Here is a 53,636-nt window from a genome sequence, read left to right as displayed (position 1 = left end):
CTTTCCGGCTCGCTGGGGTGGTGGGGGGGGGGTGGCGGGGGGGGCTCGCCGCCCCCCCCCGGGGGGCGGGGGGGCCCCCCCCCCCCCCCCCCCCCCGGCGGCGGGGGGGGGGGCCCCCCCCCCCCCCCCCCACCCCGCGTTCACGAGGCGGTCAGATCCCGCGACGCGCGGGCGATGACCGCGATCGCGGCGCGGCGCGGCAGCAGCCGCGACATCAGCGTCGACGACACCCGCATGCCCAGGCCCGGCACCACTCGCGGCCCCCGGCCGAGGCCACGCAACGCCGCCCGCACCACCTGGTCGGGCGTCCGCGTGCCGGGTGCGGGACGGCTCTTCGCTCCCGCGAGGCCCGGCGTGGCGATGGCGCCCGCGACACAGGTGAGCACGTCGACACCGGTGCCGCGAAGCTCGGCCCAGAGACCTTCGCCGAGGATCGCGCCGAACGCCTTGGTCGCCGCGTAGGCGCTGATCGGCGGCGAGCCCTGCATTCCGGCCAGCGACGACATGACGACGAAGCCACCACGCCCCCGCGCCACCATCGGCGGAAGGAAACGGTGCGCGAGCTCCAGCGGCATGCGGCAATTGAGGTCGACCGCGCGGCGGGTCTGCTCCGGATCCATCTCGACGAACCGGCCGATCGGCGAGTACGCGGCGTTCGCGACCACCAACCCGACCTCCAGGCCCTCCGTCGCCGTGGCGACGGCCCTCAGTCCCTCCACGGTCGACAGGTCGGCGCTGACCGTGACCGTCCTGGTCGGCAGCGCCGCGGCGAGGGCCGCCAGCGGCTCCGCGCGCCGGGCGGCGAGGACCAGGTCCAGGCCGTGTTCGGCCAGGCGGTACGCGAAGGCCGCGCCGAGGCCCTCCGACGCCCCGGCTACCAGCGCCCACGGGCCGTAGCGGTCGGCGAAGCCGGGCCTCACGAGGCGACCCGCGTGAACGGGTTGTCCCGCCGCATGCGCCACATCATCAGGAACGGCGTGAGCAGCCAGGCGGCGTTCGCGGCGAGGACGATCGCGAAGTTGGGCGCGGGGGTGACGCCGTACCGCTCGTCCATCAGGATGATCAGCACGTTGGCGAGCATCGTGCCCGACCACACGAGCGCCGGCACCCGGATCCAGTCCCGGCCGCGGACGAACGCGTAGAGGGCGAAGAAGTAGAACGGACCGAAGAAGATCAGGTCGATCCAGATCGTCATCTGCCAGAACGGCGGGCGGGCCATCAGCAGCGGGTCGAAGTTCTCGCCCCACCAGTGCACCAGGTCGATCGCGCCGGCCGGCGGCCACAATGGATAGTCGAAGTCGGCCGGGTCGCGGACCACGATCTGCTCGAGGTCGACGATGTAGGTGATGACGGACGCGTTGACGGCGAAGAAGCCCACGAAGAACCAGTCGAACTTGCGCTCGCGCAGGGGCACGGTCATGAGTCAGATAGTGGCCCCGCGCGAGCGGCTCATCAAGATCTATGTCGCGGGCAGCCAGGGGTTCGCCGGCGGGACGACGCCGAGCTGCTGGGCGATGGTCATCGCGTTGGTCGGCTCCGTGCGGGCGCGCAGGTCCGCGTAGGCGGTCAGGGTCAGCGGCGCCAGCAGCACGGCCACGGCTCCGGCGAGCACCGCGGTCAGCAACGTCGAGACGATCGAACCGGTGATGATGCCGGCGTTGTCCGGCATCGAGACACTCGTCGCGGCCTCGACGACGCCGCCGATCACCGCGCCGACGACAGAGACGCCGATGGTCAGGCCGAGGATGGTCGCGATCCGGCCGGCCGCCGCCCCGAAGTCGCGGTGGAACAGCGTGAAGCAACGACCGATCGCGTTCGTCCGCTCGACCGCCACCACGACCGGGAGCACCACGAAGACGGCGGCCACGTAGAAGATCGGCAGGATGCAGAGGCACAACGCGACCAGGTAGACGGGCAGCGCGAGCAGCTGCCAGCCGATCAGCGGGAAGACCCGGCGGACGGCCATCCGCAGCGCGTCGCCCATGCGCGGCGCGACGCCGACCGCGATGCTCACCCCGACGTGGACGCTGGCCAGCGTCACCACCGTCGTCAGGAGCATCGCCAGCAGCGCCGCACCCACGGTCAGGGAGATCAGCACGACGAACGGCGTGAAGTCGGCGTTCCCGGTGCCGTCGTAGCTGGTGAAGGAGCTCTCGAGGTCGTCCGACGCGAACGCGATGAAGACGGCGGCCGGCGCCTGCACCAGCAGCGCCAGGACCACGCCGACCAGTTGCAGCCCAGCCAACGGGCGCCAACCGGCCTTGGCGATCGCCACACCACGGTTCCACCAGCCGCCGTAGGTCGGGCTGATCAGCGGATCGGCGGTCTGCGGCCCGAACTGAGGCGGGGGCAGGTAGCCACCGGTGGGCACGGAGGGGTCCGGATACATGTCTCGCCTCTGTCGCGACTCGTGCGCTGTCGCCACGGTCGGCCACAGACGGGCCTCAAGATAATGCTCCTCTTCCCATCGCGCAGCCCCGGGCCGCCATCGCGAGCAGCAGGAGACAGATCGCCAGCAGGGGTACGGACCAGCGGACCGTCTGGAACAGCACGGCGGCGACCGCGCCGCCCGCGGTAAGGGCGGCCAGCTGGCCGAAGGCGGCGGCACGGCGGCCCCGCAGACCGGCGACCAGGTCGTGCAGCGCACCGGTCAACGTGCCGGTCAGATAGGTCGTCGACTCGTGCATGCGGTGTGCCACCACGCTCTGCGTGCCCATCGCGACGCCCGCCGTGGCCAGCAGCAACAACGAGGTCGTCGGACCGGGTCGGCCGTCGGTCGCCACCCAGCCGGCCGTCAACGCGCCGAGCAGCGCGAGCTCCACGACGAGGTGGGCGGGCCACCGCCAGCCCGGGGTCGCCTGCGCCCACAGGACACCGGCGCTGTAGCCGGCGACCGCGACGGCCGGGGTCGCGAACACGTGGTCGTCGGCCGTGCCGATGCCCAGGCCGGCGACGACGAGGTTGCCGGTGACGATGCTCGCGAAGGCGCCGCCCAGTCCGGCGAACGCGACGACGTCGACCGCACCGGCGCAGGCGGCAAGGGAGAGCGGGGTGACCCGGCGCCCGCCGCGCCGGGCCAACCCCGCCAGCACCACGGGATCACCGTACGCGACTAACTGGACTTTCGCGGCAAAACCGGATCAACCCAGTTGCGCCAGCTCGCTGGCACGCGCCGCACCCAGCTCGACCGCCAGCGCCCGCACGGTCGGGTCCTCGGCCGCGTCCGCCGCGCTCGCCGAGACGAGCTTCCCCTGCGCCAGGTGCTCGCGGAGCAGGTCGGCCACCCGCGCGTCCCGGGCCGGCGGCGACAGAGCGGCGACCTCGTCCAGCTCCCGGTCGCTGAACAGGCCGGGCAGCTCGTGGCCGTCGTGCAGGTTCCCGTCCGGCAGCCCGGCCGCCCTCAGCAGGTCGCGCATCCTGGCCAGCTCCGCCGGGTGGTCGGCGACGACGGCCGCCAGCGCGGGGTCCTGCGTCAGCGCCGCCAGCCGGACCGCACCGACGTCCATGGGGATCATCAGCTGGAGGTAGGCGATGTCGGTGGGACCGAGCACGGCGGTCGCGGTCGGGCCAGTAGGCGGCGGGCCGGCCACCGCGGGGGTGGCCGGCCCGGAGGATGTCGTCGCCACGGTCAACGGGACGGCTACGGCCGTGGCGACGAGCACCCCGACGGCCGCCAGTCGGCTCTTGGCGGCCGGGCTCAGAACTGGCCGTCGGATCCGCACTTGACGCCCTGGTCGACGCAGTTGCGGACGCGCTCGGCGAGCGCCTTGGGCTCCCACGCGTTGAAAAAGTCGGCGTGCATCGAGTAGCCCGTACCGGATGCCAGCTTGATGCCGGTCATGTCGGTGTTCAGCGGGTAGCCGATGACGAACGACACCGAGGGGATCGCCACCGGGAACTTCCCGGAGCACTTGCCGTCACGGTCGGCCGGGCCGACGTGCGACTTGTGGTCCGGGCTGTCCAGGTGCTTGCCGTCCCAGCAGTCCGGGAAGGTGATCTGGCGCACCAGGTTCGCGGTCTTCGCGCACACCGGCCACTCCCCGTCGGGCGTGCGGCCGACCTCACCGCCGATGCCACCGCACCAGAAGTGGTTGCCCTGCTTGTCCGGGGTGTCCTTCTGGTTCTTGGCGTCCCCGGTGATCATCCGGAAGCCCATCGGGAACGGCACGGTCTTGGAGGGGTCCTTCAGCCGCGATCCGTAGTAGACGGTGACGCCGCTGGGGTTCACCGCCTTGCCGTCCTTGAGCAGGGTGGGAATCCAGTACGCCGAGTGGTCCTGGGCCGGCGAGCAGGTGGTCTTCTTGTTGGCGAACAGCGACCGCGCGGTGGAGAACGCGTTCGTGCTCGTGTTGCCCATGAACGTGTGGTTGTGCGAGGCGCCCTTCAGCCCGGGCGCGACGATCGGGTCGTCGTCGTTGCGGTGGCTCACCTTGCACGACGCGTTGAACTCGGGCACCTTCACCGGGTTGTTGGTGACCTTCCGCGGCTTCATGGCGAAGAAGGCGCGGACGTCGGCCGCCTGCTTGGTCGGGTCGACCGCGACCCAGCCGGGCCGGGCGGGCGGCGCCGATCTCGCCGTCTCGGCGGTTGCCGGCGAAGCGGACGGTTTCGGCGAGGCCGTGGGCGTCCCGGCGGACGGCGTGGCCCCAGCAGCGGCAGCACCGAGCTCCTCCGGGAGGGCTTCGGTGTCGACGTCGACGGCCCCGCCCGCCGACGTCGGCGCGGGGTCGGCGGAACGCGCGTAGGCGGTGGTGACCGCCACACTCGCCGCCAGGGCCACGACGACCGGAACCGCGACGAGGTAGGTGGACCGGCGGTGCAGCAAGGGGCGGCGCGGTGCGGGAGTGGGTTGGGACATCGGAGCCTCTCGGGGCCAAACACATCTGGGCAGCCCGAACTGTAGGTACCGATGATCGCCGCACGACCAGGCTTAAGCCGAAGATAAGAAGAGTTTGCAGGTCACTCGGCTAGCATTCGCGGCCGCCGCGCTGAATAACGGAAAACCGTTGCGAGCTTTTGGTTATTCGGCCGGTGCGAGCACGTCGCCGCGGGGCAGCAGGAGCGCCGCGAACGCCACCACGACCGCCACCGCCAGGACCCCGATGAAGACGTGGTGCACGGCGCCGACGAGCCTAGCCGGATCGCCGTGCGACCCCCGCAGCTTCGCGTTGGCCACCGCGCCGAACACCGCGGTGCCGAGCGAGCTTCCCACCGACCGCAGGAACAGGTTGTTGGCCGTCACCACCCCGCGGTCCTTCCAGCCGACGCTGGACTGCGAGGCGATCAGCGTGGGGCTGACCGTCAATCCCATGCCGAGGCCGATCACCATGCAGGTCAGGCCCACCTGCCACACGTTGCTGCCGCCGCCGAGCAGGAGCAGCAGCGCGCAGCCGACCACGATGATGCCCACGCCCGTCAGCGCGCAGTCGCGGAACCCGAACCGCAGGTAGAGGCGGCCGGACTGCGATGCGGCGATCGGCCAGCCGAGGGTGAGCGCGGCCAGGGCCAGGCCGGCGACCAGCGGACCGACGCCGATGACCTCCTGCGCGTACGTCGGGACGTAGGAACTGAGGCCGAGCAGGATCGCGCCGGCACCCGCGGAGACCACGCCGCTGGCCACCAGCAGCCGGCGCCGGAAGACCCACAGCGGCAGCACCGGCTCCCGGGTCCGGCGCTCGGCCAGCAGGAAGGCGGCGAGCAGCAGCGCGCCGATGCCGAGGGTGGCGGCGCTGGCCGGCGAGGTCCACGCCCAGGCCTGTCCGCCCTCGAGCACTCCGAGGATCACCAGGGTCAGGCCGGCGGTCAGCAGCACGGCACCCCGGTAGTCGATCACCGGCCGGGCCGGCGTGCGGCGCTCGTGGTAGCTGCGCCAGATCATCCCGGCGGCCAGCAGGCACAGTGGGAGGTTGACGAAGAAGATCCAGCGCCAGGACACGTACTCGCTGAACACGCCACCCAAGGTCGGGCCGACGACCGACGAGACGCCCCAGACGCTCGCCACGTACCCCTGGACCTTGGCCCGCTCCTCCACCGTGTAGAGGTCGCCGACGATGGTCACGGTCACCGGGGCGATGCCTCCGGCGCCGAGGCCCTGGATCGCCCGGAAGACGATCAGCATGGTCATGCTGGTGGCCAGGCCGCAGAGCACCGAGCCGACGAAGAACGTGGCGATGCCGAACAGGATCACCGGCTTGCGGCCGAACAGGTCGGAGAGCTTGCCGTAGAGCGGCACCGTGACCGCCTGGGCCAGCAGGTAGACCGAGAACAGCCAGGGGAACTGGGTGAACCCGCCGATGTCGTCGACCACCGACGGCACGGCGGTGGCGATAATGGTCGAGTCGATGGCGACGAGCGCGGTCGAGAGCATCACCGCAGCGAGCACGGGGCCGCGTTCGGACCGGAAGCCGACGCCGGCGGTGGCTACAGAGGGGGTGGCGGGCACGTTTTCCCAGCTTCCACCCGGATGGGTGACAGCGCCAGGGTGTGCCCGATCACTCCGGCAGCCGCGTGATTTCTTCACATCATGCGGATCTGGTTACTCGCCGTCATCGCCTCACTCACCGTCGGTATAGGACCGACGATGGTGGCTCCCGCGCCGACTCCCGTCGGCACCCACGGCGCGCTGCGGGTCTGCGGCACCCGGCTGTGCGACCGGGACGGCAAGCCGGTCCAGCTCCGCGGGATGTCCACACACGGCATCCAGTGGTACGCCAACTGCGTCAACGGACCGTCGCTGGACGTGCTGGCCCGCGACTGGCGTGCCGACCTGCTGCGGATCTCGATGTACGTGCAGGAGGACGGCTACGCCAGCGACCCCCGCGCGTTCACGGAGCTCGTCGACGACTACATCGACCTGGCCACGGCACGGGGGCTCTACGTCATCGTCGACTGGCACATCCTCGACCCCGGCGACCCGATGGCCAACCTCGATCGGGCGCGCACGTTCTTCGCCGAGATCGCGAGCCGGCACCGCGGCGCCGACAACATCCTCTACGAGATCGCCAACGAGCCCAGCGGCGTCTCCTGGAGCCGGATCCGGTCGTACGCCGAACAGGTCATCCCCGTCATCCGCGCACAGGATCCCGACGCGGTGGTGCTGGTCGGCACCCGCGGCTGGTCGTCGCTGGGCATCTCGGAGGACGCCGACGAGCGCGAGGTGATCGCGAACCCCGTGCGGGCGGCCAACGTGATGTACACCTTCCACTTCTACGCCGCCTCGCACGGCCACAACTACCTCAACGCCCTCTCCCGGGCGGCCGACCGGCTGCCCATGTTCGTCACCGAGTTCGGCACGCAGAAATACACCGGCGACGGTGGCGACAACTTCACCCGGGCACAGTCCTATCTGGACCTGATGGCGGCGAAGAAGGTCAGCTGGGTCAACTGGAACTGGAGTGACGACAAGCGCTCCGGCGCGGTGTTCAAGAAGGGCACCTGCAAGGCCGGCGCGTACGCGGACCCGGCCCGGCTCAAGCCCGCCGGGGTGTGGGTGCGCGATCGCCTGCGGGCGGGCCGCCCGGTCGCGTAGCGTCTGAAAATGGTGGAAGAAGAACGCTATCTACCGATCGGCGAGCATGGCCTCATCGGCAACTTGAGAACCGTGGCCCTCGTCGGCACTGACGGGACCATCGACTGGTGCTGCGTCCCCCGCTTCGACGCGCCCAGCATCTTCGCGTCGATCCTCGACCGCGACAAGGGCGGCTTCTTCCAGCTCCATGCCGACATCCCGGCCACCACGCGGCAGTTCTACTTCCCCGACACCAATGTGCTCATCACCCGCTTCCTGTCCGACGACGGAATCGCCGAGATCCAGGACTTCATGCCGGTGCCGGCCGACCGGATGGAGAGCCACGGCTTCCGGCTCATCAGGCGGGTGAGCTGCGTGCGCGGTGAGCTTCCGTTCCGGGCGCACGTGGCGCCGCGCTTCGACTACGGCCTCCAGCCGCACACCCTGCGGCTGGCGGACGGGCGGGCGCTCTTCGAGTCGGCGTCGATGAGCATGGCGCTGAACTCGACCGCGCCGTTCGAGCTCGTCGACGGCGACGTGATCAGCTCCTTTCGGCTCAAGCAGGGCGAGTCGGTGGTGTTCTGCCTCGACCGGGCCGACGACGGCAAGCCGGCGTACGGGACCGCCGAGGAGGCCGAGGAGGCGTTCACCGACACGGTCGCGTACTGGAGGCGCTGGCTCTCGGCGTCGCGCTACCGGGGCCGCTGGCGTGAGGCGGTGCACCGCTCGGCCCTCACGCTCAAGCTGATGACGTACGCGCCGACGGGTGCCATCGTGGCCGCGCCGACGACGAGCCTGCCCGAGCGGCTCGGCGGCGAGCGCAACTGGGACTACCGGTACGTGTGGGTCCGGGACGCGGCGTTCTGCATCTATGCGTTGCTGCGGCTCGGCTTCACCGAGGAGGCCGACGCCTTCATGAACTTCCTCGCCGCCCGGGTGCGCGCCAGTGACCCCGACCCGGAGGGCCCATTGCAGATCATGTACCGCGTCGACGGCGGCGAGTCGCTCTCGGAACGCCGCCTGGACCACCTGGAGGGCTACGAGGGCTCGGCGCCGGTCCGGGTCGGCAACGACGCGGTGAACCAGCTCCAGCTCGACATCTACGGCGCGCTGATCGACTCGATCTACCTCTACAACAAGTGGGGCCAGCCGATCTCCGCCGGCGTGTGGGACGGCGTCACCACGTTCGTCGAATGGGTGTGCGAGAACTGGGACCAGCCCGACGAGGGGGTCTGGGAGATCCGTGGCGGCCGGCGCAACTTCCTCTACTCGCGGCTGATGTGCTGGGTGGCGCTCGAACGCGCGATCCGGGTCGCACACCAGCGCGGGCTGCCGGCCGACCTGGTGCGCTGGAGCAAGGCCCGCGACGCCATCTATTACCAGATCATGGACCGCTTCTGGGAGCCCGATCTGAAGGCCTTCGTCCAGCACCGCGACGGCCACGTCCTGGACGCCTCGGTGCTGATGATGCCGCTGTCGAAGTTCGTCGCGCCGACGGACCCGCGCTGGTTGACCACCCTCGACCTGCTCGGCGACACACTGGTCTCGGACTCGCTGGTCTACCGCTACGACCCGCACCTGAGCCCGGACGGCCTGGAGGGCGAAGAGGGCACGATGTCCATCTGCACCTTCTGGTACGTCGAGGCCCTGTCCCGAGCGGGCCGGGTCGACGAGGCCCGCCTGGCCTTCGAAAAGATGATCACGTACGCGAACCACGTCGGCCTGTACGCGGAGCAGCTCGGCCCCACCGGCGAGCAGCTGGGCAACTTCCCTCAGGCCTTCACCCACCTGGCCCTGATCAGCGCGGCCTTCAACGTCGACCGCGCGCTGGGCTGATGCAGACGTTCCTGCCGTTCCCCGACTTCGCACGGTCGGCCGCGGTGCTGGACCCGCCGCGGCTCGGCAAGCAACGGGTGGAGAACGTGCAGATCCTGCGCGGTCTGACGGTCGCGGGCCACGGCTTCCGGCACCACCCGGCGGTCAAGATGTGGGCGGGATACGAGGAGGCCCTGGTCCGCTACGGCCTCGTCGTGGCGTCGACCTGGACCGCCGAGGGCCGCGCCGACACGACGGCCACGACCCTGACCACGGACCTGGCCGCGTCGTGCGGCATCACCGCCGTGCGCGAGGTGCCGGAGTTGCGGACGGCCGGCGACCTGCCACCCTGGCTCGGCGACGAGGCGTTCCACCGCTCCCACCAGTCGGCCCTGATCCGCAAGGACGCGACGTTCTACGGCCCGCTCTTCGGGGACGTCCCACCCGACCTGCCCTATGTCTGGCCGCCCTCGGACCGGCCGAACGGCTGCGCCCCACCGTGATATCTGTAACGATGGCGTTCGCGGTGGGTATGTCGTAACCTGCCGGAAGTCACAACGGGAGCTCGGAGCACCGGGCTGAGAGGGCGGCTGACGCGCCGCCGACCGTCGGAACCTGACCGGGTAATGCCGGCGTAGGGAGCTTCTTACGTGTCGACCATGTCCACGGCCGCCGCCGAAAGCGCGACCGAACCCGCTCGTACCCTCGGCTTCCGCGACACCGCCGGGCTGTTCGGCAGCCTCGGTGTCAGCCTCCTCCTGCCCGTCGCCGCCACCTTCGCCGTGCTGCCGGGGCGGCCGCTCGGCGTGACCATCCTGGCCATCGTGGTCGGGGCCGTCATCGGGTCCCTCCTGCTCGGCCTCGGCGCCGCCGCCGGTGCCCGGGAGGGTGCCCCCGGCATGGTGCTGCTGCGCGGGCTGCTCGGCCGGCACCTGTCGTACCTGCCGACCGTCTTCAACCTCCTCCAGTGCGTCGGCTGGGCGACCTTCGAGATCTTCATCATCGCGACCGCCGCCGCCAAGGTGCTGGACGCGCCCAAGTGGCCGTTCGTGCTCGTGGCCGGGGTCGCCGCCACCCTCATGGCGCTGCGTCCGCTCGGTGCCGTCCGGCTGCTCGCCCGGTACGCCGTCTGGGCCGCGCTGATCGCCGGCCTCTACCTGTTCGTCGAGGTGCTCCGGGCCGACCCGCAGCCGCTGACCGGCGACGGCGGGTCGTTCTGGACCGCCGTCGACGTGGTCATCGCGATGCCGGTCTCCTGGTTCCCGCTGGTCGCCGACTACACCCGGCACACGCGCAGCGGGCGGGCCGCGTTCGCCGGCGCCACCGTCGGCTACGGCGCCGCCACCATCGCGTGCTTCACGCTCGGGGTGCTGGCCCTGGCCGCGTACGGTGCCGGCGGCCTCGACGTCGTCGACGCCCTGCTGGCCGTGCCCCTCGGTGCCGTCGCGCTGGCCGTGCTGGTGGTGGTCGAGGTCGACGAGGCGTTCGCCAACGTCTACTCGACCGCCGTCTCGGCCCGCAACATGGTCGAGCGGATCGACCGGAGGCTGCTCGCGGCCCTCGTCGGCACCGTCGCCACACTGCTGGCGCTGGCCGTCGACATCGTCTCGTACGAGCCGTTCCTGTTCCTGATCGGCGCGGTCTTCGTGCCCCTGGTCGGCGTCTTCGCGATCGCCTACTTCGTGCTGCCGCGCGGCCGCTGGGACGTCTCCGCCACCGCACCGGCCCGACCCTGGCTCTTGCTGCCGTGGGCCGCCGGCTTCGTCGCCTACCAGCTCACCCTGCCGACCTTCTTCCCCGACCTCGGGCAGGGCTGGACGAGTTGGTGGACGGCCAGACAGCACGACCTCGGCATCGATCCCGCCAACGGCTGGTCGGCGTCCCTGGTCAGCCTCGCGGTCGCGGCCGGGCTCACGGCACTGGTGCTGCTGCCGGGCCGGCGCCGGCCCGCGCGGGTGGCGTCGTGATCGGCCGGCTGCACGTGGTCACCGACGCGGCCGGCGGCATCGCGGCGCTGGACGCCGTGCGCGCCGCGTTGGCCGGCGGCACCCCGGTCGTCCAGGTGCGCACCAAGGTCGGCAGCGACCGCGAGCGGTTGGCGTTCGCGCGCGAGGTGGTGCTCCTGTGCCGCGCCGCCGGCGCGCAGTGCGTCGTCAACGACCGGGTCGACCTCGCACTGGCCGCGCGGGCCGACGGCACCCACGTCGGGGCCGACGACCTGCCCGTCGAGGTGGTGCGCAGGATCGCCGGCCCGACCCACCTGATCGGCGGCACGGCCCGCGACCCGGACCGGGCGGCCGCGCTGGTGGCCGCCGGCGCCGACTACCTCGGCGTCGGTCCCGCGTTCGCGACGTCCACGAAGGACGGTCTGCCCGACCCGATCGGGCCGGAGGGTGTCGCCGCCGTCGCGGCCGCCGTGGGGGTGCCGGTCATCGCGATCGGCGGGGTCACCGCGCCGCGGGTGCCCCTGCTGCGGGCGGCGGGTGCGCACGGCGTCGCGGTGGTCTCCGCCGTCTCGGCCGCGCCCGACCCGGCGGCCGCCGCCCGGGCACTGCTCGCCGCGCTGGACGGCAACCCATGACGGTGCTGGTCGCCGGCGGTGGACTGATCGGGCTCGCGGTGGCCTGGCGGGCCGCCCAGCGCGGGCTCGACGTCACCGTGGTCGACGAGGCGCCCGGCACCGGCGCGTCGCTGGCCGCCGCCGGCATGCTGGCCCCGCTGACCGAGGCCGCGTACGGCGAGGAGGCGCTGCGCGCGCTGAGCCGGGAGTCGCTGGGCCGCTATCCGGCCTTCCTCGCGGACCTCGGCGGCACGGTGGACCTGCGTACCGCCGGCACGCTCGAGGTCGGCTTCGACGCCGACGACATGGCGGCGCTCGACCGGCTGCACGCCTACTACCTCGAGTCCGGCCTGCCGGTCGAGCGCCTGACGGGCAGCCAGGCCCGGCGCCGCGAGCCGGCCCTCAGCCCGCGCGTACGCGGCGCCCTGCACGCGCCCAGCGACCACTCGGTCGAGCCGCGCTCCCTGCACGCGGCGCTGCTGGCTGCCTCCGTCGGCGCCGGTGTCCACATCGTCCAGTCACGGATCGCCTCTTTGATGGTCGTGGACGGCCGCGCTGCCGGGCTGCGCCTGACTGACGGCACCGAACTGTTAGCCGACACCGTCGTGCTCGCGCTCGGCGCGTGGAGCGGCAGTCTGCCCGGCGCTCCCCCCTTGCCGGTCCGCCCGGTCAAGGGCCAGATCCTGCGGCTGCGCGGCGACGCCCTGCTCGACGGGACGATTCGTGCGCTGGTCCGCGGCCAGCACGTCTACCTCGTGCCGCACGGGTCCGCCGGCGGCCTGGTCGTCGGCGCCACCAGCGAGGAGCTGGGCTTCGACCCGACGGTCACCGCGGGCGCCGTGCACGCCCTGCTCCGCGACGCCATCGAGGTGGTGCCCGACGTCGCCGAGCTCGAGCTGGTCGAGACGCTGGCCCGCTGGCGGCCGGGCACGCCCGACAACGCCCCGCTGCTCGGTCCCTCGTCGCTGCCCGGCCTGGTGCTCGCGACCGGGCACCACCGCAACGGTGTGCTGCTCACCCCGGCGACCGCGGACGCGATCGCCGAGCTGTTGACCGAGGGGGCGCTGCCGTCGTACGCGGCACCGTTCGCTCCGGACGGGAGGATTGGATGACGCTGACCGTCAATGGCCAGGCCGTCGAGGTGGCGTCGCCGGTCACGGTGGCCGAGCTCGTCGCGGCCCGCACCGACCAGCGCCGCATCGCGGTGGCCCGCAACGGCGAGGTGGTGCCGCGCAGCGAGTGGGCGGACACGGCGTTGACCGAGGGCGACGAGGTCGAGATCCTCGCCGCCGTGGCGGGAGGGTGACGACCATGACCGACGACCACTTCGTCCTCGCCGGGCAGACGCTGCCGTCCCGGCTGATCCTCGGCACGGGCGGCGTGCCCAGCCTCGACGTCCTGGCCCGCGCCATCACCGCGTCCGGCACCGCGCTGGTCACCGTCGCGCTGCGCCGGGTCGAGGCGTCCACCGGCGGCGCGCTGGCCGACGTGCTGGAGCGCTGCGGCGTGCGCCTGCTGCCCAACACCGCCGGCTGCTTCACCGCCCGCGAGGCCGTGCGCACCGCCAAGCTGGCCCGCGAGGCGTTCGAGACCGACTGGGTCAAGCTCGAGGTGATCGGCGACGACCGCACCCTGCTGCCCGATCCGGTCGAGCTGCTCGACGCGGCCGAGCAGCTCGTGGCGGACGGCTTCCAGGTGCTGCCGTACACCAACGACGACCCGATCACCGCCCGCCGGCTGGCCGACGCCGGCTGCGTCGCGGTGATGCCGCTCGGCTCGCCGATCGGCAGCGGGCTGGGCATCCGCAACCCGCACAACATCTCCCTCATCCGGGAGGTCGTCGACGTGCCGGTGATCCTGGACGCCGGGCTGGGCACCGCCTCCGACGCGGCGCTGGCGATGGAGCTCGGCTGCGACGGCGTGCTGCTCGCCTCGGCCGTGACCCGCGCCCGCGAGCCGGAGCGGATGGCGCTGGCGATGCGGCACGCGGTGGACGCGGGCCGGCTGGCGTTCGGCGCCGGCCGCATCGAGCGGCGCTGGCACGCCCAGGCGTCCACTCAGGACGCGGGCCTGGCGGCTCTGTGAACCTGCCTCGGCTGCTGGTGCTGACCGACCGCACCCAGTGCGCCGGTCCGCTGCCACGCGCCGTCGGGGCCGCCGTCGAGGCCGGTGCGCGAGCCGTGGTGCTGCGGGAGAAGGACCTGCCGGCCGGTGCGCGTGCGGCGTTGGCGGCCGAGCTCGCGGGCATCCTCGCGCCCGTCGGAGGCACGCTGATCGTGGCGAGTCACGATGGTGCGGACGCCGTGCACCTGGCTGCCCGGGACCCGTTCCCCTGCCGATCGCGACCGGCGCTGGTGGGCCGGTCCTGCCACGACCTCGCCGAGGTGGCCGCCGCGGCGGCCGAGGGATGCGACTACGTGACCGTGTCGCCGGTGTACCCGAGCGTGTCGAAGCCCGGCTACGGTCCCCCGCTGGGTCCGGCCGGCCTCGCGGCGCTGACCCGCACCGGGCCGCCGGTGTTCGCGCTCGGCGGTGTCGGCCCGCGGCAGGTGGCCGAATGCCGCGCCGCCGGGGCGCACGGCGTCGCCGTGATGGGTGGTGTGATGCGCGACCCCTACTCCGTCGCTGAATACCTGAGCGCATTGCACACCACTGTGGAGGACATACCGTGAACCCGCCCGTCGCGTTGACCATCGCCGGCTCCGACTCGGGCGGTGGTGCCGGGATCCAGGCCGACCTGAAGACCTTCGCGGCCCTGCGGGTGTTCGGCACCAGCGCGATCACCGCGTTGACCGCGCAGAACACCGTCGGCGTACGTGGCGTGCACGCGACACCGTCCAGCTTCGTGGTCGCCCAGATCGCGGCGGTCCTCGACGACCTGCCGGTGGTCGCGGTGAAGACCGGGATGCTGGCCACCGCGGCGACCGTCGAGGCCGTCTCGGCGCTCGCCGCCCAGGGCCGCCTGCCCAACCTGGTGGTCGACCCGGTGATGGTCTCCTCCAGCGGCGACCGGCTGCTGGAGCCGGCTGCCGAGAACGCCTACCGCGACGGGCTGTTCCCCCACGCGGCCGTGGTCACGCCGAACCTGCGCGAGGCCGAGGTGCTGCTCGGCTCGCCGATCACCAGCCGCGACGACCAGCACGCCGCCGCCCGCGCCCTGGGCGACTTCGGCCCCGGCGCAGCCGTGGTCAAGGGCGGGCATCCGGCTGGCGACCCCTCCGGCACCGCGGTGGACGTGGTCTGGGACGGGAAGGAGACCTACGAGCTGAGCGCGCGGTGGGTGGACACCCCGAACACGCACGGCACCGGCTGCTCGTTCGCCGCCGCCACGGCCGCGTACCTGGCCCAGGGCGAGGACCTGCGCACGTCGCTCGCGGCCGCGAAGGAGTTCGTCTCGCGCGCCGTCGCCGGCGGGTCCCGCTGGCACCTGGGCGCGGGCCACGGCCCGCTGGACCACTTCGGCTGGACGGCATCCTGACCTGACCTCGCTGGCCGCACGGGGTTACCTTCGGGTGGAGCCACAGGAGGTACGGCCATGACCGACGATCGTTCCCGTAAGCGGCCCCGGTCGGGGCGCGCGCGCAAGCGGCTCGTGCGGGCGCACGCCGCGCAGGCCGGGGTGGCCTACTCGGTCGCCGCCCGTCAGGTGGCCGCGGCCGGGCTGGCGGCCGGCGAGACCCTCGGCGACCTCGGCCGCACCGTCTATCCCCTGGCCGTGCGCGGCGACGGGCGCTGGTCGCTGTGCGGCCGGGCCGCCCGTCCGGTCGACGTGCGCCTGGCCGACGCCCGGCGCGGAGGCGGGCTGCCCGCCGGACGTGCCGGACACCTGGTCGACCGCCTCCCGCCCGCCCGGTCCGCCCATGGCCCGCTCTACGCCGGCGCCGGTCGCGCCGCTCTGCTGGCGATGCTCTATCTCGTCGCGGCGCGACCGGCACCCGCCGCCGGCGAGCGGATCCTGGCGGCCGGGACTGGCGAGGAGACGGCGGTCGACCTGGTCTGCGCCGACGTCGACCGGGCCGCCCGTCGGCTGCTCGACGGCGACTGGACGATCCTCTGGGACCGCATCGACGGCGCGCTGACCGCCGGCGCGTACCCCCGGCTCCGATCGGCCTTCCGGGGCTTCCGCGACGAGGCCGGCGCGCCCTGGACAGGCACCCGGCAGGTCCTCGACGCCCTGCTGGTCGTGGCCGACGACGGGCACGCCCCCGGCACCCGCGTCCGGGCCGGGCTCGCCCCGGGCTCGATCACCGGCCTGTGGTGGGCGGCGTCCGGTCCGCCCGTCGGCTACGACGTGTGGTTCGACGGTGCCGCCGGGCCGCGGCGGGTGCGGCCCGGCGACATCGTCGTGCTGCCGCGGCAGGAGACGCCCTAGCCGGCCATCGCCTGCCGTTCTTCGACGCGGTACGCGAGGTCCGTGCCCGCGACGTCGACGACCACCGTCTGCCCGGCGCGCAGCTCCTCGAGCAGGATGCGCTCGGACAGCGCGTCCTCGACGGCCGTCTGGACGACGCGACGCAGCGGCCGCGCCCCGTACGCGGGATCGGTGCCCTGCCGCACCAGGTGCCGCTTGGCGTCGTCGGTGACCACCAGCGTCATGTCCTGGGCCGCCAGCCGCTGCGCGACCCGCGCCAGCATGAGGTCGGCGATCGCGAGCAGCTCGGGCTCGGTCAGGTGCCGGAACACCACGGTCTCGTCGATCCTGTTGAGCAGCTCCGGCGGGAAGTGCCGGCGCAGCTCCTCGCGTACCGTGGCCCGCACCTGGTCGTGACCATCCACGATGGAGTCGACGAACCCGACCGGCGCGCCCCGGGTGCCGAGGTTCGTGGTCAGGATGACGACGGTGTTCCGGAAGTCCACCTTGCGCCCCTGCGCGTCGGTCAACGCGCCGTCCTCGAGGATCTGGAGCAGGGTGAGCAGGACGTCGGGGTGGGCCTTCTCCATCTCGTCGAAGAGCACGACCGAGAACGGGCGCCGGCGCACCCGCTCGGTCAGCTGGCCGCCCTCGTCGTGCCCGACGTAACCGGGCGGGGCGCCGACCAGCCGCGCCACCGTGTGCCGGTCGTGGAACTCCGACATGTCCAGCTGGATCAGCGCGTCTTCGCTGCCGAACAGGAACTCGGCGAGCGCCCGGCACAGGTCGGTCTTGCCGACACCCGTCGGCCCCGCGAACACGAACGACCCGGCGGGACGGCGCGGGTCCTTCAGCCCGGCTCGGGTACGGCGTACCGCGCGCGCGACCGCACCGACCGCCTCGTCCTGCCCGACTACCCGCAGGTGCAGCTCGTCCTCCATCCGGGCCAGGCGACGGGTCTCGGTGTCGCTGCGCGGACGCACAGGCACACCGACCCAGTCGGCCAGCACCTCGGCGACGTCGTCCTCGCCCACCTGCGTGGCGCCGCGCAGGTGCGCCCGCACGCCGGCCTCGTCGACCAGGTCGATCGCCTTGTCCGGCAGGAACCGGTCGGCGACGTACCGGTCGGCCAGGGTCGCCGCCGCGACGAGCGCCGCGTCGGTGTACACCACGCCGTGGTGCGCCTCGTAGTGCCGCCGCAACCCGGTCAGGATCTCGATGGCCTGCGCGACCGTCGGCTCGGCGAGCGCGACCGGCTGGAAGCGCCGTTCCAGAGCCGGGTCGCGGACGAGGATCCGCCGATACTCGTCGGTGGTCGTCGCGCCGATCAGCCGCAGCTCGGGCCGGGCGAGCAACGGCTTGAGGATCGAAGCGGCGTCGAGGGCACCCTCGGCCGCACCGGCGCCGACGATCGTGTGGATCTCGTCGACGAACAGGATGATGTCGTCGCGACCGCGTACCTCCCGGAGCACCTTGCGAAGCCGCTCCTCGAAGTCGCCGCGGTAGCGCGAGCCGGCGACCAGGGCGCTGAGGTCGAGCGTGTAGAGCTGCTTGCCCCGCAACCGCTGCGGCACGTCACCGGCCGCGATGCGCTGGGCCAGCCCCTCGACGGCGGCCGTCTTGCCCACGCCGGGCTCGCCGAGCAGGACCGGGTTGTTCTTGGTGCGCCGGCACAGCACGCGGATGACCCGCTGGATCTCGGTGTCCCGCCCGACGAGCGGGTCGAGAGCGCCCCGCAGCGCGGCGTCGGTGAGGTTGGTGCCGAACTGGTCGAGCACGGCGCTGCTGGGCGGCGGAGCCCCGTCGGCTTTCTCGGTGAGCGCCTCGATCACGCTCCGCCGGACGGCCGCCGCGTCGGCGTCGAACCGCTCGAGGACCTGGGCACCGACCCCGCCGCCGTCGCGGACCAGGCCGAGCAGGAGGTGCTCGGGACCGATGTGGGCGTGCCCGAGCTGGAGGGCCTCACGCAACGCGAGCTCGAGTACCCGGCGGGCCCTGGGGGTGAACGGGATGTGCCCGCCGGCCGCCTGCCCGCCGACCCCGCCCACCTCCTCGACCCGCTCGCGGGCGGTGACCAGGGAGAGCCCGAGCGCGGCCAGCGCCCGGGCGCCGACGTTCTCGCCCTCCTTGAGAATGCCGAGCAGGAGGTGCTCGGTGCCGATCGACGCGTGGTTGAGGATCCGCGCCTCTTCCTGAGCCAGGATGACCACCCGGCGGGACCGGTCGGTGAACCGTTCGAACATGCCGCACGCCCTCGCGGGGCCCCACGCACCCCAGTCCGGACGCGGCGGAGCCGCAACGAGACAAGGGCGCTGAGTCGGAGCCTCTTGGCCGGGACGGTGGTCGGCGTGGGCGACCACACAGGCGCGGGCAGGCGCACTACCCACCACAGACGCTAGCGCTCCGCGGCGGGCAGTGCCCGCTGATGATCGTTCGCCCGTAGCGAACTCAGTAGCCGCCGGAGCCGTACCCGTCGTCCTCCTGGCCCTCGGCCGGTGCCTCTTCCTCCTCGACCGGCGGCGGTGCGACCGCCTTCGGGGTGCCCTTGGGCAGGCAGCTCAGGTTCTTCTTGCCGTCAGGCTTCACGACGAACCAGACGTTGCCGACCTTCTGCCCCTTCCACTGGCCCGGCTCCTTGTCGCCGACGTAGCGGTAGACCGGCCAGCCACCGATGGTCAGCTGCTGCTTTCCGTCGTTGCGGGTGAGCGTGCCGACCTTGCCCAGGGCCACACCCGAGAGCTTGGTCGTGCCGTCGGTGTACGCGGGCGGCCAGACCCGGGCACAGTTGCCGTCGCACTTGCTGGCGGAGGGGTCCGCGGAGTCGTTGTCGAAGCGGTACAGCACGAAGCCGTCCTGGTCGGTGACGACCTGACCCATCTTCGGGACGGTCTTGCCCTTGAGCTGCGTCGTGAGTGGCACGTCGGGCGCTTCGGGCGCGTCGGGCGTCGATTCGGCCGGCGGGGCGGGGCTCGGCGACGCCGTCGCGGGAATCTGCACCTGGGCCGCCACCTGTGCACCACCGTCGGAGGCGGGTGCGCAGGCAGCGAGTGCGGCCATGGCCGCCACGGAGCCGAACAGGGTGCGGGTGAGCTGTGCCATCTGGCCTCTCCTTCTCGGCAGGACGCCGGGGGGTACGAGGGTCGACCGAGGACAGATGAGCACGTCGATGATGGTGAATATCACAGCGATTTCGTTGATCCGCCGAGCCCGGCAGCACGTACTCGGAAGAACGCGTTCAGTCGTTGTATTGCCGCCGTGGCTAGGCTTCGCTCATGAGCGTGATCGACGAGATTCGGCGCAGCAAGCATGTCAGCCTCGTGACCTACCGCCGTGACGGCACCGGGGTCGCCACTCCCGTCTGGCATGTCACGGAGGGCAACCAGCTGTTGGTGGTCTCCGAGGCCAAGGCGTGGAAGGTCAAGCGGGTACGCAACACCGGCCGGGCGCAGGTGACCGTGTGCGACATCCGCGGTCGGGTCGCGCCCGGTGCCGCCTCGGCCGAGGGCGAGGCCCGGCTGCTGGACGAGGCGGGCACAGCGGCGGCGCGCGAGAAACTGGCCCGCAAGTACCTGACGTCGCGGCTCGGGAACGGGTTCGCGCGGCTGCTGCACCTGCGCCGGCCGCCGATGGTCGCGATCGCCGTCACCCTCTAGACGAGTAAGTCCTCACGGCGCCGCGTTGCAGGCCTGCCGTGGCCCATGGCCCGTAGTGCCCCGTCAGTCGTGGCCGTGGCCCGTGGGCCGTGGCCCGTCAGCGCTGGGGCCGTGATCGTGTGTGAGCTATCTGGAAGACCCAGCGCCGAAACGTTGATCGTGTGCACCAGATCTGGTCGACACGCCGTCCCAGGACCTGACCAGCCACACCCGATCACGGCCCAGGCACATCCGGGACCAGACCAGCCACACCCGATCATGGGCCGCCGCCAACAACCACCTCGGTCACGACACACCCCCGCCATAGACCGACGGACCGCTGACGAGCTCCTGAAGTTCCGCTATCCGGCCGAACATAACGGGAAGGCCGCGCAGTCCGTCGCGCACGGATTCGGCCGAGAGCGCCAGGTCCGGGCCGGTGCTGGGTTCGACGCCGCCGAGGCAGCGGAGGATGTTCCACCTCGTGTGGCCCAGCCAGCCGCCGATCATGAAGGCGAACCAGCTCGGACCGGGTGGCGGCAACACTCCGCCTCCCGCGACGTAGCCGTCGAGGACCTCGCGGAAAACGGCGGGCCGGATGTCGTCGAAGCCAGGTCCCTTCGCGAGGCTCAGTGCGGTCGAGCCCAGCTCACCGGACAGGTCGAGCATGCCCGAGAGCTCCCAGTCGAGCAGCACCGGCCGACCGCCTCGGGCGAGCAGGTTCCAGGGTTGGATGTCCCGGTGGGTCAGCACGACCGGGCCGGGTCGCTCGCAGGTGTCGACGAACCGGGCGATCGCCTGGAACGTCTCGACCCGGTCGGCGAGCTCTCCCGCCCAGGGCTGCCCGGTCGCGGTCGCCCGCTCGGCCAGCTCGGGCCAGTCCCGTGCCGCCGGCTCGTCGCTCTCGACGTGGTTCCAGGCGACGTCGAGCGCGTGGATGCGCGCGAGGATCTCACCGACCTCGAACGCGTACGCCGGCGGCACCGGCTCTTCAGGCACCTTCTCGCCCTCGACCCAGCGGTGGACGAGCACGTGCTCGTCGGCCGAGATCGGCTCGGGCATCGGGACGCCGGCGGCGAAGGCGGCCCTCTCGAACCTGAACACGTCGTCGACGCGATAGCTCCAGCGCCGGTCGTGGAGGTTCAGCTCCTTGACCGCGAACGACCCCTGGTCGGTGTCGAGCCGGTACGTCCGGTTGGCGAATCCACCGTGGACACGAACCATCGGCCGGACCGGCACGCCGAGATTCGCGAGGTTCATCGCTCACTGCCCGGCAGGTCGGCGTGTGCGGCCACCTGGGCAGCCCAACAGATTCGGAAGTGCTTCGCAACCCCCTGAGCTGGGGAGATCACGACCTCGCAACGAGGGCATTGACGGCGCGGGCGAGAAAAGTACACTCCCAGTGTAAATACCTGATCGGCCGTCGTTGATCTTTCTCGTGGGGTGAACATGACGCCGCAACACTCCGCCACCGTCCTCGAGCTTCGGGGGGTCGGCGTCAACTTCGGTGGCCTCGTCGCGCTAGACGACGTGTCGATGGCCGCCGCCACCGGGACCGTCGTCGGTGTCATCGGGCCCAACGGCGCCGGCAAGACGACCTTGTTCAACGTGATCTGCGGGTTCGTCGAGCCCGACACCGGCTCCGTCCTGTTCGAAGAGAGACCGCTGCGGCCACGGCCACATCAGCTCGCCGCCAAGGGCATCGCTCGCACGCTCCAGGGCGTCGGCCTGTTCCGCGGCCTCACCGTCCTCGAGAACGTGATGGCCGGTGCGACCCACACCTCGCGCGCCGGCCTCGTGTCCGCGCTGTTCGGGCTGCCGCGCAGCGACCGCGACGAGCGCCGGCTCCGCGACGAGTCGCTGGCCCTCCTCGACGAGCTCGGCGTCGCCGACCACGCCCAGGCCTGGCCGGACACCCTCCCGTACGCGGTCGGCAAGCGGGTCGCCCTCGCCCGCGCGCTGGTCGCCCGGCCAAGACTGCTGCTGCTCGACGAGCCGGCCGGCGGCCTGGGCGGCGACGACGTCGACGAGCTCGCGGCCCTGATCGTCGGCCTGCCGAACCGCTCGGGCTGCTCGGTGATGCTCGTCGAGCACCACATGGACCTGGTGATGAAGGTCTGCGACCAGATCGTGGTCCTCGACTTCGGTCGCGTCGTCGCGGCCGGCACGCCGGCGCAGGTGCGCGACAACCCCGCGGTCGCCGAGGCCTACCTGGGTGCGGAGGTGGCGTCGTGACCGACGTTCTCGTCGTCGACAAGCTCAACGCCGGCTACGGTGCGGTGCCCGTGCTGCGCGACGTCGACCTGACCGTGCCCGCCGGCACCATCACCGCCGTGCTGGGGGCCAACGGCGCGGGCAAGACCACCCTGCTGCGCACGATCACCGGCCTGGTCAGGCCGACCGGCGGGCGGATCCTCTTCTCCGGCGCGGACCTGCGGGCCGTCAAGGTCGAGCAGCTCGTCCGCCGCGGGATCGCCCACGTGCCCGAGGGACGCGGCGTCGTCGCGGAGCTGACCGTCGACGAGAACCTGCGGCTCGGCGGGCTGTGGCGACAGGACAAGGCGGACGCCAAGAAGGCCACCGCCGAGGTGTACGAGCTGTTCGAGCCGTTGGCCCGCCGGCGCGCGCACCTCGGCCACCAGCTGTCCGGCGGTGAGCGGCAGATGCTCGCCCTCGGGCGCGCGCTCGTCGCCCGGCCGACCCTCCTGCTGCTCGACGAGCCGTCGCTCGGCCTCGCGCCGAAGGTCACCGCGCAGATCATGGCGCTGCTCAAGCAGCTCCGCGACACCACCGGGCTGACCGTGCTGCTGGTCGAGCAGAACGTCCGAGGCGCACTGTCCATAGCGGACCGTGGTGTCGTGATGTCGCTCGGCCGCGTCGTGATGTCCGCCGACGCCGACCACCTGCTCGCCGACGACGGCCTGCGCCACGCCTACCTAGGCTTCTGACCCGAAAGGAAGCGCGGTTTGGAACGCTTTATCTTCCTCACCTTCGACGGGCTGTCGCGGGGAGCCGTCTACGCCGCCTTCGCGCTCGCGTTGGTGCTGATCTGGCGGGCGGCGCGGGTGGTCAACTTCGCGCAGGGTGCGATGGCGGTCGTCACCGCGTACGCCGCGTACATGGTCTCCGACGCCGTCGGCTCGTACCTCGTCGGCTTCCTCTTCGCGCTGGTCGGCGGCCTTCTGCTCGGCGCCGTGGTGGAGCGCGGCCTGATGCGGTTCGTCGGGCACGCCAACCCGCTCAACGACGTCATCGTCGCGCTCGGCCTGGTGCTGCTGCTGACCGCGGTCGTCGGCATCGTCTTCGGCGGGGAGTTCCGCGCCGCGAACCAGCCCTTCGACACGAAAGCGATCGAGGTCGGCGGCGTGCCGCTGATGAGCCGATACGACCTGTTCATCTGGGGCACGGTCGCCACGATCGTGGTGCTGCTGGCGCTGCTGTTCACCCGCACCGCGGTCGGCCTGCGGATGCGGGCGGCGGCGTTCGCGCCCGAGGTGTCGCGGCTGCTCGGCGTCAACGTGGGCCGGATGCTCACGTTGGGCTGGGCGCTCGCGGCCGTGGTCGGCGCGGTGGCCGGCGTGCTGATCCTGCCGACCGAGCTCGGCCTCCATCCACATGCGATGGACATCGTGTTCGCCTCGTCGTTCGCCGCGGCGATCGTCGGCGGCCTCGACAGCCCCGTCGGCGCGGTGGTCGGCGGCATCATCGTCGGCCTGATCCTGTCGTACGTCAGCGGCTATCTGGGTGCGGCCCTGACGCCCGTCGCGGTGCTCGCCGTGCTGCTCGCGGTGCTGCTGCTTCGTCCGGGCGGGATCTTCTCGGGTGTACGGGCGAGGACGGTATGACCACCACGAAGGTGCGGCCGGCGCGCTCGCCGATCAGCCGGCTCATCACGCCCCGACAGACGGGTCCCCGCCGTGGCTCGACGCTGCTGCGCCACCTGCTCTGGGTGGCGGTCGGCGCGGTGGCGGTCTACTTCGTCAGCTACGGCATCGACCCGTTCCGCAACTACCAGCTCGCCACCGTCGCCGCCTACCTGTGCGTGACCGCCGGCCTGACGATGCTCACCGGCCTCAACGGGCAGCTCTCGCTGGGGCACGGGGCGCTGATGGCCTGCGGCGCGTACACGGTGGCCCTGGCCCAGAACGAGCTGCGCGACCGGGGTGTGCTGGGCGCCTGGGTGCTGCCGGTCTCGCTCGCCCTCGGCGTGCTGGTCGCGGCGCTGGCCGGCGCGCTGATCGGCGTGTGCGCCGCCCGGCTCCGCGGCCCGTACCTGGCGGGTGTGACGCTCGCGGTCGCCCTGGTCGTGCCCGCGTTCACCACGCGCTTCGCCGGCCTGTTCAACGCCGACCAGGGCCTGTCGGTGTACGTGGAGCCCGCACCCGCCGCCCTCGGCCCGTACTTCCCGCCGGAGCGGTGGCAGGCATGGATCGCGGTCGGCGCGGCCATGGTGTCCCTGCTGATCGTCGCGAACCTGGTGCACAGCCGGTTCGGGCGCGCGTTCAAGGCGGTCCGCGACGACGAGGTCGCGGCCAAGCTCGCCGGCATCCACGTGGCCCGCACCCAGGTGCTCGCGTTCGTGGTGAGCGCGGGCTGCGCGGGCCTGGGCGGCGGCGTGCTGGCCGTCATCTCGCAGAGCGTGTCGCCCAGCGTCTTCGGCCTGACGCTGTCGCTCAACCTGTTGCTGGCGATCGTGCTCGGCGGCCTCGGCAGCCTGTTCGGCGCGGCCTGGGGTGCGCTGCTGCTCGTCCTGCTGCCCTATCTCACCACCGAGGTCACCCGCGGGTTCGAGCTGAGCCCGGGGCTGGCGAACAAGTTGGAAGGCAATCTCCCGCTGGCGATCTTCGGCCTCACGTTGATCATCGTGATGCTGGTCGCCCCCGGCGGCATCCAGGACGCGTTCCGGGCCCTGGGCCGCACGATCCGCCGCCGGTTCTGACATCCCCCGTCCCCAGTCCACCATCCGAACAGGAGAGCCATGCTTCGCATCGCACGTCGCGGCATCGTGGTCGCCGCATGTCTCGCGTTGGTCGCGGCCAGCTCCGCGTGTTCCGACGAGGCTCCCAGCAGCAGCGGCGGCGGAACCGCCGCGAGCGTGCCGGGGGTCACCGACACCGAGATCGTGCTCGGCACCCACATGCCGCTGACCGGACCGGCCGCCGCCGGCTACTCGAAGATCGCGCCGGCCACCAAGGCCTACTTCGAGTACGTCAACGCCAACGGCGGCGTCAACGGCCGGAAGATCAAGTACCTGATCGAGGACGACGGCTACAACCCGGCGAACACCCAGACCCTGGTGCGCAAGCTCGTACTCGAGGACAAGGTCTTCGCGATCGTCAATGGACTCGGAACCCCGACCCACACCGGCGTGCTCGACTTCCTGAAGACCCAGAAGGTGCCGGACCTGTTCGTCGCATCGGGCAGCCGCAGCTGGAACCAGCCCGAGAAGTACCCGACGACGTTCGGCTTCCAGCCGGACTACACGGTCGAGGGCAAGATCATTGCTGACTTCGTGAAGAAGACGTACCCGGGTCAGGTCGTCTGCCACATGGGCCAGGACGACGACTTCGGCCGCGACAGCCTGGCCGGCGTGGAGCAGGTCCTCGGCGCCGACGGCGTCAAGGAGAAGCAGAAGTACGTCACCAGCAACACGAACATCACGCCCCAGATCCAGGCGTTCAAGGCGGCCGGCTGCCAGGTCGTCATCTCAGCGACCATCCCGGCGTTCACCGCGCTGTCGCTCGGCACGGCGGCCAAGCTCGGGGGCTTCAAGCCCCAGTGGGTCCCCTCCAGCGTGGGCGCCGACTACACGACCCTCTCCGGCCTGCTCGGTGAGGGCAAGGTGCTGCTCGAGGGCCTGGTCGCGCCGGGCTACCTGCCGGTCTCGACGGACGCCGGCAACCCGTGGGTGCAGCTCTACCAGAAGGTCAACAAGGAGTACAACGGAGACGCACCCTTCGACAACAACATCATGTTCGGCATGACCGTCGGCTACCTCACCGTGCAGGCACTGCTGAAGGCCGGCAAGGACCTGACCCGCGAGGGCCTGATCTCGGCGGTCGAGTCGGGCGGCTTCAAGAACGCGGCCGTCGGCCCCTACCGTTACTCGGCGTCCGACCACTCGGGCATCGGCGGCATGCAGATGGGTCGCGTCACCGGCGGCAAGCAGGCGGCGTTCGGCCCGGTCCTGCAGACGGACGACGGCGCCGGCCCGGTCCAGGAGTACGGGGAGGCCCCCGCCACCCCGACGGGCAACGGCATCCCGTCGGCCTGACCCTGTTGCCTTGATGGGGCCGCCTGGGTGCCACCCGGGCGGCCCTTTCGGCTAGCGGGTGACGGCGATCGCGACCATCGGCGGCCGGCGCGGGCGCAGCAGCCGCGCGAACCCGTTTCCCAGTTGAGATAGCTTTCCGTCGTGACATGGATTCGCCGGACGGCGGTGGCCGGGATCGTCTGGTGCGCGGGGGTGCTGGCAGTGTCGACGATTCCGGGCATGCCTCCGCTCCCGTCCGTCGTCGGAGCGCCGGCGTTCCTGTTGGTGATGCCAAGCTTCGCGGTCGTCGTCTTCGCGTCCGTCCGCCTCGCGCTCCGGGAGACCGGCAGCCGGCGACGTGCCCACCGCGCGTTGTTGCGTCTGTTGAGCGAGCGGCTGCCCATCTGGGCGCTCCTCGCGAGCATCCTGTTGTTCGTCGGGTTCTGGCTGGTCGCGAGTCAATCTCTCGCTGGCGCGGCAAGCGGGGTGCCCAAGCAGCTTGACGGAGCCTACATCCTCAACAACGACGGCCACGTGATCGAGATCAGCGAGGACGAGTATCTGCGCTTGCAGGAGCAGGGGCAGCGGACGTTCGTCGCGATGGCCGGCGCCTTCGGCGTGGTCGCCGCGGTCCTCTCGACCGCGTTTGTTCGTCCGGAAGAGCGACCCGAGACGTCGGCTACGCCGCGCGGACCCGCTCCAGGGTGATCGGGAGGTCGCGGACCCGCACGCCGGTCGCGTGGAAGACCGCGTTCGCCACCGCCGCCGCTGAACCGACGATGCCGAGCTCGCCGATTCCCTTGCCGCCCACCAGTGTCACGTCGTCGTCGGCGCGTTCCAGCGAGTGCGCTTCCAGGCCGCGGATGTCCGCGTGCGTGGCGATGTGGTACTGCGCCAGGTCGTGGTTCACGAACAGGCCCAGCCGCGGGTCGATCACGGTCTGCTCGTGCAGGGCCATCGACACCCCCATCACCATGCCGCCGAGCAGCTGCGAGTGGGCCGTGCGGGCGTTGAGTGCGTGGCCGTGCGCGAACACCCCGAGCAGCCGGTCCACCCGCACCTGGCCCGTGTCGGCGTCCACCCGGACCGCGCAGAAATGCGCGCCGTACGAGTGCCTGGCCTTGTCCGGCGGCAACTGGTCCGCGGCCGTGTCCGCGGTCACCTCCAGACCGTCCCGCGGCACCGCGCCACCGTGCTCGGCCAGGAGGCGGCGCAGCTCGGCGCACGCCTTGCGGACCGCTCCGCCCCACGACGCCGTGCCCGCCGAGCCGCCGGCCAACGACGACCGGCCGTAGGCTGAGCGTCCGATGTGGATGACCACGGAGCGCACGCCCAGCACCGATGCGGCCTCCTGCCAGAGCGCGGTCCGCGCGCCCGTGCCGATGTCGACCGCCGCGACCGAGACGTGGAACGTGCCGTCCGGCTCCGCCCGCGCCGTGGCCTTGCCGCCCTGCTGGTAGACCGGGTACATCGCGGACGCCAGCCCCGTGCCGAACAGCCAGCGGCCCCGCCGTCGCGCGGCCGGTGTCGGGTCGCGCGCCGTCCAGCCGAACTTGTCGGCCCCGACCTGAAGGCAGTCGACCAGGTGGCGACCGTCGAACGGCAGGCCGCTCGCCGGGTCGGTCGACGGCTCGTTGCGCAGTCGCAGCTCCAGTGGATCGAGACCGAGCGCGTACGCCAGCTCGTCCATCGCCGACTCGACCGCGAACATGCCCGGCGTCTTGCCCGGCGCCCGCATCACCCGCGGCGTCGGCAGGTTCAGCCTGGCCAGGCGGTGCCGGATCCGCAGGTTGTCGCTCGCGTACATCGTGCGGGTGGCCGATCCGGTCTGCTCGACGAACTCGTGGATCACCGAGCTGTACTGCAGCGTGTCGTGGTCGATCGCGGTCATCGTGCCGTCGCGGCGCGCGCCGAGGCGGAGGTGGCTGCGGGTCGCCGTGCGGGCCGGCGCCATCGTGAACATCTGCTGCCGGGTCAGCATCAGCTTGCAGGGCCGGCCCGTGACCCGGGCCGCGACGCTGGCCACGACCGCGCCCGCCGTCGGCCAGACCTTGCTGCCGAAGCCGCCGCCGACATGCTCGGTCACCACCGACACCTGCTCGGGCGGGATGCCCCACAGCATCCCGAAGCCGGTCGCCGCCGCCCACGGCCCCTGGTTGGAGTCGTGGAGCAGCAACCGGTCGCCGTCCCAGCGCGCGATGATCGCGACCGTCTCCATCGGGTTGTTGTGCTGCGGCGGCGTCGTGTAGACGTGGTCGACCACCACGTCCGCGTCGGCGAGCGCGGCGTCGACGTCGCCCTTGACCGACGTACCCGGGAAGCCCGCGTTCGTCGTCTCCGGCTGTTCCAGATCGGGGTCGTCGGGGTCGAGCGCGACCCGGTGCGGGTGCTCGACGTAGCGCACCAGCACCTGCGCCGCGCCCTCCTGCGCCGCCTCGAGCGTCGTGGCGACCACGGCGGCGACGGGCTGGCCCCGGTACGCGACCGACGGCGACTGGAACACGAGCTCGTCGGCGGTGACGGCCGGCAGCAGCCGGGGCGCGTTGGTGTGGTCGACGACCGCGACCACCTCCGGGTCCGCGAGCGCCGCCGTGCCGTCGACCTCGGTGACGGTGCCGCTGGCCACGGTCGCGCCGACCGGGCAGACATACAGAACATCCTCGACCGGATACTCGTACGCGTACCGGGCCGCGCCGGTGACCTTGTCGCGGCCCTCCAGCCGGGACAGGCCGCTGCCGGCGGTCATCGGCCGGCTCCCGTCGAGCGCAGGTCGCGCAGCACCGCCGCGACCAGGTCCGCGGCGAGCTCGATCTTGAACGCGTTGTCCGGGAGGGGCCGGGCGTCGGTGAAGGCCGCGCGGGAGGCCGCACGCACCTCGTCGTCGGTCGGGTCGGTGCCGGCCAGCATCCGCTCGGTGGCCGTCAGCCGCCACGGTTTCGGTGCGACGCCGCCGAGCGCCAACGCGACCTCGTCGGCGCTCCAGACAGCGGCCACGGAGACCGTCGCGAACGCGAACGACCAGCGGTCGCGCACCTTGCGGTAGGTCGCGACCGCGCCGGACGGCGGTGGCGGGAGCTGGACGCCGGTCACCAGGTCGCCGGGTTCGAGCACGGTCTCGATCCACGGGGTGTCGCCTGGCAGCCGGTGCAGGTCCGCGATCGGCACCAGCACCTCGGCGCCGTCAGGTCGGCGCACCTCCACCACCGCGTCGTACGCGGCCAGCGCGACCGCGAGGTCCGACGGGTGGGTGGCCACGCAGTGCTCCGAGGTGCCGATCACGCCGAGGTCGCGGTGCGCGCCCGGGATCGCCGAGCAGCCGCTGCCCGGATCGCGCTTGTTGCAGGGCGTGGCGGTGTTCTGGAAGTACGGGCAGCGGGTGCGCTGCAACAGGTTGCCGGCCACCGTGGCCTGGGTGCGGATCTGCGCGGAGGCACCGGACAGCAATGCCCGGGTCACCGCCGGATAGCGACGGCGCAGCGCCTCGTCCCGCATGATGCGGCCGCCGCGGGCCGCGCCGCCGATCAGCACCCCGCCGTCGGGAAGGTGCTCGATCCGGTCGTACGGCAGCCGGCTGACGTCGACGACCAGGCCGGGGCGGAGCACGCCGAGCTTCATCAGGTCGACCAGGTTGGTGCCGCCGCCCAGGTAGACCGCGTCCGGCTCACCCGCGACCAGGGCGGCCGCTCCCCCGGGGTCGGTCGCCCGCGCGTACCGGAACGCCCTCATCCGTCGGCCACCTCCCGGATGGCGGCGAGGATGCCCGCGTACGCGCCGCACCGGCACAGGTTGCCGCTCATCCGCTCGCGGATCTCGTCGTCGTCCAGGTCCGGGGTGGTCGTCAGGTCGGCGGTGACCCAGCTCGGCACGCCGTCCGCGACCTCGGCGAGCATGCCGACCGCGGAGCACAGCTGCCCGGGGGTGCAGTAGCCGCACTGGAAGCCGTCGTGCGCGATGAACGCCCGCTGCAACGGGTGCAGCTCGTCGCCGTCGGCGAGGCCCTCGACGGTGGTCACCTCGCGGCCCTCGGCCGCGACCGCGAGGAGCAGGCAACTGTTGGCCCGCTCGCCGTCGACCAGCACCGTGCAGGCGCCGCACTGGCCGTGGTCGCAGCCCTTCTTGGTGCCGGTGAGGCGCAGGTGCTCGCGGAGGGCGTCGAGCAGGGTGGACCGGTTGTCCAGGTTCACGACCCGGTCTTCGCCGTTGACGCGCAGCACGACGTCACCGCGCAGCTGGTCGGTCAAAAGCCGTCTCCCGCGTGGTCTTCCCTTTCGACCGACCCTACGCGCGCAGCGGTCGAGCGATCAGCCGAACCGCGTCGACCACAGTGGCATCGGGGAACGGGCTTCTGCCGTCGTTCCGGGCACGCTCCGGAGTCGGATGATCACTTGTCACTTTCCTGTAACACACACGCAACTCGTGTTGCGTGATCCTGCGCACGAGGCCAATGATCTCCAACACATGATCCGCAACTCGTGTTGACCGGAGGTGCCTGAGTGACGGTGCGGCGCACGGACGTGGCCCGGCTGGCCGGGACCTCGCCGGCGGTGGTGAGCTACGTGCTCAACGGAGGTCCCCGACCGGTGTCCGCGCAGACCCGGGCCAAAGTGCTCGCGGCGATCGAACAGCTGGGCTACCGGCCCAACGGCATCGCCCGTTCGCTCCGGATGAGCCGCACCATGACGCTCGGTCTCGTCATCCCCGACAACGCCAACCCGTTCTTCGCCGAGCTGGCCAGGTCGATCGAGGAAGAGTCGTTCGCGCGGGGCTACACGCTGCTGATCGGCAACGCCGCGGAAAGCGACGAGCGGCAGACGGCGTACGTCCGGACGTTCCTCGCCCGTCAGGTCGACGGGTTGTTCATCGTGCCCGCCCACGGCGCGGCCGGCTTCCTCGGCGACCTGGAGCGGTCGCGGACGCCCTGGATCTGCCTCGACCGCCAGGTTCCCGGCGCCGCCGCGCCTGGCGTCCTGGTCGACAACCGGGGCGGTGCCTACGCGGCCACGCGCCACCTGCTCGAGCACGGCCGGCGCCGGATCGCCTGCGTCGGCGGGCCTCGGGACGTACGGCCGGCGACCGACCGGGTCGAGGGCTGGCGGGACGCGCTCGCCGAGGAAGGCGTCTCGATGCCCGTCACGCACACCGCCTTCGGCCGGCGCGGTGGCTACATCGCCGCGCGCGAGCTGCTGGCCGGGCCGGAGCGGCCCGACGCCATCTTCGTCGCCAGCGACGAGCAGGCGGTCGGCGTCCTGCGCGCGATCGCCGAGGCCGGCCTGCGCTCCCCCGACGACGTGGCCGTCGCGTCCTTCGACGGCATACCAGGCGCCGCGTACACGACGCCCGCCCTCACCACGATGGCGCAGCCGTTCGCCGACCTCGGCCGTGCCGCCGTCGCCCACCTGCTCACCCAGCCCGCGGGCCCGACCGACGTGTTGCCGGTCGTCCTGGTCAAACGCGGCTCCTGCGGCTGCCCGGACCCACCCGGCGGCGACCCGGTCAGCGACGAGGTGCCGGCATGAGCAAGGTGGTCGTCGTAGGCAGCGCCAACCTGGACCTCGGCATCGGCGTGCCACACCTGCCCGAGCCGGGCGAGACCGTGCTCGGCTCCGACGTGGTGGCCAGCCCTGGCGGCAAAGGCGCCAACCAGGCCGTCGCCGCACACCGGCTCGGTGCCGACACGGTGCTGGTCGCGGCCGTGGGCGCCGACCGGTTCGGCGCCGACCTGCGCGGCGCGCTGGGCCGCGCGGGGCTCCCGCTGGACCATGTGGTCACCCGGAACGACACCGCCACCGGTGTCGCGCTGATCGTGGTCGACGACGCGGGTGAGAACACCATCGTCGTCGCGCCCGGCGCCAACGCAGGCCTCGACAGCGCGGCGCTGGACGCCCTGCCCGACCTGCTCACGCCCGGCGACGTCGTCGCGCTTCAGCTGGAGATCCCGCTGGACACCTGCCTGGCCGCCGCCCGCCACGCTCGCCGGGCCGGTGCCCTGGTGCTGCTCAACGCCGCGCCCCTGCCGCCGGCCGGGCTGGCTGAGCTCCTCGGCACGGTCGACGTGCTGGTCGTCAACGAGGGCGAGGCGGAGCGGCTGGGCGGCGACGCCGTCGCCCTGCGGCAGCGGGGTCCAGCCGCCTGCGTGGTGACCCTCGGCGCCCGTGGGGCGGTCAGCTCCGACTCCGCCGGGACCCGCGACCACCCGCCTTTCCGGGTCGACGCCATCGACACCACCGGCGCCGGTGACACCTTCTGCGGCGCACTGGCCGCCGCCCTGGCCGCCGGCGCTGATCTCCACGACGCGGTCCGCCGGGGCTGCGCCGCCGGCGCGCTCGCCACCACCCGGATGGGCGCGCAGTCGGCGATGCCCACGGCCGCCGAGCTCGACCTTTTCCTGGCCGCCGAGAAAGCGAGCACGCATGCGTGACACGGGACTGTGGCATCCGCGCCTGGCGGCTCTGGTCGCCGAGCTGGGCCACACGGAGACCATCGTCGTCGCCGACGCCGGCCTGCCGGTGCCGTCCGGCGTCGAGGTCGTCCAGCTCGCGGTGACCCGGGGCGTGCCGCCGTTCCTGGGTGTGCTCGCCGCGATCGCCGGCGACCTGCTGGTCGAGTCGGCCACGGTGGCCACCGAGCTCACCGACGGGCCGGTCCTCGACGGCGTCCGCCGCCTGGGCGTGCCCGTCGAGGCGGTCGCCCACACCGAGCTCAAGCGACGCTGCCGGGACGCCCGCGCGGTGGTGCGAACCGGTGACGCGACGCCGTACGCCAACGTCATTCTGCGAGCGGGGGTTCCCTTCTGATGCTGCCCGACGACTACGACGAGCGGGTCTACGCCGGCGTGCTCGGCAAAGTGATCGCCGTCTACCTAGGCCGCCCGTTCGAGGGGTGGACCTACGAGCGGATCAGCCGCGACCTCGGTGAGATCACGGGCTACGTCAACGACCGGGTCTACCTGCCGTTGAAGAACCACCTGCTGGTGGTCACCGACGACGACATCAGCGGCACGTTCGTCTTCCCGCGGGCGCTGCGCGACCACGGGCCGGAGCCCACCTCGGCCCAGGTCGGCGACACCTGGCTCAACGAGATCCTGGAAGGCACCTCGGTGCTCTGGTGGGGCGGCGTCGGCAACTCCACCGAGCACACCGCGTACCTCCATCTCAAGGACGGCGTGCCGGCACCGGACAGCGGCTCGATCGCCCGCAACGGCGTGGTCGTCGCCGAGCAGGTCGGCGCGCAGATCTTCGTCGAGGGCTTCGCGATGACCCGTCCCGGCGACCCGGAGGCGGCCGCGGACCTGGTCGAGCGAGCGGCCCGGGTCAGCCACGACGGCGAGTCGGTGCACGCCGCCCGGGTCGTCGCGGCGCTGGTCGCGGGCGCGTTCACCGAGACCGACATGGACAGGCTGCTGGACGTCGCGGCCGGGCTGATCCCACGGGACAGCCTGATCCGCCGGGTGGTCGACGACGTGCGCGAGTGGACCGCCGCCGACGCCGACTGGACCACCACCCGGGCCAGGATCGACGACCGCTACGGCTACCACCGCTACGGCGGCAACTGCCACGTGGTGCCCAACCACGCCACCGTCGTGCACGCGGTGGCCCGCAGCCGCGGCGCGTTCCTGCCCGCGATGACCGTCGTCAACACGTCGGGCTGGGACACCGACTCCAACGCCGGCGACGTCGGTGCGATCTGCGGCGTGTTCGGCGGGCTGGCCGGCATCGCCGACGGCCCGGACTGGCGCGGGCCGATCGCCGACCGGATGTACCTGCCCAGCACCGACGGCGGCTCCACGGTCACCGACGCCGCGCGCGAGGCGATCGTCCTGGCCGACCACGGCCGGGCCTGGGCGGGGCTGCCGCCACGGGAGCACGCCGAGCGCTTCCACTTCGCGCTGCCGGGCAGCGTGCAGGGCTTCACGGTGCACGAGGGCGACGCTCGCGTGCACAACCCCGGCGGCCGGCTGGCGATCGACGGCGCGGCGACGGTGGCCACACCGACGTTCATCCCGCCCGAGGCGCGCGACATGCCCATCTACGGCCTGATCGCCAGCCCCACCCTCTACAGCGGACAGACCCTGCACGCCAAGGTGTCGGGCGGCGGGTTCCGTCTGACGCTGGCGCACTACGCCGACGACGGTGACACACTCTCGTGGGTCGACGGTCCGGCCGGCACCACCTCGTGGACCGTGCCGGACCTCGGCGGCCAGCCGGTCGTCTACGTCGGTCTGCGCACCACCGGCCCGACCGAGCTGAGCTCGCTCACCTGGGACGGCGCGCCGACGGTCACCCTCACGCGGCCGGCCAACGCGCATGTCGGCCACGGCGGTGACCCCGGCGCGATGTGGCGGCGGGCGTGGGTCAAGGCCGTCGACCGTTGGGACCCGCACTGGCCCGAACCGTTCCGGATCGTGCAGAACCGCGGCACCGGGCTGCTGATCCAGGGTGCCCGGGAGTGGCGGGACTACACGGTCACCGCCGACGTCACCCCACACCTGGCCGAGTCCGCCGGCCTGGCCGCCCGGGTGCAGGGGCTGCGCCGGTACTACGCGCTGCGGCTGGCCGGCCGCGACCGGGTCGAGCTCGTCCGCCACGTCGACGGGCCGGTGCCGAAGGTGCTGGCCACCCGCGCGTACCCCTGGGAGTTCGGCGTGACCCACCAGCTCGCGCTGCGGGTCGCCGGCTCCCGCATCACCGCCTCGGTCGACGGCGTGGAGCTGTTCGACCTCGACGACACCGCCCTGTCCTGCGGCGGCGTGGCCCTGCTGGTCGAGCAGGGGCGCACCGCGACGCAGGCCGTCCAGATCACCCCCATCCCCTCGGAGGACTCAGCATGACCGCACCGCTGTCCCGCCGTCGGTTCCTCGCCGGCGCGGGCCTGACCGCCCTTGGCCTGTCCAGCCCGAGCCTCCTCCTCGCCGCCTGTGGTGACAGCGGCGGCTCGGCCGGCACCGGAACCGGCAAGGTCGACCTCTGGCTCGACATCCAGGGCGACGCCAACCAGAAGTACTTCAACGAGAGCGTCGCGGCCGCCTTCGAGAAGGCCAAACCCGAGATCGACCTCAACACCACCTTCTACAAGGGCGAGGACCTGCGCCGGCTGGTGCAGACCGCGCTCCAGTCCCGGTCCGGCCCGGACATCGTGCGTGGCCCGAGCGCCACGCAGACCATCGCGTGGAGCAAGGCCCACCTGTTGGCGGACCTGAACCCGTACGTGGAGAAGTTCGGCTGGAAGGACAAGCTGTCGAGCTGGGCCATCGACGCGTTCACCACCGACGGCAAGCTCTACGCGCTGCCGATGCGCGTCGACACGATGCTGCTCTACTTCAACAAGACGTTGTTCGCGCAGAAGGGCTGGAGCCAGCCGACCGACCGGGCGTCGCTGGAGGCGCTCGCGACCGAGGCCGCGGGCCAGGGCATCGTCCCGTTCGGCTCGTCGAACGTCGACTGGAAGGCCGCCGGCGAGTGGCTGATGACGGTCTTCTGGAACCACTACTCCGGCCCGGACGCGCTGCGACAGGCGCTCAGCGGCGAGATCAAGTTCACCGACCCGGTGTTCGTCGACGCGGTCAACCTGATCAAGGGCTACTTCGACAAGGGCTGGATCGGCGGCAGCGTCGACAAGTACTTCGCGGTGCCGTCGCAGGAGATCGGGGCCAACTTCGGCAAGGGCAAGGTGGCCATGGTGCCGCAGGGCAACTGGTTCATGAGCCAGGTCGGCCAGTACTTCGGCGCCAAGGCCAAGAACGAGAACGACTGGGACTGGATGCCCACTCCTCCGCTGCGCGCCGAGGTCAAGCCCGGCACGCTGCCGCTGGGCATCGGCGGCTCGTTCGCGGTCAACGAGGCCAGCAAGAACAAGGACGCCGCAGCCGAATACCTGAACTGGTACTACGGCGACAAGACCGCCGCGCTCAAGCGGATGGCCGACGTCCCGTCGACGTACAACATCCCGATCGACTTTTCCGACGGTGACGTGCCGGGCACCATCGACCCGCGGTCGGGCCGGGTGCTGACCGAGGTCAACAAGGCGGTGGCGTCCGGTGAATACGGCTTCGTCACCTGGACGTGGTGGCCGCCGAAGACCGACGTGTTCGTCTACGAGGGCCTCGAGCAGGTGCTGACCGGCAAGCTCACGCCGGCGGCGTACTGCGAGCAGCTCGACAAGATGTTCACCGAGGAGAAGGCGGACGGGAACCTGCCACAGCTGCCCGCCAAGGGGTCCGGCAAGTGACCGCCACCGCCGCGCCCATCAAGGCTGCGCCGGGCAAGCGCCGCGCACGGCGGCGCGCGGCGGTGGTCGGCTGGGCGTTCCTCGCGCCGCTGCTCCTGCTCAACCTGGTCGTCGTGGCCGGGCCGTCGGTGGCCACCGTGTACTACTCGTTCACCGACTGGTCCGGCCTCGGACCCGCGACCTTCATCGGTCTCGACAACTATGTCGAGGCGTTCGGCGACGCCAAGGTGCACGAGGCCCTGCTGCACAACCTGATCTGGTTCGTGCTGTTCCTGTCGGTGCCGATGGCGATGGGCCTGCTCGGCGCCTACCTGCTCAGCCAGGTCAAGCGGTTCCAGATGCTGTTCCGGGCGCTCTACTTCATCCCGTACGTCGTGGCCAGTGTCGTCAACGCGGCGGTGTGGAAGATGCTGCTGTCGCCGACCAGCGGCATCGGTCACCTGCTCGGCACCGACCAGTCGTGGCTCGGTGACACCCGGACGTCGCTCTACAGCGTCAACTTCGTCGTCGACTGGCACTGGTGGGGCTTCCTCGCCGTCATCTTCCTGTCGGCGATGCAGGGCGTCGACCCGGCGCTCTACGACGCGGCCAAAGTGGACGGTGCGAGCAACTGGCAGCAGTATCGCCACATCACGCTGCCCGGCATCCGGCCCACGATGGTGTTCATCGTGTTGATGACGGTGATCTGGTCGCTCAAGGCGTTCGACTACATCTTCATCATGACCCAGGGCGGCCCCGCCGGGTCCAGCGAAGTGGTCTCCACGCTGATGTACAAGCAGGCCTTCAACGAGTACGAGGCCGGCTACGCGGCCGCACTCGGCCTGTCGATGACCCTGGTGACCGCCGTGATCCTCGCGGTCTACCAGTGGATGCGCCGCAAGGGTTGGGAGGACGCATGACCGCCAGCACGCTCGAGAGGCCGGCTCCGGCGGGGGTCGCGCCGCCCGGTCGACGGCCGCGGAGGTTCCGGCTGCGCGGCAGCACCTACTACCTGATCCTGGTCGTGCTGGCGCTGTTCGCGGTCGGACCGCTGGTCGCCGTGCTGTTCAACGCGTTCAAGAACAACGCGGAGATCGGCAGCAACCCCCTCGCACCGCCGACGTCGTTCACGCTCGACAACTTCGTCACCGCGTGGACCCAGGGCGACTTCGCGACGACCATGCGCAACAGCCTGATCATCTGCGCGGGCTCGGTGCTGGGCACGTGCATCGTGGCCGGCCTCGCGGCCTTCGCGCTCAGCCAGCTCAACGTGCCCGGCGGCGGCGCGGTCATCGGCTACCTCTTCCTCGGCAGCGCGCTGCCCGTGCAGCTGTTCCTGGTGCCGTTGTTCTTCCTCTGGACCCAGTTGCACCTGACCGACAACCTACTCGGCCTGATCATCATCTACTGGGCGACCGACGCGCCGTTCGCGACGCTGCTCCTGCGCTCGTTCCTGCTGAAGATCCCGAAGGACTTCACCGAGGCCGCCCGGCTGGACGGCGCGTCGAGCATGCAGATCGCGTGGCGGGTCGTGCTGCCGCTGGCGTGGCCGGGCTTCCTCACGGTGGCGCTGATCGTCGCGCTCTGGTCGTGGAACGAGTTCTTCTGGGCGATCACCTTCATCCACACCCCCGAGCTGCGCCCGGTCTCGACGAGCTTCCTGGCCTTCCAGGACCAGAACTCGACCGACTGGGGCCTGACCAGCGCGGCGGCGATCTTCATGATGGCCCCGGTCGTGCTGCTGTTCCTGGCCCTGCAGCGCAAGTTCGTCAGCGGCCTGACCTCTGGAGGCATCAAGTGAGCCGGCCCAACGTCATCCTGATCATCTCGGACCAGCTCCGCCGGCAGGCGCTGGGTTGCTACGGCGACCCCAACGTGAGCACGCCGCACATCGACGCGCTCGCCGCGGCCGGCACCCGGTTCGACGCTGCCTCCTCGACGTACCCCGTCTGCGTCCCCTACCGCTTCACGCTCATGACCGGGGAGTACGCGCACACCCGGTTCATCCCGTCGATCGAGTGGCGGATGTCGCCGGCCGAGCGGACCCTGGCCGACGAGCTCAACGAAGCCGGCTACACGACCGCGCTGTTCGGCAAGTGGCACCTCTACGGCAACTTCGGCCACTACCCCGGCCACAACGTGGTCAAGGCGTCCCGCACCCCGGTGCCACGGCCGTTCCAGGGCCGGTTCGAGCGCTTCGGCGGGTTCGACATCTGCAACGACCCGTGGGACACGTTCTACTGGAACGAGGACGACCCGACCCCGCACCGGATCGACGGGTTCCAGACCGACGGGCTGTTCGACCTCGCGATCGAGCACCTGAGCCAGGTCGGCGAGCGTCCGTTCGCGACCGTGCTGTCGGTCGAGCCACCGCACCCCATCTTCACCGCTCCGGAGTCCTATCTGGAGCGCTGGAAGGACCGCGAGATCGTGCTGCGGGACAACGTGGAGCTGGGCAAGGACTACAACAAACGCGGACCGCACGGCCGCGACCTGATCGACGACCTGCGGGTCTACTACGCGATGATCGAGAACCTGGACGACAACGTCGGCCGGCTGGTCGAGGCGTTGCGGGCCAACGGACAGCTCGACAACACGGTCATCGCGCTGACCGCGGACCACGGCGAGCTGCTCGGCTCGCACGGGCTGCTGGCCAAGCAACGGCCGTGGGAGGAGTCGCTCGGCATCCCGCTGATCGTCTCCGGTGCCGGCACGCCGGCGTCGGTCGTCCCCGACCCGGTCTGCACCGAGGACCTCTTCCCCACCTTGCTGGGCCTGGCCGGCGTCACGCCGCGCGACCCGAAGCCCGGCCTCGACCTGAGCCCGCTGGTGCGGGGCGAGGCGGACGGGATCGACCGGGAGGGCGTGCTGCTCGAGTTCGTCGCCGAGATGCGCCCGGGGCTGCCGTTCCACGACGAGACATGGCGGGGCATCCGCACCCGCCGTTACAAGTACACGGTCCTGGGCGACGCGCACGGCGGCCGCCCGTGGCAGCTCTTCGACCTGGAGAACGACCCCTACGAGCAGGCCAACCTCGTCGACGACCCGGCCCACGCGGACGAGGCCGCCCGCCTCCACGGCCTGCTCCGCGCGCGGCTGACGGAGACGCACGACCACTACGTGCTCGCACCCGCCTTCGGCGCGGCCGGGCTCAACGAGTGGGACCCCGAGGCCAAGTTCCAACGCCGATTCGGCTGAGACAGGAAGCTGGTACGCCCATGCCACGCAAAGCCCTCGTCGCCGTCGCCGCGCTCGTGGCCGCCCTGCTCCCCGCGGGCGCGGCCCGGGCCGACGGCCCGCCCTACACCGGTGCGCAGTACGACTTCGGTGGCACGGTGACCCCGATCAACGGGACCGTGCCCGTCGTCGACGACATCGCGAACAGCATCACCGCCTCGACCGCCGCCACCGTCGACGAGATCGCCGCACACCGGGCCACGCTGCCCTACGGCGACATCGACCCGGCGCCGGGCACGCCCGACCAGCTCACCACATACCCCGGGCCGGCCGGGATCCCGGCGTCGGACCAGTACACGGTGACCGTCCAGCAGGCGGGCGGCCCGGTGCCGTCGTTCGTCTACCGGTCGACCGCCAAGAAGGCCGACACCAACCGCGAGGCCGACACCTCGTGGACGTCGTTCTCGTTCTCGGGCGCGGTCACCGTGCGGGTCACGAAGAACGCTCCGGGCGCGACCGGCTGCCTGGTGCGGCCCTACTCGGCGGCGGTGGTCACCAGCTTCGCCGGCGACACCTGCACCTTCACCGTCGACCGGCCGGGCAACCTGTCCGTGGAGTTCCAGCCGGAGATCCACAACCCGGTGCTCCACCCGATGCTGGTGTTCGCCAACCCGCCCGAGGTCGACGTGCCGTCGCCCGCTGACCCGAACGTCCGCTACTTCGGCCCCGGCGTGCACACCGTCGGCGCCGGACAGCCGATCCTCTCCGGGCAGACCGTCTACGTGGCCGGCGGCGCGTTCGTCTCCGCCGCGTTCATCGCGACCGGCGCCGTGCACGACGTGACGATCAAGGGCCGCGGCGTCATCTCCGGCCTGTTCATGGACACCGGCAACCAGGACGCCAACAAGAACCAGCCCGGGATGATCGACATCGCCGACCAGGGCTCGTCGAACATCCTCGTCGAGGGCGTCACGTTCGTCGACGCACCCCGCTTCAACATTCGGGCGCTCGGGCAGTTCACCACCATCCACAATGTCAAGACGATGTCATGGTGGTACAGCACCGACGGGATGGTCGGGGGCAACAAGAGCCTGCTGGAGAACAACTTCGTCAAGTCCAACGACGACTCGGTCAAGCTGTTCTGGGGCGACACCATCGCCCGGCACAACACGATCTGGCAGCTGGAGAACGGTGCACCGTTCATGATCAGCTGGAACATCCACGAGGACAACTCGACGTTCCACGTCTACGACAACGACGTCATCCACGCCGAGCACTACCAGATCGAGAAGTCGGGTATCTTCCGCGCGCTGCACGCCGGCAGCGGCACGCTCTCGCGCTACCTCTTCGAGGACATCCGCGTCGAGAACGCCACCTTCCGGCTGTTCAACCTGACCATCGACAACAACAAGTGGTACGACCCCGCGCTCGGCTACGGCGAGATCGAGCAGCTGATCTTCCGGAACATCCACGCGTACACGACGTTCCAGAAGCCCAGCATCGTGCGGGGCATCGACAGCACCCACAAGATGCGCAACATCAACTTCCAGAACGTGTACGCGAACGGCGCGTGCCTGAACAACGCCGGCACCTTCGACATCGACCCGGCGACCACCAACGCGGTACGGATATACCGCAGCACCGACGGGAGCTGCCGCACGTGAACCGACCCAACATCCTTGTCGTGCTGGCCGACGACATGGGCTGGGGTGACCTCGGCTGCTACGGCTCGAAGATCCCCACCCCGCACGTCGACGCGCTGGCCGAGGGCGGCGTGCGGGCGACCGACGCGCATTCGGCGTCGGCGGTCTGCACGCCCAGCCGCTACGCGCTGATGACCGGCCGCTACGCCTGGCGTGGACCGCTGAAGAGCTTCGTGCTGATGGGCCACGGCCCGGCCCTGATCGAGCCGGAACGCCCGACGCTGGCGTCGGTGCTCCGGGACGCCGGCTACGCCACGGGCGCGTTCGGCAAGTGGCACCTCGGCCTCGGCTGGCGGCACCGCGACGGCTCGGTGCGCGACGCCTTCGCGCCCGGCGCCACCCTGCACGACAGCGTCGAGACGGACTTCGGGCACGACATCGACTACGCCGCCCCCGTCACCGGCGGGCCGACGGCGCTGGGCTTCGACCGGTTCTTCGGCATCGCCGGCTCGCTCGACATGCCGCCGTACGCGTTCATCGACCAGGACCGCACCGTCGGCATCCCGGACCGGGAGAAGGAGGTGTACCTCACCGAGCAGCGACCGGGCCTCCAGGTGCCCGCTTTCCGCGAGGACGAGGCTGATGTCCGGTTCGTCGCCGAGGCGCTGCGCTGGATCGACACCGTGCCCACCGACCAGCCGTTCCTCTGCTACGTGACGCCGTCGGCGCCGCACCGGCCCAACGTGCCACCGGACGTCGTGCGGGGGCGCTCGGGCCTCGGCGACCGGGCCGACGGCGTCTGCCTGGTCGACTGGGCGGTCGGGGCGCTGGTCGAGGCCATCGACGCCCGTGGCCAGCGCGACAATACGTTGGTGATCGTGACCAGCGACAACGGCGCACCGATGATCTTCAATGACGACGGCGACGTCGCGGTGCACCGGCCCAACGGCGACTGGCGCGGGCAGAAGGGCGACCTGTGGGACGGCGGGCACCGCGAGCCGTTCGTCGCGCACTGGCCCGGCCGGATCCCCGCCGGCACGGTGCTCGACGCCCCGATCTGCCTGACCGACGTGCTGCCTACGCTGGCCGCGGCCGCGGGCGCCGTGCTGCCCGCCGGCGCCGCCGAGGACGGGCGGGACCTCCTCGGCGCCCTCACCGGGGCGGCCGCGCCCCCGCCCGCCGACCGGCCGATCGTGCACCACAGCCTCGGCGGTCGGTTCGCGCTGCGGTCCGGGCGCTGGAAGGCGGTGTTCGCGTCCGGCTCCGGCGGCGGCTTCTCCGAGCCGTCGATCGACGCGCTGTTCGCCTCCGGATCCGGCAAGGCGCACGACAACCCGCCGTGGGACGCCGACCACCCGACCGGTCAGCTCTACGACGTCGCCGCCGACCCCGGCGAGACGACCGACCGGTGGGCCGCCGAGCCCGAGGTGGTCGCGGCGCTCTACGACCAACTCCGGGCCATCTGCCGCGACGAGACCAGCGGGTTCCCGTTCGACGTCAAGGTGTCGTCGTGAGCGGTGCGTGCTGCGCGCCGGGCGGGCACGGTCCCGATCCGGCGCCGGTCGCCCTCTCGGTGCCCGTTCGGGCCATCGATCCCTCGACGGCCGCGCGGGGGATGGTACGGGTGCCTGCCGGCTCGTTCTGGATGGGCAGCGACGACCCGGACGCGTTCCCGGACGACGGCGAGGGTCCGGTCCGCGAGGTAGAGGTGTCCGCGTTCCGGATCGACCCGAAGGCGGTGACCAACGCCCAGTTCGCCGCGTTCGTCAAGGCCACCGGGCACCACACTGACGCCGAGCGGTTCGGCTGGTCGTACGTCTTCCACGCCTTCGTCACCGGCGAGGCGGCCCACCGCGTGCTCGACGGCCACGTGCCCGGCGCTCCCTGGTGGCTGCCGGTCGAGGGGGCCTCCTGGCGCGCGCCCGAAGGCCCGGGCTCCGACGTGTCGAAGCGGGCCAACCACCCGGTCGTGCACGTCTCGTGGCAGGACGCCACCGCCTACGCGGCCTGGGCGGGCAAGCGGCTGCCGACCGAGGCCGAGTGGGAGAAGGCCGCCCGCGGCGGGCTCGACCGCGCGCGCTTCCCGTGGGGCGACGAGTTCATGCCGCGCGGCCAGCACCGCTGCAACACCTGGCAGGGCACCTTCCCCCGGCAGAACACCGGCGCCGACGGCCACCTCGGCACCGCGCCGGTCAACGCCTTCCGCCCCAACGGGTACGGCCTCCACAACACCTCCGGCAACGTTTGGGAGTGGTGTGCCGACTGGTTCAGCGCGGACTGGCACGCCACCGACTCCGCCGCCACCCGGCGCGACCCGGCCGGCCCCGACAACGGAGCGACCCGGGTGATGCGCGGCGGCTCGTACCTGTGCCACGAGTCGTACTGCAACCGCTACCGCGTGGCGGCCCGTACGTCGTCCACACCAGACAGCACGACGGGCCATGCCGGTTTCCGCTGCGCGATCGACGAACCAGAACCCGCCCGTGGCTGAACCGCGCTGGCAGCACGAGGGCGAGGAGCCCGACTACCGCTTCTCGCTGGCCAACGAGCGCACCTTCCTGGCCTGGATCCGCACCGCGCTGGCGTTGCTGGCAGGGGCGGTCGCCGTGATCCAATTCCTGCCGAGCACCGCGCTGGAGGGCCTGCGCACCGCCTTCGCCGCCGTGCTCGCCGTCGGCGGGACCATGCTGCCGGTGGTCGCCTACCGGCGCTGGGCCGCGGTCCAGCGGGCGATGCGCAACGACGGGCCACTTCCGTTCACCCCGTTGCTCGCCGTCGTGTCCGGCGTCGTCGGCCTCCTCGGCGCGGGCCTCGTCGTGCTCGCGGTGGTCTCGTGAGCCGCCCCGGCCTGCAGACCGAGCGCACCGCGCTGGCCTGGACCCGCACGGCGACGGTCGCCCTCGTCACCGTCATCCTGCTGGCCCGCCTCGGCGTGCACACCGGTCAGCCCGTCCTGTTCTGCGGCGCGGCGGCGGCCTGTGCCCTGGCGCTGCTGTCGTTCTGGCGGCGCCGTAGACGACTCGACGCGGGCACCGACGCGGCCCGGGCGCGGTCACTCCTGGTGTTCACCGGTCTGACGGCGATGTGTGGCGCGTTGGCCGTCGCAGGGGTCCTCGCCGCCGCCTGATCGCCCCTAGACTGTGCGCGATGGCGTCCCGGCGGTGGTTCGTGCTCGTCGCCTGGCTGGTCGCGGCCACGGCGCTGCTCGGTGGTTCGGTGGCGCCGCCCGACCGTGCCGTCCGGCTGCTCCAGCTCAACCTGTGCGCCAGCGGGCAGGCCGGCTGCTACACCGGCCGGTCGATCGACGTGGCGGCCCAGGTCATCCGCGACACCCGGCCCGACGTCGTGACGCTCAACGAGATCTGCGAGGGCGACATCGACACCCTCGGCTCGGTCCTCGCGGGCGTGCACGGCGGGCTCGTGGCCTCCGGGTTCCGCGCCGCGCCCGACCGTCCGTCCGGTGGACCCACCCGGTGCGGCCGCAACGGTCAGGCGTACGGGATCGGGCTGATCGCCCGCGCCCCGACCGTGGAGCACGAGGTGGTCGGCGGGGAGTACCCCGTGCAGGACCCCGTCGACCCGGAGGAGCGGGTCTGGCTGTGCCTGCTCGCCGCCGTCGACGTCTGCACCACCCACCTGGCCGGCTTCGACAGCGAGGCCGCGCTGCACCAGTGCCAGCACCTGTTCGGCGTCACACTGCCGGCCCTGCACCGGCGGGTCGGCTACCGCCCGACGATCGTGGCCGGCGACCTCAACCTGCGCTACGGCGCGCCACCGGACCTGCGAGCCTGCATCCCCCAGGGCTACCGGTGGCTCGGTGACGGCGGCCTCCAGCACGTGCTCGCGACCTCCGACCTCGCGGAGCCGACGATGCGGGAGGTCGACCTGGCCCGCAGCACGGACCATCCGGGCCTGCTGGTGACGGTCGGCCTGACCGGCACGACCTGAGCCGCCGCGGCGGGCGTACTATCCGGCAATGGCGCTCCTGCACAAAGCCACTGTGACCCCCACCAAGCTCGAGCTGCTGGCGGGCTGGCTGCCCGGCCGGCGCTGGCACCAGAGCGCGAGCGGCGAGCTCGAGCGCGTCGCGGCCTTCCGCTTCGACGACCCCGCCGGCGCCGTGGGCATCGAGACCATGCTCGTCCGGTTCGGCGACGGCCCGGTGCACCACGTCCCACTCACGTACCGTGACGCACCTCTGCCCGGCTGTGACAACTGGCTGATCGGCACGGCGGAGCACTCCGTGCTCGGCAAGCGATGGGTGTACGACGCCGTCAGCGACCCGGTCTACCTCGCGGCCGTAGCCGGCGCGATCATCGAGGGCACCGGCGAGGCCGAGGAGCTCGTCGACGTCGACGGTGCCGGCACGCTGGAACGACGGGAGCCGGCGATGACGGCCCGGGGCACCGGCGTGCCCGGCCGCGCCGCGCCGACGGTCGAGGAGATCCGCAGGATCGAGGAGCACGGCGACCACACCATGGTCCACGTGGGGTCGTTACGCATCGTCATCCTCCGCCGAATCACCGACGGTGACCTTCCACCCGCCGCACTCACCGGGCGCTGGGGCGAGCAACCGGAAGTTATCTTGGCGTATCTTTCGAACGGTTGACACGGATCGATCTGTGGACTGATGTAGGACCCAGCGTCCTTCGATGTCCGCAGGAGGTTCCATGTCGAACAGACGGATCTGGGTGGCCGGCGCCACCGCAGCCGTTCTGACCGTCGGGCTGCTCGCCCCGTCCGGGTCGAGCGTCGCCGCCCCGCCCGACACCGCCAAACCCGCCGCCGGTCCGGCCGTCAAGCTGGCCGCGGGCGAGACCGCGCTCGTCCGGTTCCGGCTTCCCGACGAAGCGATGCTGCGCGACCTGGTCGCCAGCGGCGCCGACGTCGCCGCCCGGCCGCGCACCACGCTCGGCCAGGTGCAGGTCGACCTCGTCGTGACCGACCAGGAGCTCGCGGCGCTGACCGCACGCGGCGCGGTGGCCACCCAGCTCATCCAGACCGCGTCGGAGGGCTCGGCCCGGGTCCAGGCCAGCAAGGAGGCCGCGGGCCTGCGGGCCGGCGTGGCCGCCAACACCGACACCCTCCAGTTCCTCCAGTCGTACTGGTGGACCACCGAGGGCCAGAGCTTCCTGGCCGTGCAGGTGGCGACGACGGCGACCGACGACCCGGACGTCGAGATCACCGTGACTTGGAAGACCGCCGACGGCACGACCGGGTCGTTCCCGCTCTCCCGGTTCGAGGACTCGGGCGAGTACCAGTACCACGTCGCGCTCCCCCAGCCCGTGCCGGCGCAGCCGGTGACGGTGACCGCCAGCTCGAGCCTCGGCGGCACCACCCGGGCCATCAAGCCGACCGCGTGGCCGGGCGCGATGCCCCCGCCCACCCCGGCCGGCTACCAGCAGGACTTCATCGCCGCGTACATGACGCCTACCGACATCCAGGCACGCATCAAGCGGCTGGGTCGGCAGTACGAGGACCTCGTCGACGTCATCGACCTGCCCAACAAGACCCAGGGCTACCGCCGCACGGCGTCCGCCTACCTCGGTGACCCCGCCACCGCCGCGGTCGTCGTCGACTCGGTCAAGTTCGGCGACCAGAAGATGAACGGCGTCCAGGTCAAGACCGTCGACCCCGGCAAGAGGAACAAGCCGCTGAAGGCCACGTACAAGGACCGGGTCCTGACCGTCTCGCTCGCGACGGACAGCACCGGCGCGATCATCAGCACCACCGACCAGGTCGCCGCGTTCATCGACGCCGGCTACCCGCAGGTGTTCAACGCGTTCGTCGAGGACGGCTCGGCCGGCAAGGTCATGCCGATCGCCGGCCCGGCCCGGCTCGACGACGGCCTCGACGGCACCGAGGTGTCGAAGAAGCCGTGGACCGTGCAGGCGCTGCGGATCGGCAAGGTCCGCGACGGCTCGAAGATCGGCGTCATGGCGTACTCGCAGGAGCACGCCCGTGAGTGGGCCACCCCGCTGGTCACCCTGGAGTTCGCGGAGCGGCTGCTGGCCAACTACGCGACCGACGCGGAGACCCGCAGCCTGCTCGACAACGTCGACGTCTTCGTGATCCCGATGGTCAACCCGGACGGCGCGAACTACGCGTTCAACGACTACAACTTCCAGCGCAAGAACCTGGTCAACCACTGCACGGGCGCCCAGCGCGACCCCCGGCTGGCCAACTCGTGGGGCGTCGACATCAACCGCAACTACACCGTCGGCTCCTACTTCGACGGGTACGTCGGCGGCAGCGCGAACTGCACCTCGGGCACCTACTCCGGCACCTCGGAGCTGTCCGAGGCGGAGAGCGGCAACGTGATCGCGCTCGCCAAGGCACACCCGAACATCAAGTTCGCGATGAACGTGCACAGCTACGGTGGCTACTTCATGTGGCCGCCCGGCGCCTACAAGGCGGACGGCCGCATCACGCTGCCGCGTCCGTCCATCGAGGAGTCGGCGTACTTCATGGACAGCGCCAAGCGCATCATCGGCGCCATCCGCAGCTCGCGTGGCACGGTGACCTGGCCGTCGTACACCGGTCCGGTCGCTGACGTGCTCTACTCCGCGGCCGGCAACTCGGCCGACCAGCTCTACTACGAGCTGGGCATCCTGGCCTGGGACTTCGAGGTCGGCAACGACCTGTGGAACGCGGAGACCCAGGAGTGGGAGGGCGTGGGCTTCCAGCCGCCGTACGACGAGGCACACGCCGAGTCGCAGGAGTACGCGGCCGGCCTGGTCGAGCTCGTCCGGGTCGCCCGCGACATGCAGGCCGACGGGGCCGCGCGCCCGTAAACAGCCACGAAGGGAGCGGCGCCCGGTCCGCCGGGCGCCGCTTACGGCCGGTTGGCGGTCCGCATGAGTCGGTAGACGGCCCGCCCACCGACGGCGACCGCGCCGAGCAGCAGCACGAGGCCGACCAGGACGAGGCCCGGCGCGTCGTCGCGCGCCCCGAACACCATGGCCAGAACACCGAGGGCGCCGAGGACAACCGTGATCGCGATGGACGTCATGCGCCTACCGTAGGAACATCTCCGCCTCGGCGGGCCGGGTTGCGTGCTTTCGTCGACCGCCGGAGCGGGTCACTGTGCCTGGCTGTCGTCGTCGAGCTCCCGTTCGCCGGCCGACGAGGTGATCGAGTGGACGCGCGGCCGTCCGTGGCCCAGCCTGGCCAGGCGCTTCCCCGGGTCCGGGAAGATCGGGACGAGGTGCCGTCCCCAGGTTCCGTTGACGAGCCCGGCGAACGAGCCGTACCAGGCGATCGCGGCGGTCACGAACCCGACGGCGCCGGCGGCTCGGATCACCGGGACCGAGTCGGCGAAGCTGCCGGCGGTGACCAGTGACAGCGTTATGAACGCACCGCTGACCAGGGCCAGCAATACCCCGGAGATGCGCAGCGTGGCCACCACGAGATAGAGGGTCAGGATCGCCCACGGCAGGGTGAACAGGCCGTCGGCCGTGGTCACGTCGTCCGCCGGCAGGGTCGGCCGGATGAGCCAGCCGAAGAGGCCGTACCCGATCCAGAACGTGCCGTACGCGGTGAACGCCGTGGCGCCGAAGGTGCTGCCCTGCCTGAACTCGACGATGCCCGCGACGAGCTGCGCGAGACCTCCGAAGAACAGCGCCGTGGCGAAGACGGTCGGGGTCAGTAGCGCATCGGTTCCGGCGAGGAAGAAACTGAGCAGGAACGTGGTGCCACCGAAAGCGGCGAGGCCCAACGGTGCGGCGTCCACCACCCGGCGAGAGGAATCGCTCACGACAGCCCCGTCCTGACGTGCTCCGCGTGGCTGCCGCTTTCCCCGTTTGGCGGCGCGCACACCCCGTAAGCCGTCCTAGGATGGAAGGGTCCGGTTCCTCACGGCGCGGACGGCAGCGGCTCTTGCGGCCAGCTGAGGGCCGCGGCGCCGAGCACCGCTGCCTGGAGCATGAAGCGGTTGGCCGGCTTCGTCGGGTCGTAGCCGGTGAGCGTGGCGATCCGGTCGAGACGGTAGGTGACCGTGCGGACCGACACGTGCAGGCGGCGCGCCGACTCAGTGGCGACTCCCCCGGTGTCGAAGTAGGCGGCGAGGGTGTCCAGCAGTGGCCCGGCCCCTCCGCGCGCCTGGGTCAGCGGCGTGAGCACGGCCTGGACCAGGTCGACGATGGCGGGCTGGTCGCGCAGGAGGACCCGGTAGACGAGGAGGTCGTGCGCGTTGACCACGGGACTGTCGACTCGCAGCCGGCCGGCCATGCCGAGGGCCTCGCGGGCCTCCTCGTACGAGCGGGCGATGCCGTAGACCCCGGGATGCGGCCGGCCGACGGCCACGCGCCACGGGCGACCGTGCCGCAACCGGTCGAGCTGGTCGTGCATCAACCAGCCCAGATCGCTGCGCCGGTCGACCGCGACCGCGGCCCGACCGGCGATCGCCGAGTCGGCGGGGGCGAGCACCACGAGCAGCCCGTCCTTGGTCGCCACCATGACGTCACGGTCGCCCAGGCGATCGAAGATCGCCGCCTCCAGTGCGCTGATCGCCATGTCCGAATCCGGCAACCGGCGATCCGGCGCCGCGAGGGCCACCTGGTGCACCGTGGTCAGGTCGACTCCGAACGGCTCAGCCCGTTCGACCAACCCACCCAGGTCCGAGTCGCCGCGCAGCAGGTCGTCGATCACCTCGCGCCGCAGGGTCTCCTCACGCCGCACCAGATCCCGCCGGGCCAGGTTGTATCCCTCCGCCAGCGTGGCCACCGCCTCGTCGACGGTGTGGAGAACGGCCGCCGCCGCCGCGCGCACCGCCTCCCCGTCGCGGTCCTGGAGCACGGTCGGAATCTCCTGCCAGAGCCGGCGCGCCGCCGACAGGTAGAGCTGGACCACGCGGCCGGCCGAGATGCCCCGCACAGCCGCCTCGCGGCCGAGCCGACTCACCGCCTCCAGCTCGCCACGCTTAGGCCGACGCCCGCTCACGGCCGCGTCCGCGAGCAGCGAGAGGTAGTCGCCCAGGAGGTCGACAGGAACGCCGCCGGCGTCACCGCTGGCGCCCTGCGCGACCTCGACGAGCCAGGCCTGCTGCGGCGCCGCGGACCCGGCGGGTGCTCGTTGCCGCGACCGTGCTGGCATGTCGAACCTCCCGCCACGGCGAAATTGCCGGACGTCGGCAGTTTACTCCGGCCGAGTCTGTGCCTCCGAGCCCTGCCGACCCGCCCCGCCGGCCCGCGATGATTCGGGGACAGGAACGCGAAGAAGGAGGACGCGATGCTGCGATGGCGAGTACGCGAAGTCATGACGCCAGACGTCGTCACGCTTCCCGACGATGCCCCGGTCGCCGAGGTGGCGGCCGTCCTGAGCGAGCGGGAGATCAGCGGGGTGCCGATCGTCGACGAGCACGACGTCGTGACAGGTGTGGTCAGCTGGACGGACGTTCTCCGCGACATCGACTTCGGCTGGCGAGTGGGCCACCGGCGATCGGACGAGCCCCGCTGGCGCCCCGGGATACGCACCGCGTTCGACCTGATGAGCGCTTCCCCGGTCACGATCCGGCCGGACGCCTCGCTGGCGGAGGCGGCCCGGACGATGCGTCAGCGCGACCTGAGCCGACTGCTGGTCGTCGACGACCGCCACCGGCTCCTCGGCATCGTGACGCGTAGGGATCTGTTCGCACCGTTCTCGCGGTCGGACGGCGTCACCGAGGACGACGTGCGACAGCGGGTGCTGCGCGGGACGTTGGGTCTGGCACCCGGCGCCATCCGGGTCCGCGTCGCCGACGGCGAGGCGACGCTCACCGGCCACACCACACTCAGGACGACCGCGCTCGCCGCCCTGCGACTCACCGAGGCGGTGCCAGGCGTCTCCGGCGTGGTCGACGAGCTCACCTTCGACCGGGACGACACGGCCCCCGACCGGCAGCCCGCGCCCGTGCCGGATCCGATGCGCGGCTGGTTGAATCCGGCCCCGGTCCTGGCGGCCAGCCCCGGGCAATGAGCAAATTGCCGACCATCGGCAAATGACCCGGGGAGACGTTACCGGCGTCAGCCCATGATGCTCGCCTGCGGACGGGCGATCGTAGGAGCTCGCCGCACCGCCGTAGTCGCGGGCGGATCGGCGCCAGAACGCGTAAACACATTGGAGTTCTCATGACTCTCAGCACTAAGGGCCGGCTTCACGGCGTGCACCTGGTCCTCCAGGAACTGTTCGAGCAGCAGACCGGCGAGCTCGTGAAGCTCGACGGCTACCGCACCGACCCCCAGCTCACGGGCCTCACCCCGCGCGCCCTCGACGAGCTCACCGCAACAGCCAGAGAGGCGCTGGCCGAGACCGCCGCAGCTCTCAAGCGGATGAACGACGGCACCTACGGCACGTGCCAACATTGCGGCCAGGACATCCCCCTCGAACGGCTCGAGATCCTGCCGACGACGCGATTCTGCGTGCCGTGCCAGCAGCTCCAGCGGACGCACGGGGGGCGTGGATGACGGTTACGGACATCGTTGTCGACTTCGATGGTTCGACGGAGTCCGCGCAGGCGGTGCGAGTGGTGGTCGGCGTGGACGGGCCGGCCTCGTCGTTGCCGCAGGAGGCCATCGGCGAGATCGCTGCGCGGGCCTTCGAATCGTCGAGGCAGGCCATGGCGCGGGCCGGGGTCGACAGTTCCAGGTCCGATGTCGAGTTCAGCCTGGTCGAGGGCCCGCCCGCTCCCGCGCTGCTCGATGCCGCGGGGTCCGGTCGATCAGATGTTGGAGCCGTCGGGAGGCAGACCGGCCGGCGGCCGCGGGGCGCCGCGGTCTCCCACCGCGTCGGCGCAGGACAGGCCCAGCGTGTAGGCCGTCATCTCGGGGTACTGCACGGCGAAGAGCTCAGGCGGGAACCCGTAGAAGTCGTGGATGGTCCGGGCCGCGGCATGGCGGTCACGGCGGTCGCGTTGATGTACCAGTGGGCGCTGACCACCAGGATGGCAACCTCCTGGCCGCCTCGTCGCCGACCCGGGACGGTAGACGCCCTACCAGATCCTATGGGCATCAGCGTCCGGGCGCTTTCAGCGCGTAGACCGCGCTCGCCGGACGGGAGCGCGACGGCGTGCGGGTTCGGCGCAGCCGCAGCACGGCGACAGACGACAGCACCAGGGTGGCGCCGGCGAGTTGCAGCGGCGTCAGGGACTCACCGAGGGTGAGCGCGGCCAGCGCGGTGGTGACGACGGGCTCGAAGGTCGACAGGATCGCGGCCGTCGACGGTCCGGTCCGCTCGAGGCCCGCGAAGAAGGTCAGCATCGCCACGACGGTGGAGATCACCGCGATGCAGGAGAGCCAGAACCAGCCCGCCGGCCCGAACGCCAGGTCGACGCCGCCGGCCAGGACGGCGCGGCCGCCGAGGGTGACGGCGGCGCCGCCCATCACCAGCGCGCACAGCACCACCGGCGCCAGCCGGTGCACGACGGTGTCGGCGACCAGGATGTAGACCGTGTACGTGACCGCGGCGCCGAAGGCCAGCGCCGCGCCGATCGGCTGGAAGCTGACCGCGCCGGCGCCGAGCAGGACCAGCAGCGTGCCGCTCGACGCGGCCACCAGGGCGAGCCCGCGCGCCGGAGTGAGCCGGTCCCGGCCGAGCAGCACCGCCCCCACGGTCACCAGGACCGGGAAGGTGTAGAGGATCAGCGACAGCAGCGAGGCGTCCAGCCGTTCCAGGGCCGCGAAGAACAGGCTCGCCTGGGTGGCGTACCCGATGGCACCGAGCCCGACGGCGACGAGCAGCACGCGCGCGGTCGCCGGCCGGCCCCGTCGGGCTCGGCGCAGGCCGGGCCGCACGAGCAGGAGCAGCCCGAGCAGCACCGCGGCCAGGGTGAAGCGGACGAGCAGCAGCGCCGCGGGCGAGACACCGGCCTCGTACGCCAGCTTGCCGAAGATCGCCATGGCGCCGAAGCACGCCGCGGAGAGAAGACACAGTGCGGGACCCACGTCCACCATGATCAGCGTACGGAGTCATCAGGTCCAGCGATGATTCGTGGAGCTGATTCGTTAGGATTCCCGCATGGTTGTGCTGGACCTGAGGCGGCTGCGGTTCCTCCGTGAGGTCGAGGAGCGGGGCACGCTCGCCGCGGTGGCCGAGGCCCTGGGCTACAGCCCGTCGACGGTCTCCCAGCAACTGTCCCTTCTGGAGAAGGAGGTCGGCACGGCGCTGCTGGCCAAGGCCGGGCGCGGTGTGCGGCTCACCGACGCCGGCCGGGTGCTGGCCCACCACGCGGGCGTCCTGCTGGCAGCGGCGGAGGCGGCGGAGGCCGACCTGGCCGCCCTGAGCGGCGACATCCGAGGCACGGTCCGGGCGGGCGGCCTCCAGTCCGCGGCCCGCCGGCTGCTGGTCCCAGCGCTGGCCCGGATGAGCGCCGACCATCCCCGGGTCCGCGTGGAGATCTTCGAGTACGAGCTCGAACAGTCCCTCCCCAGCCTGCGCCTGGGCGCGGTCGACCTGGTCATCGGCGACGAGTACGACGGCCAGCCCCGCCCCCGCCCGGCCGGCCTGCGCTTCACCGTGCTG

At 71.9% G+C, this 53,636-nt stretch carries 53 protein-coding genes, 1 pseudogene and 1 riboswitch (1 of these 55 running past the window's edge); of the genes and pseudogenes, 37 read left to right on the top strand and 17 right to left on the bottom strand.

The annotated features are described in order from the left end of the window. Positions 1–140: 140 nt before the first annotated feature. From AB0J88_RS24005 to AB0J88_RS23975, 7 genes are all read right to left on the bottom strand, one after another. Positions 141–920, bottom strand: a complete 780-nt coding sequence (locus AB0J88_RS24005; RefSeq protein ID WP_364361471.1) for an SDR family NAD(P)-dependent oxidoreductase — start codon at positions 918–920, stop codon at positions 141–143. Then, a complete protein-coding gene (locus tag AB0J88_RS24000) occupies positions 917–1,420 on the bottom strand; it encodes an emopamil-binding family protein (protein WP_364361469.1) in 504 nt (167 codons plus the stop codon). Before AB0J88_RS24000 ends, AB0J88_RS24005 begins: the two co-directional genes overlap by 4 nt. Positions 1,421–1,459: 39 nt before the next feature. Beyond that, complete coding sequence (locus tag AB0J88_RS23995; RefSeq protein WP_364361467.1) at positions 1,460–2,389, bottom strand: hypothetical protein; 930 nt, start codon at positions 2,387–2,389, stop codon at positions 1,460–1,462. Between the two features lie 55 nt (positions 2,390–2,444). Further along, entirely contained in the window at positions 2,445–3,095 is a 651-nt protein-coding gene (locus tag AB0J88_RS23990; RefSeq protein ID WP_364361465.1) for a DUF1275 family protein, read from the bottom strand. A gap of 45 nt (positions 3,096–3,140) precedes the next feature. Then, positions 3,141–3,722 carry a DUF305 domain-containing protein gene (locus AB0J88_RS23985; RefSeq protein WP_364361463.1) on the bottom strand — a complete coding sequence of 194 codons (582 nt, stop codon included), beginning with the start codon at positions 3,720–3,722 and terminating at the stop codon, positions 3,141–3,143. Next, positions 3,698–4,858: a DUF1996 domain-containing protein gene (locus AB0J88_RS23980; protein ID WP_364361461.1), complete on the bottom strand. Its 1,161-nt coding sequence runs from the start codon at positions 4,856–4,858 to the stop codon at positions 3,698–3,700. Before AB0J88_RS23980 ends, AB0J88_RS23985 begins: the two co-directional genes overlap by 25 nt. 162 nt (positions 4,859–5,020) lie before the next feature. Continuing rightward, positions 5,021–6,442 (bottom strand): MDR family MFS transporter, encoded by a 1,422-nt coding sequence (locus AB0J88_RS23975; protein WP_364361459.1) that lies wholly within the window; start codon positions 6,440–6,442, stop codon positions 5,021–5,023. Positions 6,443–6,589: 147 nt separating this feature from the next. Here AB0J88_RS23975 and AB0J88_RS23970 point away from each other — a divergent pair. The 11 genes and pseudogenes from AB0J88_RS23970 to AB0J88_RS23920 form a co-directional block, all read left to right on the top strand. Beyond that, positions 6,590–7,528: pseudogene (locus AB0J88_RS23970) on the top strand (glycoside hydrolase family 5 protein); the annotation flags it as partial. A 9-nt stretch (positions 7,529–7,537) separates the two neighbouring features. After that, complete coding sequence (locus tag AB0J88_RS23965) at positions 7,538–9,343, top strand: glycoside hydrolase family 15 protein (RefSeq protein WP_364361457.1); 1,806 nt, start codon at positions 7,538–7,540, stop codon at positions 9,341–9,343. Further along, entirely contained in the window at positions 9,343–9,825 is a 483-nt protein-coding gene (locus AB0J88_RS23960; protein WP_364361455.1) for an MSMEG_6728 family protein, read from the top strand. Before AB0J88_RS23965 ends, AB0J88_RS23960 begins: the two co-directional genes overlap by 1 nt. 44 nt (positions 9,826–9,869) lie before the next feature. Further along, a riboswitch (TPP riboswitch) is annotated at positions 9,870–9,980 on the top strand. A gap of 1 nt (position 9,981) precedes the next feature. Further along, positions 9,982–11,289 (top strand): cytosine permease, encoded by a 1,308-nt coding sequence (locus tag AB0J88_RS23955; RefSeq protein WP_364361481.1) that lies wholly within the window; start codon positions 9,982–9,984, stop codon positions 11,287–11,289. Continuing rightward, positions 11,286–11,903, top strand: a complete 618-nt coding sequence (thiE, locus tag AB0J88_RS23950; protein WP_364361453.1) for a thiamine phosphate synthase — start codon at positions 11,286–11,288, stop codon at positions 11,901–11,903. The genes AB0J88_RS23955 and thiE overlap by 4 nt, the downstream gene beginning before the upstream one ends. Next, positions 11,900–12,994 carry a glycine oxidase ThiO gene (gene thiO, locus AB0J88_RS23945; protein WP_364361451.1) on the top strand — a complete coding sequence of 365 codons (1,095 nt, stop codon included), beginning with the start codon at positions 11,900–11,902 and terminating at the stop codon, positions 12,992–12,994. The genes thiE and thiO overlap by 4 nt, the downstream gene beginning before the upstream one ends. After that, positions 12,991–13,188: a sulfur carrier protein ThiS gene (gene thiS / locus AB0J88_RS23940; protein ID WP_364361449.1), complete on the top strand. Its 198-nt coding sequence runs from the start codon at positions 12,991–12,993 to the stop codon at positions 13,186–13,188. The genes thiO and thiS overlap by 4 nt, the downstream gene beginning before the upstream one ends. Before the next feature lie 5 nt (positions 13,189–13,193). Further along, on the top strand, positions 13,194–13,967 hold the full coding sequence (locus tag AB0J88_RS23935; protein WP_364361447.1) for a thiazole synthase: 774 nt from the start codon (positions 13,194–13,196) through the stop codon (positions 13,965–13,967). Beyond that, the gene (locus AB0J88_RS23930; RefSeq protein WP_364361445.1) at positions 13,964–14,554 is read left to right on the top strand and encodes a thiamine phosphate synthase; all 591 of its coding nucleotides are present in this window, start codon (positions 13,964–13,966) and stop codon (positions 14,552–14,554) included. Before AB0J88_RS23935 ends, AB0J88_RS23930 begins: the two co-directional genes overlap by 4 nt. Further along, complete coding sequence (gene thiD, locus AB0J88_RS23925) at positions 14,551–15,360, top strand: bifunctional hydroxymethylpyrimidine kinase/phosphomethylpyrimidine kinase (protein WP_364361443.1); 810 nt, start codon at positions 14,551–14,553, stop codon at positions 15,358–15,360. Before AB0J88_RS23930 ends, thiD begins: the two co-directional genes overlap by 4 nt. Before the next feature lie 57 nt (positions 15,361–15,417). Next, the gene (locus AB0J88_RS23920) at positions 15,418–16,254 is read left to right on the top strand and encodes a hypothetical protein (protein WP_364361441.1); all 837 of its coding nucleotides are present in this window, start codon (positions 15,418–15,420) and stop codon (positions 16,252–16,254) included. Here AB0J88_RS23920 and AB0J88_RS23915 read toward each other — a convergent pair. Both AB0J88_RS23915 and AB0J88_RS23910 read right to left on the bottom strand, forming a co-directional pair. Next, positions 16,251–18,476, bottom strand: a complete 2,226-nt coding sequence (locus AB0J88_RS23915) for an ATP-dependent Clp protease ATP-binding subunit (protein ID WP_364361439.1) — start codon at positions 18,474–18,476, stop codon at positions 16,251–16,253. The two genes, AB0J88_RS23920 and AB0J88_RS23915, sit on opposite strands and share 4 nt — an antisense overlap. A 205-nt stretch (positions 18,477–18,681) precedes the next feature. Next, entirely contained in the window at positions 18,682–19,332 is a 651-nt protein-coding gene (locus AB0J88_RS23910) for a hypothetical protein (RefSeq protein WP_364361437.1), read from the bottom strand. 173 nt (positions 19,333–19,505) lie between these two features. Between AB0J88_RS23910 and AB0J88_RS23905 the strand changes: the two genes are divergently transcribed. Continuing rightward, positions 19,506–19,886, top strand: coding sequence for a PPOX class F420-dependent oxidoreductase (locus tag AB0J88_RS23905; RefSeq protein ID WP_364361435.1), 381 nt, complete (start codon positions 19,506–19,508; stop codon positions 19,884–19,886). Positions 19,887–20,171: 285 nt separating this feature from the next. On the opposite strand, the gene AB0J88_RS23900 is transcribed toward AB0J88_RS23905, so the two are convergent. After that, positions 20,172–21,125, bottom strand: a complete 954-nt coding sequence (locus AB0J88_RS23900; RefSeq protein WP_364361433.1) for a phosphotransferase — start codon at positions 21,123–21,125, stop codon at positions 20,172–20,174. Positions 21,126–21,314: 189 nt separating this feature from the next. Here AB0J88_RS23900 and AB0J88_RS23895 point away from each other — a divergent pair, with 189 nt between their 5' ends. The 6 genes from AB0J88_RS23895 to AB0J88_RS23870 all read left to right on the top strand — a co-directional run bounded on the left by AB0J88_RS23895 (position 21,315) and on the right by AB0J88_RS23870 (position 26,826). Continuing rightward, positions 21,315–22,100, top strand: a complete 786-nt coding sequence (locus AB0J88_RS23895; protein WP_364361431.1) for an ABC transporter ATP-binding protein — start codon at positions 21,315–21,317, stop codon at positions 22,098–22,100. After that, positions 22,097–22,813, top strand: a complete 717-nt coding sequence (locus tag AB0J88_RS23890; RefSeq protein ID WP_364361429.1) for an ABC transporter ATP-binding protein — start codon at positions 22,097–22,099, stop codon at positions 22,811–22,813. Before AB0J88_RS23895 ends, AB0J88_RS23890 begins: the two co-directional genes overlap by 4 nt. Positions 22,814–22,831: 18 nt before the next feature. Continuing rightward, on the top strand, positions 22,832–23,710 hold the full coding sequence (locus AB0J88_RS23885) for a branched-chain amino acid ABC transporter permease (protein ID WP_364361427.1): 879 nt from the start codon (positions 22,832–22,834) through the stop codon (positions 23,708–23,710). After that, positions 23,707–24,804, top strand: a complete 1,098-nt coding sequence (locus tag AB0J88_RS23880) for a branched-chain amino acid ABC transporter permease (RefSeq protein ID WP_364361425.1) — start codon at positions 23,707–23,709, stop codon at positions 24,802–24,804. Before AB0J88_RS23885 ends, AB0J88_RS23880 begins: the two co-directional genes overlap by 4 nt. A 39-nt stretch (positions 24,805–24,843) precedes the next feature. After that, positions 24,844–26,139 carry an ABC transporter substrate-binding protein gene (locus AB0J88_RS23875; RefSeq protein WP_364361423.1) on the top strand — a complete coding sequence of 432 codons (1,296 nt, stop codon included), beginning with the start codon at positions 24,844–24,846 and terminating at the stop codon, positions 26,137–26,139. Positions 26,140–26,280: 141 nt separating this feature from the next. Beyond that, a complete protein-coding gene (locus AB0J88_RS23870) occupies positions 26,281–26,826 on the top strand; it encodes a hypothetical protein (RefSeq protein ID WP_364361421.1) in 546 nt (181 codons plus the stop codon). On the opposite strand, the gene AB0J88_RS23865 is transcribed toward AB0J88_RS23870, so the two are convergent. Genes AB0J88_RS23865 through AB0J88_RS23855 form a run of 3 tightly spaced genes read right to left on the bottom strand, consistent with a single transcriptional unit; the run spans position 26,798 to position 30,359 of the window. Beyond that, positions 26,798–28,864: a xanthine dehydrogenase family protein molybdopterin-binding subunit gene (locus AB0J88_RS23865; protein WP_364361419.1), complete on the bottom strand. Its 2,067-nt coding sequence runs from the start codon at positions 28,862–28,864 to the stop codon at positions 26,798–26,800. The genes AB0J88_RS23870 and AB0J88_RS23865 overlap by 29 nt on opposite strands. Beyond that, entirely contained in the window at positions 28,861–29,844 is a 984-nt protein-coding gene (locus tag AB0J88_RS23860; protein ID WP_364361417.1) for a xanthine dehydrogenase family protein subunit M, read from the bottom strand. The genes AB0J88_RS23865 and AB0J88_RS23860 overlap by 4 nt, the downstream gene beginning before the upstream one ends. Next, positions 29,841–30,359 carry a 2Fe-2S iron-sulfur cluster-binding protein gene (locus AB0J88_RS23855; protein ID WP_364361415.1) on the bottom strand — a complete coding sequence of 173 codons (519 nt, stop codon included), beginning with the start codon at positions 30,357–30,359 and terminating at the stop codon, positions 29,841–29,843. Before AB0J88_RS23855 ends, AB0J88_RS23860 begins: the two co-directional genes overlap by 4 nt. Before the next feature lie 252 nt (positions 30,360–30,611). On the opposite strand from AB0J88_RS23855, the gene AB0J88_RS23850 reads away from it, so the two are divergent. The 16 genes from AB0J88_RS23850 (at position 30,612) to AB0J88_RS23775 (ending at position 47,935) form a co-directional block, all read left to right on the top strand. Further along, a complete protein-coding gene (locus AB0J88_RS23850) occupies positions 30,612–31,634 on the top strand; it encodes a LacI family DNA-binding transcriptional regulator (protein ID WP_364361413.1) in 1,023 nt (340 codons plus the stop codon). Continuing rightward, positions 31,631–32,536, top strand: coding sequence for a ribokinase (locus AB0J88_RS23845; RefSeq protein ID WP_364361411.1), 906 nt, complete (start codon positions 31,631–31,633; stop codon positions 32,534–32,536). The genes AB0J88_RS23850 and AB0J88_RS23845 overlap by 4 nt, the downstream gene beginning before the upstream one ends. Further along, positions 32,529–32,912, top strand: coding sequence for a D-ribose pyranase (rbsD, locus tag AB0J88_RS23840; RefSeq protein WP_364361409.1), 384 nt, complete (start codon positions 32,529–32,531; stop codon positions 32,910–32,912). Before AB0J88_RS23845 ends, rbsD begins: the two co-directional genes overlap by 8 nt. Further along, complete coding sequence (locus tag AB0J88_RS23835) at positions 32,912–34,945, top strand: ADP-ribosylglycohydrolase family protein (RefSeq protein ID WP_364361407.1); 2,034 nt, start codon at positions 32,912–32,914, stop codon at positions 34,943–34,945. The genes rbsD and AB0J88_RS23835 overlap by 1 nt, the downstream gene beginning before the upstream one ends. After that, the gene (locus AB0J88_RS23830; protein WP_364361405.1) at positions 34,942–36,342 is read left to right on the top strand and encodes an extracellular solute-binding protein; all 1,401 of its coding nucleotides are present in this window, start codon (positions 34,942–34,944) and stop codon (positions 36,340–36,342) included. Before AB0J88_RS23835 ends, AB0J88_RS23830 begins: the two co-directional genes overlap by 4 nt. Next, the gene (locus tag AB0J88_RS23825) at positions 36,339–37,241 is read left to right on the top strand and encodes a sugar ABC transporter permease (RefSeq protein ID WP_364361403.1); all 903 of its coding nucleotides are present in this window, start codon (positions 36,339–36,341) and stop codon (positions 37,239–37,241) included. The genes AB0J88_RS23830 and AB0J88_RS23825 overlap by 4 nt, the downstream gene beginning before the upstream one ends. Further along, a complete protein-coding gene (locus AB0J88_RS23820; RefSeq protein ID WP_364361401.1) occupies positions 37,238–38,122 on the top strand; it encodes a carbohydrate ABC transporter permease in 885 nt (294 codons plus the stop codon). Before AB0J88_RS23825 ends, AB0J88_RS23820 begins: the two co-directional genes overlap by 4 nt. Next, positions 38,119–39,519 carry a sulfatase gene (locus tag AB0J88_RS23815; protein WP_364361399.1) on the top strand — a complete coding sequence of 467 codons (1,401 nt, stop codon included), beginning with the start codon at positions 38,119–38,121 and terminating at the stop codon, positions 39,517–39,519. Before AB0J88_RS23820 ends, AB0J88_RS23815 begins: the two co-directional genes overlap by 4 nt. Before the next feature lie 20 nt (positions 39,520–39,539). After that, positions 39,540–41,162: a hypothetical protein gene (locus AB0J88_RS23810; protein WP_364361397.1), complete on the top strand. Its 1,623-nt coding sequence runs from the start codon at positions 39,540–39,542 to the stop codon at positions 41,160–41,162. Further along, on the top strand, positions 41,159–42,655 hold the full coding sequence (locus AB0J88_RS23805; protein WP_364361395.1) for an arylsulfatase: 1,497 nt from the start codon (positions 41,159–41,161) through the stop codon (positions 42,653–42,655). Before AB0J88_RS23810 ends, AB0J88_RS23805 begins: the two co-directional genes overlap by 4 nt. 101 nt (positions 42,656–42,756) lie before the next feature. After that, positions 42,757–43,632 carry a formylglycine-generating enzyme family protein gene (locus AB0J88_RS23800; RefSeq protein WP_364361479.1) on the top strand — a complete coding sequence of 292 codons (876 nt, stop codon included), beginning with the start codon at positions 42,757–42,759 and terminating at the stop codon, positions 43,630–43,632. Beyond that, on the top strand, positions 43,625–43,978 hold the full coding sequence (locus AB0J88_RS23795) for a DUF202 domain-containing protein (protein ID WP_364361393.1): 354 nt from the start codon (positions 43,625–43,627) through the stop codon (positions 43,976–43,978). The genes AB0J88_RS23800 and AB0J88_RS23795 overlap by 8 nt, the downstream gene beginning before the upstream one ends. Next, positions 43,975–44,268 (top strand): DUF202 domain-containing protein, encoded by a 294-nt coding sequence (locus AB0J88_RS23790; RefSeq protein ID WP_364361391.1) that lies wholly within the window; start codon positions 43,975–43,977, stop codon positions 44,266–44,268. The genes AB0J88_RS23795 and AB0J88_RS23790 overlap by 4 nt, the downstream gene beginning before the upstream one ends. A gap of 20 nt (positions 44,269–44,288) precedes the next feature. Continuing rightward, the gene (locus tag AB0J88_RS23785) at positions 44,289–45,089 is read left to right on the top strand and encodes an endonuclease/exonuclease/phosphatase family protein (protein ID WP_364361389.1); all 801 of its coding nucleotides are present in this window, start codon (positions 44,289–44,291) and stop codon (positions 45,087–45,089) included. 28 nt (positions 45,090–45,117) lie between these two features. After that, positions 45,118–45,750: a hypothetical protein gene (locus tag AB0J88_RS23780; protein ID WP_364361387.1), complete on the top strand. Its 633-nt coding sequence runs from the start codon at positions 45,118–45,120 to the stop codon at positions 45,748–45,750. 61 nt (positions 45,751–45,811) lie between these two features. Beyond that, positions 45,812–47,935: a M14 family zinc carboxypeptidase gene (locus AB0J88_RS23775; protein WP_364361385.1), complete on the top strand. Its 2,124-nt coding sequence runs from the start codon at positions 45,812–45,814 to the stop codon at positions 47,933–47,935. A 41-nt stretch (positions 47,936–47,976) separates the two neighbouring features. On the opposite strand, the gene AB0J88_RS23770 is transcribed toward AB0J88_RS23775, so the two are convergent. The 3 genes from AB0J88_RS23770 to AB0J88_RS23760 all read right to left on the bottom strand — a co-directional run bounded on the left by AB0J88_RS23770 (position 47,977) and on the right by AB0J88_RS23760 (position 50,234). Next, on the bottom strand, positions 47,977–48,153 hold the full coding sequence (locus tag AB0J88_RS23770; protein ID WP_364361383.1) for a hypothetical protein: 177 nt from the start codon (positions 48,151–48,153) through the stop codon (positions 47,977–47,979). Between the two features lie 69 nt (positions 48,154–48,222). Further along, complete coding sequence (locus AB0J88_RS23765; RefSeq protein WP_364361381.1) at positions 48,223–48,897, bottom strand: acetate uptake transporter; 675 nt, start codon at positions 48,895–48,897, stop codon at positions 48,223–48,225. Positions 48,898–48,995: 98 nt separating this feature from the next. Further along, complete coding sequence (locus AB0J88_RS23760) at positions 48,996–50,234, bottom strand: helix-turn-helix domain-containing protein (protein ID WP_364361379.1); 1,239 nt, start codon at positions 50,232–50,234, stop codon at positions 48,996–48,998. Positions 50,235–50,369: 135 nt separating this feature from the next. On the opposite strand from AB0J88_RS23760, the gene AB0J88_RS23755 reads away from it, so the two are divergent. Together AB0J88_RS23755 and AB0J88_RS23750 are read left to right on the top strand one after the other, a co-directional pair. Then, positions 50,370–51,095 (top strand): CBS domain-containing protein, encoded by a 726-nt coding sequence (locus AB0J88_RS23755; protein ID WP_364361377.1) that lies wholly within the window; start codon positions 50,370–50,372, stop codon positions 51,093–51,095. A gap of 152 nt (positions 51,096–51,247) precedes the next feature. Then, a complete protein-coding gene (locus tag AB0J88_RS23750) occupies positions 51,248–51,583 on the top strand; it encodes a TraR/DksA C4-type zinc finger protein (RefSeq protein ID WP_364361375.1) in 336 nt (111 codons plus the stop codon). Between the two features lie 543 nt (positions 51,584–52,126). Here AB0J88_RS23750 and AB0J88_RS23745 read toward each other — a convergent pair. After that, on the bottom strand, positions 52,127–53,059 hold the full coding sequence (locus AB0J88_RS23745) for a DMT family transporter (RefSeq protein WP_364361373.1): 933 nt from the start codon (positions 53,057–53,059) through the stop codon (positions 52,127–52,129). A gap of 73 nt (positions 53,060–53,132) precedes the next feature. Between AB0J88_RS23745 and AB0J88_RS23740 the strand changes: the two genes are divergently transcribed. Continuing rightward, positions 53,133–53,636, top strand: partial view of a LysR family transcriptional regulator gene (locus AB0J88_RS23740; RefSeq protein WP_364361371.1) — the 5' portion only. It continues 408 nt past the right edge of the window; 504 of the gene's 912 nt are visible here — the first part of the coding sequence; its start codon is at positions 53,133–53,135; its stop codon lies off the right edge, out of view.

The sequence above is a fragment of the Asanoa sp. NPDC049475 genome (assembly GCF_040676915.1).
In the GTDB taxonomy this organism is placed as follows: domain Bacteria; phylum Actinomycetota; class Actinomycetes; order Mycobacteriales; family Micromonosporaceae; genus Asanoa.
The sequence above is the reverse complement of the archived record's forward strand: the minus strand, read 5'-3'. Positions and strand labels throughout refer to the sequence as shown.

Coding starts and splice junctions, on each gene's coding strand:
- AB0J88_RS24000 (WP_364361469.1), bottom strand. CDS start 1,420: ATGACCGTGCCCCTGCGCGAGCGCAAGTTCGACTGGTTCTTCGTGGGC.
- AB0J88_RS23995 (WP_364361467.1), bottom strand. CDS start 2,389: ATGTATCCGGACCCCTCCGTGCCCACCGGTGGCTACCTGCCCCCGCCT.
- AB0J88_RS23980 (WP_364361461.1), bottom strand. CDS start 4,858: ATGTCCCAACCCACTCCCGCACCGCGCCGCCCCTTGCTGCACCGCCGG.
- AB0J88_RS23965 (WP_364361457.1), top strand. CDS start 7,538: ATGGTGGAAGAAGAACGCTATCTACCGATCGGCGAGCATGGCCTCATC.
- AB0J88_RS23960 (WP_364361455.1), top strand. CDS start 9,343: ATGCAGACGTTCCTGCCGTTCCCCGACTTCGCACGGTCGGCCGCGGTG.
- AB0J88_RS23955 (WP_364361481.1), top strand. CDS start 9,982: ATGTCCACGGCCGCCGCCGAAAGCGCGACCGAACCCGCTCGTACCCTC.
- thiO (WP_364361451.1), top strand. CDS start 11,900: ATGACGGTGCTGGTCGCCGGCGGTGGACTGATCGGGCTCGCGGTGGCC.
- thiS (WP_364361449.1), top strand. CDS start 12,991: ATGACGCTGACCGTCAATGGCCAGGCCGTCGAGGTGGCGTCGCCGGTC.
- AB0J88_RS23935 (WP_364361447.1), top strand. CDS start 13,194: ATGACCGACGACCACTTCGTCCTCGCCGGGCAGACGCTGCCGTCCCGG.
- AB0J88_RS23920 (WP_364361441.1), top strand. CDS start 15,418: ATGACCGACGATCGTTCCCGTAAGCGGCCCCGGTCGGGGCGCGCGCGC.
- AB0J88_RS23915 (WP_364361439.1), bottom strand. CDS start 18,476: ATGTTCGAACGGTTCACCGACCGGTCCCGCCGGGTGGTCATCCTGGCT.
- AB0J88_RS23910 (WP_364361437.1), bottom strand. CDS start 19,332: ATGGCACAGCTCACCCGCACCCTGTTCGGCTCCGTGGCGGCCATGGCC.
- AB0J88_RS23905 (WP_364361435.1), top strand. CDS start 19,506: ATGAGCGTGATCGACGAGATTCGGCGCAGCAAGCATGTCAGCCTCGTG.
- AB0J88_RS23900 (WP_364361433.1), bottom strand. CDS start 21,125: ATGAACCTCGCGAATCTCGGCGTGCCGGTCCGGCCGATGGTTCGTGTC.
- AB0J88_RS23895 (WP_364361431.1), top strand. CDS start 21,315: ATGACGCCGCAACACTCCGCCACCGTCCTCGAGCTTCGGGGGGTCGGC.
- AB0J88_RS23880 (WP_364361425.1), top strand. CDS start 23,707: ATGACCACCACGAAGGTGCGGCCGGCGCGCTCGCCGATCAGCCGGCTC.
- AB0J88_RS23875 (WP_364361423.1), top strand. CDS start 24,844: ATGCTTCGCATCGCACGTCGCGGCATCGTGGTCGCCGCATGTCTCGCG.
- AB0J88_RS23865 (WP_364361419.1), bottom strand. CDS start 28,864: ATGACCGCCGGCAGCGGCCTGTCCCGGCTGGAGGGCCGCGACAAGGTC.
- AB0J88_RS23860 (WP_364361417.1), bottom strand. CDS start 29,844: ATGAGGGCGTTCCGGTACGCGCGGGCGACCGACCCCGGGGGAGCGGCC.
- AB0J88_RS23845 (WP_364361411.1), top strand. CDS start 31,631: ATGAGCAAGGTGGTCGTCGTAGGCAGCGCCAACCTGGACCTCGGCATC.
- rbsD (WP_364361409.1), top strand. CDS start 32,529: ATGCGTGACACGGGACTGTGGCATCCGCGCCTGGCGGCTCTGGTCGCC.
- AB0J88_RS23835 (WP_364361407.1), top strand. CDS start 32,912: ATGCTGCCCGACGACTACGACGAGCGGGTCTACGCCGGCGTGCTCGGC.
- AB0J88_RS23830 (WP_364361405.1), top strand. CDS start 34,942: ATGACCGCACCGCTGTCCCGCCGTCGGTTCCTCGCCGGCGCGGGCCTG.
- AB0J88_RS23820 (WP_364361401.1), top strand. CDS start 37,238: ATGACCGCCAGCACGCTCGAGAGGCCGGCTCCGGCGGGGGTCGCGCCG.
- AB0J88_RS23810 (WP_364361397.1), top strand. CDS start 39,540: ATGCCACGCAAAGCCCTCGTCGCCGTCGCCGCGCTCGTGGCCGCCCTG.
- AB0J88_RS23800 (WP_364361479.1), top strand. CDS start 42,757: ATGGTACGGGTGCCTGCCGGCTCGTTCTGGATGGGCAGCGACGACCCG.
- AB0J88_RS23785 (WP_364361389.1), top strand. CDS start 44,289: ATGGCGTCCCGGCGGTGGTTCGTGCTCGTCGCCTGGCTGGTCGCGGCC.
- AB0J88_RS23780 (WP_364361387.1), top strand. CDS start 45,118: ATGGCGCTCCTGCACAAAGCCACTGTGACCCCCACCAAGCTCGAGCTG.
- AB0J88_RS23775 (WP_364361385.1), top strand. CDS start 45,812: ATGTCGAACAGACGGATCTGGGTGGCCGGCGCCACCGCAGCCGTTCTG.
- AB0J88_RS23770 (WP_364361383.1), bottom strand. CDS start 48,153: ATGACGTCCATCGCGATCACGGTTGTCCTCGGCGCCCTCGGTGTTCTG.
- AB0J88_RS23760 (WP_364361379.1), bottom strand. CDS start 50,234: ATGCCAGCACGGTCGCGGCAACGAGCACCCGCCGGGTCCGCGGCGCCG.
- AB0J88_RS23755 (WP_364361377.1), top strand. CDS start 50,370: ATGCTGCGATGGCGAGTACGCGAAGTCATGACGCCAGACGTCGTCACG.
- AB0J88_RS23750 (WP_364361375.1), top strand. CDS start 51,248: ATGACTCTCAGCACTAAGGGCCGGCTTCACGGCGTGCACCTGGTCCTC.